General features: G+C 61.2%; 57 protein-coding genes, 1 tRNA gene and 1 pseudogene (1 of these 59 only partly in view). 36 read left to right on the forward strand and 23 right to left on the reverse strand.

The annotated features are described in order from the left end of the window. The 3 genes and pseudogenes from GR212_RS06905 to GR212_RS06915 all read left to right on the forward strand — a co-directional run. A pseudogene (locus GR212_RS06905) lies at positions 1-185 on the forward strand (HoxN/HupN/NixA family nickel/cobalt transporter); the annotation flags it as partial. Between the two features lie 86 nt (positions 186-271). Next, on the forward strand, positions 272-805 hold the full coding sequence (locus tag GR212_RS06910; RefSeq protein WP_163985750.1) for a FecR domain-containing protein: 534 nt from the start codon (positions 272-274) through the stop codon (positions 803-805). A 13-nt stretch (positions 806-818) separates the two neighbouring features. Beyond that, positions 819-2675 (forward strand): CHASE2 domain-containing protein, encoded by a 1857-nt coding sequence (locus GR212_RS06915; protein WP_163985751.1) that lies wholly within the window; start codon positions 819-821, stop codon positions 2673-2675. 30 nt (positions 2676-2705) lie between these two features. On the opposite strand, the gene GR212_RS06920 is transcribed toward GR212_RS06915, so the two are convergent. Then, entirely contained in the window at positions 2706-3305 is a 600-nt protein-coding gene (locus tag GR212_RS06920; protein WP_163985752.1) for a LysE family translocator, read from the reverse strand. Between the two features lie 100 nt (positions 3306-3405). Here GR212_RS06920 and GR212_RS06925 point away from each other — a divergent pair, with 100 nt between their 5' ends. Further along, on the forward strand, positions 3406-4281 hold the full coding sequence (locus GR212_RS06925) for a LysR family transcriptional regulator (protein WP_163986310.1): 876 nt from the start codon (positions 3406-3408) through the stop codon (positions 4279-4281). A gap of 26 nt (positions 4282-4307) precedes the next feature. On the opposite strand, the gene GR212_RS06930 is transcribed toward GR212_RS06925, so the two are convergent. Further along, the gene (locus tag GR212_RS06930; protein ID WP_163986311.1) at positions 4308-5396 is read right to left on the reverse strand and encodes a citrate synthase/methylcitrate synthase; all 1089 of its coding nucleotides are present in this window, start codon (positions 5394-5396) and stop codon (positions 4308-4310) included. Between the two features lie 84 nt (positions 5397-5480). Here GR212_RS06930 and GR212_RS06935 point away from each other — a divergent pair, with 84 nt between their 5' ends. Next, positions 5481-6614, forward strand: coding sequence for a citrate synthase (locus GR212_RS06935; RefSeq protein WP_163985753.1), 1134 nt, complete (start codon positions 5481-5483; stop codon positions 6612-6614). Between the two features lie 31 nt (positions 6615-6645). On the opposite strand, the gene GR212_RS06940 is transcribed toward GR212_RS06935, so the two are convergent. Both GR212_RS06940 and tehA read right to left on the reverse strand, forming a co-directional pair. Further along, on the reverse strand, positions 6646-7017 hold the full coding sequence (locus GR212_RS06940; protein WP_163985754.1) for a VOC family protein: 372 nt from the start codon (positions 7015-7017) through the stop codon (positions 6646-6648). 30 nt (positions 7018-7047) lie between these two features. Continuing rightward, positions 7048-8049 (reverse strand): dicarboxylate transporter/tellurite-resistance protein TehA, encoded by a 1002-nt coding sequence (gene tehA, locus GR212_RS06945; protein WP_163985755.1) that lies wholly within the window; start codon positions 8047-8049, stop codon positions 7048-7050. Between the two features lie 306 nt (positions 8050-8355). Between tehA and gnd the strand changes: the two genes are divergently transcribed. Next, positions 8356-9381, forward strand: coding sequence for a phosphogluconate dehydrogenase (NAD(+)-dependent, decarboxylating) (gene gnd, locus GR212_RS06950; RefSeq protein WP_163985756.1), 1026 nt, complete (start codon positions 8356-8358; stop codon positions 9379-9381). 176 nt (positions 9382-9557) lie between these two features. Here the strand turns inward: gnd and GR212_RS06955 are convergent, their stop codons facing one another. From GR212_RS06955 to GR212_RS06975, 5 genes are read right to left on the reverse strand one after another with little or no spacing between them, the layout of a single operon-like run. Beyond that, positions 9558-10784 (reverse strand): molybdopterin molybdotransferase MoeA, encoded by a 1227-nt coding sequence (locus GR212_RS06955; protein WP_163985757.1) that lies wholly within the window; start codon positions 10782-10784, stop codon positions 9558-9560. 3 nt (positions 10785-10787) lie between these two features. Then, on the reverse strand, positions 10788-11282 hold the full coding sequence (gene moaC, locus GR212_RS06960; RefSeq protein ID WP_163985758.1) for a cyclic pyranopterin monophosphate synthase MoaC: 495 nt from the start codon (positions 11280-11282) through the stop codon (positions 10788-10790). Between the two features lies 1 nt (position 11283). Then, positions 11284-12099: an indole-3-glycerol phosphate synthase TrpC gene (gene trpC, locus GR212_RS06965; protein WP_163985759.1), complete on the reverse strand. Its 816-nt coding sequence runs from the start codon at positions 12097-12099 to the stop codon at positions 11284-11286. A 6-nt stretch (positions 12100-12105) separates the two neighbouring features. Beyond that, entirely contained in the window at positions 12106-13128 is a 1023-nt protein-coding gene (gene trpD / locus GR212_RS06970; protein ID WP_163985760.1) for an anthranilate phosphoribosyltransferase, read from the reverse strand. Between the two features lie 25 nt (positions 13129-13153). Beyond that, entirely contained in the window at positions 13154-15046 is a 1893-nt protein-coding gene (locus GR212_RS06975) for a peptidylprolyl isomerase (protein ID WP_163985761.1), read from the reverse strand. Positions 15047-15226: 180 nt separating this feature from the next. On the opposite strand from GR212_RS06975, the gene GR212_RS06980 reads away from it, so the two are divergent. The 4 genes from GR212_RS06980 (at position 15227) to GR212_RS06995 (ending at position 19039) form a co-directional block, all read left to right on the forward strand. Beyond that, positions 15227-15511, forward strand: coding sequence for a hypothetical protein (locus tag GR212_RS06980; RefSeq protein ID WP_163985762.1), 285 nt, complete (start codon positions 15227-15229; stop codon positions 15509-15511). 307 nt (positions 15512-15818) lie between these two features. Beyond that, positions 15819-16283: a MarR family winged helix-turn-helix transcriptional regulator gene (locus GR212_RS06985; RefSeq protein ID WP_163985763.1), complete on the forward strand. Its 465-nt coding sequence runs from the start codon at positions 15819-15821 to the stop codon at positions 16281-16283. Then, entirely contained in the window at positions 16276-17502 is a 1227-nt protein-coding gene (locus GR212_RS06990) for an HlyD family secretion protein (RefSeq protein WP_163985764.1), read from the forward strand. The genes GR212_RS06985 and GR212_RS06990 overlap by 8 nt, the downstream gene beginning before the upstream one ends. Beyond that, on the forward strand, positions 17495-19039 hold the full coding sequence (locus GR212_RS06995) for a DHA2 family efflux MFS transporter permease subunit (protein ID WP_163985765.1): 1545 nt from the start codon (positions 17495-17497) through the stop codon (positions 19037-19039). Before GR212_RS06990 ends, GR212_RS06995 begins: the two co-directional genes overlap by 8 nt. Positions 19040-19184: 145 nt before the next feature. Here the strand turns inward: GR212_RS06995 and GR212_RS07000 are convergent, their stop codons facing one another. Continuing rightward, entirely contained in the window at positions 19185-19781 is a 597-nt protein-coding gene (locus GR212_RS07000; protein WP_163985766.1) for a DNA-3-methyladenine glycosylase, read from the reverse strand. 606 nt (positions 19782-20387) lie between these two features. Between GR212_RS07000 and GR212_RS07005 the strand changes: the two genes are divergently transcribed. The 7 genes from GR212_RS07005 to GR212_RS07035 all read left to right on the forward strand — a co-directional run bounded on the left by GR212_RS07005 (position 20388) and on the right by GR212_RS07035 (position 26780). Then, a tRNA-Ser gene (locus tag GR212_RS07005) sits at positions 20388-20477 on the forward strand. Between the two features lie 104 nt (positions 20478-20581). Then, a complete protein-coding gene (locus GR212_RS07010) occupies positions 20582-21205 on the forward strand; it encodes a flavodoxin family protein (protein WP_163985767.1) in 624 nt (207 codons plus the stop codon). Next, on the forward strand, positions 21198-22070 hold the full coding sequence (locus tag GR212_RS07015; RefSeq protein ID WP_163985768.1) for a sigma-70 family RNA polymerase sigma factor: 873 nt from the start codon (positions 21198-21200) through the stop codon (positions 22068-22070). Before GR212_RS07010 ends, GR212_RS07015 begins: the two co-directional genes overlap by 8 nt. Before the next feature lie 399 nt (positions 22071-22469). Further along, entirely contained in the window at positions 22470-23639 is a 1170-nt protein-coding gene (locus GR212_RS07020; RefSeq protein ID WP_163985769.1) for a septal ring lytic transglycosylase RlpA family protein, read from the forward strand. 71 nt (positions 23640-23710) lie between these two features. Next, positions 23711-24922 (forward strand): D-alanyl-D-alanine carboxypeptidase family protein, encoded by a 1212-nt coding sequence (locus GR212_RS07025; RefSeq protein WP_163985770.1) that lies wholly within the window; start codon positions 23711-23713, stop codon positions 24920-24922. A gap of 152 nt (positions 24923-25074) precedes the next feature. Further along, positions 25075-25752: a dTMP kinase gene (gene tmk / locus GR212_RS07030; RefSeq protein ID WP_163985771.1), complete on the forward strand. Its 678-nt coding sequence runs from the start codon at positions 25075-25077 to the stop codon at positions 25750-25752. Next, positions 25749-26780 carry a DNA polymerase III subunit delta' gene (locus GR212_RS07035; RefSeq protein ID WP_163985772.1) on the forward strand — a complete coding sequence of 344 codons (1032 nt, stop codon included), beginning with the start codon at positions 25749-25751 and terminating at the stop codon, positions 26778-26780. The genes tmk and GR212_RS07035 overlap by 4 nt, the downstream gene beginning before the upstream one ends. A gap of 52 nt (positions 26781-26832) precedes the next feature. On the opposite strand, the gene GR212_RS07040 is transcribed toward GR212_RS07035, so the two are convergent. Continuing rightward, positions 26833-27672 (reverse strand): sulfite exporter TauE/SafE family protein, encoded by an 840-nt coding sequence (locus GR212_RS07040; RefSeq protein WP_204326308.1) that lies wholly within the window; start codon positions 27670-27672, stop codon positions 26833-26835. A gap of 209 nt (positions 27673-27881) precedes the next feature. Between GR212_RS07040 and metG the strand changes: the two genes are divergently transcribed. The 5 genes from metG (at position 27882) to GR212_RS07065 (ending at position 32094) form a co-directional block, all read left to right on the forward strand. Beyond that, the gene (gene metG, locus GR212_RS07045) at positions 27882-29435 is read left to right on the forward strand and encodes a methionine--tRNA ligase (protein ID WP_163985774.1); all 1554 of its coding nucleotides are present in this window, start codon (positions 27882-27884) and stop codon (positions 29433-29435) included. 8 nt (positions 29436-29443) lie between these two features. Continuing rightward, positions 29444-30226: a TatD family hydrolase gene (locus GR212_RS07050; protein ID WP_163985775.1), complete on the forward strand. Its 783-nt coding sequence runs from the start codon at positions 29444-29446 to the stop codon at positions 30224-30226. 4 nt (positions 30227-30230) lie between these two features. Beyond that, positions 30231-31058, forward strand: a complete 828-nt coding sequence (locus GR212_RS07055; protein WP_163985776.1) for an MBL fold metallo-hydrolase — start codon at positions 30231-30233, stop codon at positions 31056-31058. Continuing rightward, complete coding sequence (locus tag GR212_RS07060; protein ID WP_163985777.1) at positions 31055-31546, forward strand: YbaK/EbsC family protein; 492 nt, start codon at positions 31055-31057, stop codon at positions 31544-31546. Before GR212_RS07055 ends, GR212_RS07060 begins: the two co-directional genes overlap by 4 nt. Before the next feature lie 68 nt (positions 31547-31614). Continuing rightward, a complete protein-coding gene (locus GR212_RS07065) occupies positions 31615-32094 on the forward strand; it encodes an SRPBCC family protein (protein ID WP_163985778.1) in 480 nt (159 codons plus the stop codon). Between the two features lie 235 nt (positions 32095-32329). Here the strand turns inward: GR212_RS07065 and GR212_RS07070 are convergent, their stop codons facing one another. Next, positions 32330-33184, reverse strand: coding sequence for a D-alanyl-D-alanine carboxypeptidase family protein (locus tag GR212_RS07070; protein WP_163985779.1), 855 nt, complete (start codon positions 33182-33184; stop codon positions 32330-32332). On the opposite strand from GR212_RS07070, the gene GR212_RS07075 reads away from it, so the two are divergent. Then, a complete protein-coding gene (locus GR212_RS07075) occupies positions 33183-33353 on the forward strand; it encodes a hypothetical protein (RefSeq protein WP_163985780.1) in 171 nt (56 codons plus the stop codon). The genes GR212_RS07070 and GR212_RS07075 overlap by 2 nt on opposite strands. A 117-nt stretch (positions 33354-33470) precedes the next feature. Here the strand turns inward: GR212_RS07075 and GR212_RS07080 are convergent, their stop codons facing one another. Further along, on the reverse strand, positions 33471-33698 hold the full coding sequence (locus GR212_RS07080; protein ID WP_163985781.1) for a DUF1127 domain-containing protein: 228 nt from the start codon (positions 33696-33698) through the stop codon (positions 33471-33473). A gap of 100 nt (positions 33699-33798) precedes the next feature. Here GR212_RS07080 and GR212_RS07085 point away from each other — a divergent pair, with 100 nt between their 5' ends. Next, on the forward strand, positions 33799-34689 hold the full coding sequence (locus GR212_RS07085) for a LysR family transcriptional regulator (protein WP_163985782.1): 891 nt from the start codon (positions 33799-33801) through the stop codon (positions 34687-34689). A 42-nt stretch (positions 34690-34731) separates the two neighbouring features. Here the strand turns inward: GR212_RS07085 and GR212_RS07090 are convergent, their stop codons facing one another. Continuing rightward, positions 34732-35388, reverse strand: coding sequence for a dihydrofolate reductase family protein (locus GR212_RS07090; RefSeq protein WP_163985783.1), 657 nt, complete (start codon positions 35386-35388; stop codon positions 34732-34734). A gap of 336 nt (positions 35389-35724) precedes the next feature. Between GR212_RS07090 and GR212_RS07095 the strand changes: the two genes are divergently transcribed. From GR212_RS07095 to GR212_RS07120, 6 genes are all read left to right on the forward strand, one after another. Next, on the forward strand, positions 35725-37506 hold the full coding sequence (locus GR212_RS07095; RefSeq protein ID WP_246725723.1) for an ABC transporter ATP-binding protein: 1782 nt from the start codon (positions 35725-35727) through the stop codon (positions 37504-37506). Positions 37507-37508: 2 nt separating this feature from the next. Beyond that, positions 37509-39410 carry an ABC transporter ATP-binding protein gene (locus GR212_RS07100; RefSeq protein ID WP_163985785.1) on the forward strand — a complete coding sequence of 634 codons (1902 nt, stop codon included), beginning with the start codon at positions 37509-37511 and terminating at the stop codon, positions 39408-39410. Positions 39411-39465: 55 nt separating this feature from the next. Continuing rightward, positions 39466-39882 carry an NUDIX hydrolase gene (locus GR212_RS07105; protein WP_163985786.1) on the forward strand — a complete coding sequence of 139 codons (417 nt, stop codon included), beginning with the start codon at positions 39466-39468 and terminating at the stop codon, positions 39880-39882. Positions 39883-40127: 245 nt separating this feature from the next. Further along, on the forward strand, positions 40128-40634 hold the full coding sequence (locus GR212_RS07110; protein ID WP_163986312.1) for a winged helix-turn-helix transcriptional regulator: 507 nt from the start codon (positions 40128-40130) through the stop codon (positions 40632-40634). A 17-nt stretch (positions 40635-40651) separates the two neighbouring features. Next, entirely contained in the window at positions 40652-41917 is a 1266-nt protein-coding gene (gene fabF / locus GR212_RS07115) for a beta-ketoacyl-ACP synthase II (protein WP_163985787.1), read from the forward strand. 57 nt (positions 41918-41974) lie between these two features. Continuing rightward, complete coding sequence (locus tag GR212_RS07120) at positions 41975-42397, forward strand: DUF4864 domain-containing protein (RefSeq protein WP_163985788.1); 423 nt, start codon at positions 41975-41977, stop codon at positions 42395-42397. A gap of 79 nt (positions 42398-42476) precedes the next feature. Here GR212_RS07120 and GR212_RS07125 read toward each other — a convergent pair whose 3' ends face one another. The 7 genes from GR212_RS07125 to coaD all read right to left on the reverse strand — a co-directional run bounded on the left by GR212_RS07125 (position 42477) and on the right by coaD (position 48345). Beyond that, positions 42477-43364 (reverse strand): cell wall hydrolase, encoded by an 888-nt coding sequence (locus GR212_RS07125; RefSeq protein ID WP_163986313.1) that lies wholly within the window; start codon positions 43362-43364, stop codon positions 42477-42479. 296 nt (positions 43365-43660) lie between these two features. Continuing rightward, positions 43661-44044 carry a VOC family protein gene (locus GR212_RS07130; RefSeq protein WP_163985789.1) on the reverse strand — a complete coding sequence of 128 codons (384 nt, stop codon included), beginning with the start codon at positions 44042-44044 and terminating at the stop codon, positions 43661-43663. Positions 44045-44287: 243 nt separating this feature from the next. Beyond that, positions 44288-45418, reverse strand: coding sequence for a tRNA guanosine(34) transglycosylase Tgt (gene tgt, locus GR212_RS07135; RefSeq protein ID WP_163985790.1), 1131 nt, complete (start codon positions 45416-45418; stop codon positions 44288-44290). Between the two features lie 6 nt (positions 45419-45424). Beyond that, on the reverse strand, positions 45425-46510 hold the full coding sequence (gene queA, locus GR212_RS07140; protein ID WP_163985791.1) for a tRNA preQ1(34) S-adenosylmethionine ribosyltransferase-isomerase QueA: 1086 nt from the start codon (positions 46508-46510) through the stop codon (positions 45425-45427). A 74-nt stretch (positions 46511-46584) separates the two neighbouring features. Then, positions 46585-47094, reverse strand: a complete 510-nt coding sequence (locus tag GR212_RS07145) for a peptidylprolyl isomerase (protein ID WP_163985792.1) — start codon at positions 47092-47094, stop codon at positions 46585-46587. Between the two features lie 136 nt (positions 47095-47230). Beyond that, the gene (locus tag GR212_RS07150; RefSeq protein ID WP_163985793.1) at positions 47231-47803 is read right to left on the reverse strand and encodes a peptidylprolyl isomerase; all 573 of its coding nucleotides are present in this window, start codon (positions 47801-47803) and stop codon (positions 47231-47233) included. Positions 47804-47832: 29 nt separating this feature from the next. After that, a complete protein-coding gene (gene coaD / locus GR212_RS07155; protein ID WP_163985794.1) occupies positions 47833-48345 on the reverse strand; it encodes a pantetheine-phosphate adenylyltransferase in 513 nt (170 codons plus the stop codon). Between the two features lie 202 nt (positions 48346-48547). Here coaD and GR212_RS07160 point away from each other — a divergent pair, with 202 nt between their 5' ends. The 4 genes from GR212_RS07160 (at position 48548) to GR212_RS07165 (ending at position 50303) form a co-directional block, all read left to right on the forward strand. After that, positions 48548-48772, forward strand: coding sequence for a hypothetical protein (locus tag GR212_RS07160; RefSeq protein ID WP_163985795.1), 225 nt, complete (start codon positions 48548-48550; stop codon positions 48770-48772). A 91-nt stretch (positions 48773-48863) separates the two neighbouring features. Beyond that, on the forward strand, positions 48864-49022 hold the full coding sequence (locus GR212_RS36790) for a hypothetical protein (protein WP_015339886.1): 159 nt from the start codon (positions 48864-48866) through the stop codon (positions 49020-49022). 39 nt (positions 49023-49061) lie between these two features. Next, the gene (locus GR212_RS37510; RefSeq protein ID WP_257713997.1) at positions 49062-49196 is read left to right on the forward strand and encodes a hypothetical protein; all 135 of its coding nucleotides are present in this window, start codon (positions 49062-49064) and stop codon (positions 49194-49196) included. A 216-nt stretch (positions 49197-49412) separates the two neighbouring features. Then, positions 49413-50303, forward strand: a complete 891-nt coding sequence (locus GR212_RS07165; RefSeq protein ID WP_163985796.1) for an NAD-dependent epimerase/dehydratase family protein — start codon at positions 49413-49415, stop codon at positions 50301-50303. A gap of 146 nt (positions 50304-50449) precedes the next feature. Here GR212_RS07165 and gyrA read toward each other — a convergent pair whose 3' ends face one another. Next, on the reverse strand, positions 50450-53245 hold the full coding sequence (gyrA, locus tag GR212_RS07170; RefSeq protein WP_163985797.1) for a DNA gyrase subunit A: 2796 nt from the start codon (positions 53243-53245) through the stop codon (positions 50450-50452). Positions 53246-53469: 224 nt separating this feature from the next. Here gyrA and GR212_RS07175 point away from each other — a divergent pair, with 224 nt between their 5' ends. Further along, positions 53470-54102, forward strand: coding sequence for a MarC family protein (locus tag GR212_RS07175; RefSeq protein ID WP_163985798.1), 633 nt, complete (start codon positions 53470-53472; stop codon positions 54100-54102). A gap of 281 nt (positions 54103-54383) precedes the next feature. Here the strand turns inward: GR212_RS07175 and GR212_RS07180 are convergent, their stop codons facing one another. Next, positions 54384-54959, reverse strand: coding sequence for a single-stranded DNA-binding protein (locus GR212_RS07180; RefSeq protein ID WP_163985799.1), 576 nt, complete (start codon positions 54957-54959; stop codon positions 54384-54386). Positions 54960-55230: 271 nt separating this feature from the next. Here GR212_RS07180 and uvrA point away from each other — a divergent pair, with 271 nt between their 5' ends. Continuing rightward, positions 55231-56388, forward strand: partial view of an excinuclease ABC subunit UvrA gene (gene uvrA, locus GR212_RS07185; RefSeq protein WP_163985800.1) — the 5' end (the start) only. The gene runs 1764 nt beyond the window's last position; the window shows 1158 of its 2922 coding nt (coding positions 1-1158); its start codon is at positions 55231-55233; the stop codon falls past the right edge of the window.

Genomic DNA, 56388 nt, shown 5'->3' on the forward strand with positions numbered 1-56388 from the left:
CGCTCGGACTGATCTCCGACAAGCTCGGCCTCGAGGGCGGCTTCTGGAGCTTCATCGGCGAGATGAACGACAATCTCGCCAATTTCGGCTTCGCAGTCGTCGGCATCTTCCTCATGAGCTGGCTGATTTCAACCGTGCTCTACAAGGCCAAGGGCTACGACAGCTTGCAGATCAACCGCTCATGACGCATCATCGCGGCTAAGGATCGAGAAAGCCATGACTGGAAATCGGCGTCCGCCGTTCCAGTGATGCGCGATGAGGGGCCACGATCATGATCCACACAAGCCATATTGTCGGCCTGGCGCTGGCGGCGACCATCCTGACCATCGCCGGTGCTGATGACGCATCCGCGCAAACCGCGGCGAACTGCTCTCTGCGGCCGGCTGTGAGCACAGAGCGCCAGACCCTGACTTGCGAACCGGGCCTCAGCATCACTGTCGAGCGCGGTGCGCGCTATCGGTTGGCGGACCGGAATCGTGACGGACGGGTGGATGCCATCGTGCTCGACAACAAGGCCGCTATGGTCGATATCGACAGCAGCCGTGTTCGGGGCGGGTTCGAAGTGGTGACTCCACAGGCAATCGCGGCGGTTCGCGGCACCCGATGGGCGGTCGATGTGAGGGGCGCCTGGACATCCGTGCTTGTGTTGCGCGGCCGGGTTGCGGTCAACAAGGTATCGACCGGGCAGGGAGTGACACTCGGGCAAGGGCAGGGCGTCGATGTCGACCGCAGCCGCTCCCCGCTGCATGTCAACCAGTGGAGACGCGCGCGCATAAACGCCTTGATGGCCCGTCTCGGCCAGTGAGACCTGGACAGCCATGCGCAGACCATCGCTGCAGACGCTGATTGCGCTTATCTTGACAGCCGCCTGGGGGTTAAGCCTCGGCGTTGCGCATCTGCGCGGTGATATCCCCTTCATCGACGGTGCGGAGGCGACGCTTACGAATCTGCGCAATACGCTTGGCGGCAATCGCCAACCGCCCGACCTCGTGACGATCGTCGCCATCGATGACGAGACGTCGCGTGTGGCGGGACGCTATCCCTTGCCCCGCGCCACGCTCGCCAAGATCATCGACGCGATCGGCGTGCTGGGCCCCAAGGCCGTCGCGCTCGACGTGCTTCTCATCGATCCCGGCGACGAAGCGGGCGACGCGGCACTGGAGCAATCGCTCAGGCGGACCAAGGTCGTGCTGGCCGCAGCCGGCATCTTTCCCGAAAGCCGGCAGCGTGTCGCCGACGACAGCAAGGAACCTCTCGCCCGCGTGCCAAGCGCGCTGCAGTTTCTCGAACCGCAGCCGCGGTTCGCAAACGCGGCAAGCTACGGCGTCGTCAACGTCCAGACAGACAAGACGGGAACGCCGCGTTTCGTGCCCATGTTGTTTCGCAGCGGCGAGCGGATCGCGCCGTCCTTCTCGCTGCGCGTCGTTTCCGCCGCGACCGGCGAGCAGACAACCGTCATCTCGGACCGCATCAAGATCGGCGACCATTCCGTCCTTACGGATACCGGCTATCTCATGCCGCTCTCGTTTTATGGCCCGCGCGGCACGATTCGTACCATCAGCGCCAGCGAGGCACTGAACGGGCAATTGCCGGAGACCGCGATCAGGGATCATATCGTCGTCATCGGCGCGACCGTGACCGGCGGCGGCGATGTCTTTCCGACGCCCTTCGATCCCGTTCTGCCTGGCGTCGAGGTCATATCCACCTCGATCACGCATCTGATTGCCGGAGATGGTCTCGTGCGCGACCGCAACGTTCGCTTCATCGACCTCTATTTTGCTGTCGGCTTGCCGCTGGTCGTGGTCGGCCTTCTCTCCTGGCGACGCAGCACCATTGGGCTGATAATGGTCCTCGGCGTCATCCTGATATGGCTGGCGGTCAACGTCAGCGCCTTCAAGCAGGGAATCTGGCTGAGCGCCGCCCTGCCGATTGCAGCGACGGTGCCGCCGGCGCTGCTGTTTGGCGCCGCTCAACTTTGGCTGGACCGAAGGCGCGCCACGCGCTTCGCCGAGCAGAGCGAGCTTTTGCAGCGCATTCAGGCTCCTGGTCTTGCCGAATATCTGGCCCGCGATCCCGATTTTCTCGCCGTGCCCGTGCATCAGGAGGCGGCGGCCGTTTTCATCGATATCAACGGCTTCACCGGCCTCAGCGAAGCCATCGGCCCGGCAGCCGTGCGGGAGCTGCTGAACGGCTTCTACAATCTCGTCGACGAGGAGGTCACGGCCTGCGGCGGCGCCATCACCAGTTTCATGGGCGATGGCGCGATGATCCTTTTCGGCCTGCCACAGCCGACGCCGGACGATCCGGTCCATGCGGCCCATTGCTGCGTTCGCCTGGCAGATCGGATGAGAGGCTGGCTCGCATCGCTGCCGCAGGGGGTCGCCTCGCGCATCGGCTTCAAGATCGGCGCGCATTTCGGCACCATCGTTGCCTCCAGGCTCGGCGCGGGGGACCGCCAGCAGATCACGGCCACCGGCGACACGGTCAACGTTGCCAGCCGCCTGATGGAGGTCGCCGCCGGCAATCGCGCGGATATCGCCATCAGCGACGACCTGCTGCTCGCGGCGGGCCGTGCGAGCGCGCCTTTCAAGGAAGGACGTCTTGAGGGGCCGATCGAAACGGCGGTGCGCGGTCGTACAGGCTCTTTGACCATATGGCTGTGGCGCAGCCGATGATGATGAGCAAAGCCTCCAACCGGCGAGGTTTCAATCATACCACATCGGAACGATCGAAATCACGAGGAGGCAGGCAAGGGCGACATTGACCACGCGCCATTGCCAGGCCGTTTTCAGCAAACGCCCGAGCATTTGTCCAAGCATGCACCAGACGGAGAGCGAGAACGCGGCGACAAGGCAAAAGGTCAATCCGAGCAGCATTGCGAAGCTGACGGGACCGGTCGCCAGCGCCGCGAAGGACGCCGCAGCACTGATCGTCACGGCCCAGCCCTTGGGGTTGTACCAGAGCATCCAGACGCCGGCTATGAAACCTGTGGGCTTCACCATGTCTTTCGCGCCATGCGGCGGGCCGCTTCTGCCGATCCGGACGGCAAGCCAGATCAGATAGATCGAGCCGAGAGCCTTCATGGCGATCTGCAGCGTCGGCAGGGCCATCAACACGCCACCAAGCCCAGCGGCTGCCGCGCAGGCCATGGAACCCAAACCGAAGGCAAAGCCGGCCACGAGGGGTATCGACCGACGAAAACCGAAATGCGCACCGGACGCGGTCGCAAATGTCGTCGCGCCGCCGGGCGTTATGGTCGAAACCAATACGAAGAGGATCACAGGCAGCAGGGATTGGATGGGCATTTCCGGTTTTTCTCCTTTTCGGAGAAAGGAATAATCAGCAAAGCACCATCAATAAAACGAATATTGAAGGATCATTGCATTAGCAGTTATAATGCCGATCATGAATCGAAACTTCGACATCACCCTTATCCGAACGTTCGCCGCCGTTGCCGATCAAGGCAGCATGACGGTTGCCGCCAATATGCTGCACATGACCCAGGGCGCTGTCAGCCAGCAGATCAAGCGGCTGGAAGACATGCTCGGCTGCGCCTTGTTTGAACGAGACAGACGTGGATTGCGGCTGACAGAGGCAGGCGAGCGGCTGCTCGGCAATGCCCGCCGCTTGCTGACGCTGAATGACGAGATTTGGGACGACATGACGGAAAGGACCGTTCGCGGCAGCGTTCGGCTCGGCGTTCCCTACGATCTCGTCGGCGCGACACTGGCGCCGGTGCTGAAGTCCTATGCCGAGCGCCACCCTCAGGTGGAGATTTCGCTGGCCTGCGCGTCATCGCCGGAACTGCTGGAGGAACTCGGGAAGGGAACCATCGACCTATGCGTGGTGGAAGAACCGTTCGGCGTGTCGCGGGGCGAATGCCTCGGTGTCGAGCGGCTTGTCTGGGTCGGGGCAAAGGCCGGCAATGCCCATCGCAAGGTGCCGCTGCCAATCTCGATGGTTGCCGATACATGCGCCTTCCGGACATCGGTCTTTGCGGCGCTGAGCAAGGACGGGCTCCGCTGGCGAACGGTCTTCGAGAACGGCAATATCGAGGCCACCACTGCGACGGTGCGCACGGATCTCGCCATTACCGCGTGGCTCGCCTCCACCGTTCCGGCCGATCTCGATATTCTCACCGTCGAGCACGGCCTGCCCGAACTGCCGATCTTTGCGATCAACCTGCATTTGCCCAAGGGAGGGGCAACGCCGCAGGCGCTGGAACTTGCCCGCCATATCCGCGAAGGCATGATGCGGCCGCGTCAACCCGCGGCCGCGTGAGCCTCCATCGGCTCCAACAGCGTGGCTTATGCCGCCTTCGGCAGCGGGCCGACATAGCGCGACTGCGGGCGGATCAGGCGCCCGTCCAGTGTCTGCTCGCGGGCATGGGCGATCCAGCCGATGGTGCGGCCGATCGCAAAGACGCCGGTGAAGGCGTTGCGCGGGAAGCCGAGCGCATCGAGCAGCAGCGCGGTGTAATATTCGACATTGACGTCGAGGGGACGATCCGGCTTGCGCTCCTTCAGCAGCGCCAGTGCCGCCGCCTCGATGGCTTCCGCCAGGGCGATCCGTCCGGCATCCGCCTGTCCGCTCGTAAAGATCGGCTTCAATGCCGTCTTCAGGGCATCGGCGCGGGGATCGCGGACGCGATAGATGCGATGACCGAAGCCCATCAGCCGCTCGCCATGATCGAGCGCCTGCGACAGCCAGGCGCGGGCATTTTCAGGCTTGCCGACGCCATCGAGCATATCGAGGACCGGGCCGGGGGCGCCGCCATGCAACGGCCCCTTGAGGGCGCTGATCGCAGCAAGCACGGAAGAGGTCAGGCCGGCATGGGTCGAAGCGATGACGCGCGAGGCGAATGTCGACGCATTGAGGCCATGGTCGGAAATCGTCACCAGGTAGGCATCCAGCCCTGCCGTCTGCTCCGCCGTCGGCATGCGGCCCGTGAGCATGCGCAGGATATCGGCCGATTGGGAAAGCGACGCATCCGGCTCGATCGGCGTCTCACCCTTCTGCATGCGCAGGACGGCCGGCAGGAAGACGGCAGACGCCGCCATCAGGCGGATCGCCGTGGCAAAGTCGTCGCCGTCATCGACACGGGCCAGCAGCGCCCGCATCGCATCCACCGGCGGCAGAGCGAGCAGGGCGGCATCTGCCGCCTTCACATGCGCGAAGAGGGAGACGCGGGCCGTCCCGAGCCGGGTGCGGATGGAGGCAGCATCGATATGCTCATCGAACAGGCCATCCAGCAGCAGCGCGGCGACATCCTCGAAGCGGCTGGTTGCCACCAGATCGTCCAGCGATACGCCGCGGATGATCAGACGGCCGGCAGCGCCATCGACATCGGATAGCTTGGTTTCTGCGGCAATGACATCTTCAAGACCACTTTTCATCATTGTTCTCCTTTGACTATGGGATTAGATCGGGCCTATTTTTATTGACGTCAATCTTGATGCTATTGATCAATATGAGGAACGATGAGCTGGCTGACGGCGGAGCAGGCGCTGAACCTGCTGGGAACGAAATCGCAGACGCTTTACGCCAATGTCAGTCGCGGTCGCATTCGGGCAAAGCCCGATCCCGCGGATACACGGCGCAGCCTTTATTTCACCGATGACGTCAAGCGGCTGGCCACCCGCAATGCCGGTCGGCGCAAGACGGAGGCGGTGGCGGCCGAGGCCATTCAATGGGGCGATCCCGTCCTGCCATCGGCGCTATCGACGGTTTCGAACGGCAGGCTTTTCTATCGCGGCATGGATGCGGCAACGCTGGCGGAGAGCGCAAAACTGGAGGATGTCGCGCTGCTGCTCTGGGACATGAAGCGGCCACTAAGGTTCGAGCAAAGCGAGAAGCGGCAGGAGCTTCCGTCCCTGAATGCCGCTTTCTCCGTCCTTGCCGGGCGCATAATGCACGACCTGCCGTCACTCGGGCGCTCGCTTCCGGCCTTGCAGAACGAAGCCGAAAGCGTGTTCGGCACCGTCGCCGGGGCGTTGGCCCCCGGCGCATGGGATCAATCACTGCATCAACGTCTTGCAGCAGCCTGGGGCCGTCCCGATGCGGGCGATCTGATACGCCGCAGCCTCGTATTGCTCGCCGATCACGAGCTGAATGCCTCAACTTTCACGGCGCGGATTACGGCCTCCGCCGGCGCGACTTTATCCGCCGCCACCCTGTCCGGCCTTTCCACGCTGACCGGTCCGCTGCACGGCGGCGCGTGGCAGAGCGTGCGCTCGCTGATCGCGCGGGCGGCCGTGACCGGGGTGGATGAGGCGGTCCGCAGCTATCTGGCGGAGGGGAGGCCATTGCCGGCCTTCGGCCATCAGCTTTACCCGGACGTCGATATCCGCGCCGAGGCGTTGCTGGGCTGCTTCACCCTGCCTCCGCTATTTGCCGAGGTTCGCGATGTCGGCGAGCGGCTAGTCGGCGAACGCGTCAATGTTGACTTTGCATTGACGGCGATGACGCATGCCTATCATCTTCCAGAGGATGCACCGCTGATTATCTTTGCATTGGCGCGCACGGTGGGCTGGCTTGCGCATGCCATGGAGCAGGCGACGAGCGGCAGGCTCATTCGACCGCGTGCGCGCTATGTCGGCCCGCCTGTGCAGTGATTTGATTTCATAGGGAATGCGAGGTTTCCACCTAACTCACCGATAGGTGACAGACTGCCTCAATATTGTGTCCATCGGGATCGAGAATGAAGGCGCCGTAATAGTCGGGGTGATAATGAGGGCGAAGCCCGGGAGCGCCGTTGTCGGTGCCGCCGGCGAGAATGGCGGCTCGATGGAATTCGTCGACAAATTTCCTGCTCTCGGCCGTAAAGGCGATATGCGCGCCCGTTTGCAGAACATCGCGCTGACCGATCCAGAAGAAAGCCTTCCTCCCGACGCCATAGCCCGCAAAGGTTTCGCCCTCCGCATAAAGACGAGCTATGCCAAGAGGACGCAATATCGCATCATAAAAGATCTTCGATCGTTCCAGGCTGCGAACGCCGATTGTCACATGATCGAGCACGTCGTCCTCCGAACCGTAGACTCTGCTTGGTCAACCCCGCCCGACCGCGCCGGCATCATGGTCCGCGAGGGCGACCCAGCCGATGACGAGCTTGCGATTGGCAATCAGCCAGATCGTTGCGAGAGCAACCAAACCGACGACGATATTCGCCGCGACGAAGAGGATGGGCGCGAGCTGCGTGACGGGCCCGGCATCACCGCGTTCGACCAGCCGCATGGGAGCGGTCGCCAACGCCGTTGCGCCGAAGGTAAAGGCCCAATAAGCCGGGGTGAAGCCTTCCTTTGCGATCCAGGGCAGAAGGCGAAGCATGATCAGCGCCTGCAGCAGGCCGTAGCCGATCATTGCATGGACCAACACGTCCGGAGGCCCCTGCGTTACGCTGATATAGGCAAGGGCGCCGACGGCCGGCGGAGCCAATTGAATTCCCAGCGTCGGCCTCAGCGATGGCGCCAGCGCCGGCCCCGTCAGCAGGCGGTGCAGCAATGCCGATTCGATGGCGAGCCAGGCGAAAAAGCCGGCACCGAAGAAAAGCTGAGCCCATTCGGGGAAGCCGAGAGCCGCGCCGACGATGGCCGTGACGAAGCTGCCGGCGACACTTGGCAGATACAGCACGGCGGTCGTCGCCGCGATATCGCGTTCGCCTTGCCAAAGACCTCCGGTGCGCCAGACGGAGAATGCCAGAGTATAGACGGCGCCGACCAGGAAAATGGTTTCGGCGCCGATGCGCGAATAGGGCAGGAGCCCTGCGGCAACCAGCATGGTCGCGACCCCGACCAAGCCAATGAAGCAGCATTGGACGGCGTGAGCGACTTCCTTGACGGCTTCCTCGCGCGCCACCATCCATTTCAAACCGTAGAGCACGATCAGCGCCAGCCAGACCGCTAGCGAAACGAATGTCAGCACCTCGCCGACGGCAGCCGGCAATTGCCAGATGCGCGCACCGACGCGCCAGGCGTTGGCTAGACCCGAAAGCCCCAGGACCATGCCGAAAAATGAAGCCGGAACCAGCGGCAGTTTCAGAGACGCAGCCATATGCCTCCTTTGACGCTCCAAGCGAGCACCGGCCTAAAGAGAATTGTGCAAAGAAGCCGGGATCGGCGCTAAATCTGTCAACGCAAACAGGAGCGCAAAATACAGCTTTCCTCGGAGTGGGCAAAGCGCGATCATGGCGAAAAGCGCAAGGCTTCGGCCAGCGCTATCACAGATGCGTGAGCGCGCGAATTTTTCTTCGCTGTCAGGCTCGTGCATAGCTCGCCCGTCATTTGTTCATTGGAAAATATTGCGAAATGTCTTTATGGAGTATTCAAAACGATTAAAACCGTCCTAGGAGACTGACACATGCAAATCGGAATGATTGGCCTCGGCCGTATGGGCAACAACATGGTGCAGCGCCTGATGAAGGGCGGTCACACTGCTGTTGTTTTCGATGCGCGCCCGGAAAGCATTGCGGGGCTCGAGCAGCTTGGCGCCACCGGCAGCAAGTCACTCGCAGATTTCGTCTCGAAGCTCGCGAAGCCGCGTGTCGTCTGGCTGATGCTGCCGGCCGCGATCGTCGATCAGGAACTGGCAACGATCGTTCCGCTGCTGGAAGAAGGCGACATCGTCATCGATGGCGGCAACTCGTATTATCATGACGACATTCGTCGCGCCGAAGAACTGAAGCCGAAGGGCATTCACTATGTCGACGTCGGCACCAGCGGCGGCGTTTTCGGCCTCGAGCGCGGTTATTGCCTGATGATCGGCGGCGAAAAGGAAACGGTCGAGCATCTCTCGCCTATCTTCGCAACGCTCGCTCCTGGCGTTGGTGATGTAGCTCCGTCGGCAATGCGCTCCGAAGAAGCCGCCAGGAACAGCACGGCAGAGCAGGGCTACCTGCATTGCGGTCCGTCCGGCGCCGGCCATTTCGTCAAGATGGTTCATAACGGTATCGAATACGGCCTGATGGCGGCTTATGCCGAAGGTCTGAACGTTCTGCGTCATGCCAATATCGGCAAGCAGAGCACGGAGAAGGATGCCGAAACCGCGCCGCTCTCCCACCCGCAATATTATCAGTACGATCTCGACATCGCCGAAATCAGCGAAGTCTGGCGCCGCGGCAGCGTCATCACCTCCTGGCTGCTCGACCTCACCGCCGACGCTCTGCATGGCGATGCAGCGCTTTCGCAGTATGCCGGCCGCGTTTCGGATTCCGGCGAAGGCCGCTGGACGATCTCGGCAGCCATCGATGAAGGCGTGCCGACGCCGGTGCTCAGCGCGGCGCTTTACGGCCGTTTCGCCTCGCGCGGCAACGACGATTACGCCAACAAGGTTCTCTCCGCCATGCGCGCCGGCTTCGGCGGCCATCACGAGAAGCCAGTCAAGTAATCGATCCGTCGATTGGATGAACCATGAGCCGGGTGGGTCAAACCTCCCGGCTTTTGCTTGCCCGCTAAAGTCGGGCCGACCTGATGGTGGAGTACACCCCTCCAACCCGCGATCCGTCTGTTCGCCGTCTCGCAATTCCGGACTGAAAACCGCTGCGCACTTTTGCCGGAATCACTCTAGCCGAGCAGATCAGGCCGCAGGAAAACGACCGGGCAGGGAGCTCCGGGCTCAAGCTCGGGTGCATGCGGCGGCCGCACGATGAGGCAGTCGGAGCGCGAGAAGACCTTCATCATCGAGGAATCCTGCTTGGAGAAGGGTTCGGCGAGCCAGCCGCCGTCATCGTCCTTCTTCAGCATCGCGCGCATGTAATCCTGTCGCTGGTCGTTCGCGGCAAGGGGCACGGCGGCCCGTACAACCCCTTCGCGCCTGACCGGCGGCAGGGATGCCAGCTTTCGAATCAACGGCTCGAGAAAGAGCAGGCCGCAAACGAGGCTGGAGGCGGGGTTTCCGGGAAGGCCGAGAACATGCATGTCGCCGAGACTGCCGACCATCAGCGGCTTGCCGGGACGCATGGCGATGCGCCAGAAATCCAGTTCCATTCCGGCCGCGATCATCGTCGCCTGCACCAGATCATGGTCGCCGACCGATGCGCCGCCGAGGGTGACAATGACATCGGCCTTCGCCACCTGCGCGCGACCGATGGCGGCCGTAATTTCGTCGTTGTTGTCGGGAACGATGCCGAGATCGAGGATGTGAGCTCCGGCATTGCGCGCCAATGCGCCGATGCCGAAAGTGTTCGACGCGATGATCTGCGACGGCCCCGGCTCATTTCCCGGCGACACAAGTTCGTCACCGGTCGCCAGAATAGCGACGAGCGGCCGGCGGTAGACATCCAGCGCGGGATGGTTCATGGCCGCGGCAACGGTGAGCCGCGAAAAGTCCATCACCGTGCCGGCGGGAAGCACGACTTCATCCTGCAGGAAGTCCTGGCCGCGCGGACGGATGTGCTGGCCTTTCCGCAAGGGGTAGGTCGGGCGGATGCGATCGCCTTCCAGCCGCTCCGCATCTTCCTGCAGCAGCACCGAATCGGCACCGGCCGGAACGGGCGCTCCGGTGAAGATGCGCACCGCTTCGCCCTTGCCGATGCTTCCTTCGAAGGCATGACCGGCAGCGGAGGCGCCGATGACCTGCAGTTCCGCGCCCGGCGTTGCCGCGTCTTCGAAGCGCAGCGCGTAGCCATCCATCGCCGAGGCGTCGAAGGGCGGTTGGGTCAAGCGGGCGGTCAGATCCCTGGCCAGGACGCGGCCTTCCGCCATATCGAGCGGAACGCTCTCAAAGCGATGGATAGGCGAAGCGCTGTCCAGCAGGCGTGCCTGCGCTTCGGCAACGGGCAATAGGCTCATGTATCAGGCCCCCGGATGGCGGAAATCTCCTGATTTGCCGCCAGATTTCTCCAATAGCGTAATGCCGCCGATTTCCATCATCCGGTCGGCGGCCTTGGCCATGTCGTAGATGGTCAGGCAGGCGACGGACACCGCCGTCAGCGCTTCCATCTCGACGCCGGTGCGACCGGTCAGCTTTGCCGTCGCCGTTACGCGCAGGCCGGGCAGGGCGGCATCCTCTTCGATATCGACGGCAATCTTCGTCAGCATGAGCGGATGGCAAAGCGGAATGAGATTGCTGGTCTGCTTTGCGGCCATGATGCCGGCGAGCCGCGCCGTGCCGATGACATCGCCCTTCTTGGCATTGCCCTCGCGGATGAGCGCCAATGTCTCCGGCTTCATCCTGACGTAGCCCGTAGCCGTGGCGCTGCGCGCCGTCTCGGCCTTGTCGCCGACATCGACCATATGCGCTTCGCCCGAAGCGTCGATATGTGTGAGACCGGCCTTCGGCGTGGTCATTTCACTCGGCCGCCAGGATGCCGGCTTCGCCGTTGAGCAACAGCCGCGTCGCGGTGGTCACGTCATCCTTGCGCATCAGGCTTTCGCCGACGAGGAAGGTGGAGATGCCCGCGGCTTCGAGGCGCTTGCAATCGGCATGGGTAAAGACACCGCTTTCGCCGACCAGCAGCCGGCCTTCCGGCACCATGGGCGCCAGGTTTTCGCTGACCGTGAGGCTGACCTCGAAGGTGCGCAGGTTGCGGTTGTTGATGCCGATCAGCGGCGAAGACAGTTTTAGCGCGCGCTCCATCTCCTCGGCATCGTGAACCTCGACCAGCACATCCATGCCGAGACCGAAGGCTTCGTCCTGGAGGCGCGTGGCGTCATCGTCGGAAAGCGAGGCCATGATGAGCAGGATGCAATCGGCACCCCAGGCGCGGGCTTCCTGCACCTGATACGTATCGAACATGAAATCCTTGCGCAGTGCCGGCAGCGAGCAGGCAGTGCGGGCAGCGGTCAGGAATTCCGGAGCGCCCTGGAAGCTCGGCGCGTCGGTCAGCACCGAAAGGCAAGCCGCTCCGCCGGCCTCGTAAGCCTTAGCGAGGGCAGGCGGGTCGAAATCGGGACGGATCAGGCCCTTGGACGGACTTGCCTTCTTGATCTCGGCAATCAGACCGAAGACGCCGGCATCCTTCCTGGCGAGCAACGCCTTGTGAAAACCGCGCGGTGCGGATTGCCCGGCCTGCATCGCTTTCAGATCGGCCGGGGAAACCTTGGCCTTGGCGGCGGCGATCTCCTCGCGCTTGTAGGCCTCGATCTTTCTGAGGATATCGGTCATGGCGCCCTAGTCCTGTCCTTCCTCGTTGGAAACGGCAATGAGCTTTTCCAACGCAACGGCGGTAGCGCCGCTATCGAGCGAATGTGCGGCGAGCTTCATGCCATCATGGAGCGTTTCGGCCTTGCCGGCAATGACCAGAGAGGCGGCCGCATTGGCGAGAGCGATGTCGCGATAGGCATTTTTCGCGCCGCCAAGCACGCCGCGGAGTGCGGCGGCATTGGCAACGCCGTCGCCGCCCTTGAGGTCGGCAAGGTCGGCATGCTTCAAGCCGAAATCGGCAGGCGTCAGTTCGAAGGTGCGGATCTTGCCGTTTTCCAGCGCCGCGACGGAGGTCGTGCCGGTGGTGGTGATCTCGTCCAGACCGTCGCCGTGGACGACCCAGACGCTCTCAGCATTCAGATCCTTCAGCACTTCGGCCAGAGGCAACACCCATTGCGGCGCGAAGACGCCCAGCAACTGACGGCGCGCGCCTGCGGGGTTCGAAAGCGGGCCGAGGAGATTGAAGATCGTCCGCGTGCCCAGCTCGACGCGCGAGGGGCCGACATGACGCATGGAGGAATGATGCAGCTGCGCGAACATGAAGCCGATGCCGGCCTCGCGAATGCAGCGGGCGATCGTCTCCGGCCCGATGTCGAGCTTGATGCCCAGTACGGATTGCGTGTCGGCGGTGCCGGCCTTGGAGCTCTGGGCACGGTTGCCGTGCTTGGCGACCGGTACGCCAGCGCCGGCAACGATGAACGCCGCCAGCGTCGAAATGTTGTAGGTGCCGACACCGTCGCCGCCTGTGCCGACGATATCGATGGCATCGGCCGGGGCCTTAACCGGCAGCATCTTGGCGCGCATCGTGGTCACGGCGCCGACGATTTCGTCGACCGTTTCGCCGCGCACGCGCAAAGCCATCAGGAACGCGCCGATCTGCGACGGCGTCGCTTCGCCAGACATCAGGATTTCGAAGGCCTGTCGGGCTTCGTCCCTCGTCAGGGCCTCACGATTGGCGACCTTGGCGAGGAAAGGCTTCAAATCTGCCATTGATTATCCATCCTCCCGAGCGGGCCTAGCGAGACATCGCCTGTTCGGCGAGGCTCTGATTGACCGTGACGGTGTATTTGGACTGCAGCTGGCCGACCATCTGGTCGAGGATGTCGTCGCCGGCGGCATTGGCGATCTGTGCGACCTGCTGATCGTCGTTGTTCAGGGCATCGGTGGTCGGGTTGTCGTTGACATCGGTGACCTTGAGCAGAATCTGCGTCGTATCATCCGCGCCGACGGCATTGGCGACGGCATCGACCGGGCCGGAGAAGGTGGCGGCAATGCCGCCACGACCCAGAACCGGATCGTCGGTCGAGCGCATGATGCCGGTCTTGCTTTCGACGGCGATACCGAGCGGTGCGGCGATATCGGCAAGCGACTTGCCCTTCTGCGCATCCTGCTTCAGCTCTGCCGCCTTGGCGGCAAGCGCGATCTTCTGCTGTTCGGCGGTCCAGTCGGCGACGGCCTTTTCGCGCACTTCGGAGAGCGGGCGGTCATGATCGGGGGTGACGTTCGTGATATCGAACCAGACGTAGCCGTCATTGCCGACCGTCAGAGGAGCGGGATTGCCGCCCTGATCTGCCTTGAAGACCTCCGGAAGCAACTGCTGGCGGGCGGGCAGATCCTTGATCTCATTGCCGTTCTGGTCGAGGCCGTTCGCATCGACCGCATCGACGGTGACGAGCTTCAGCTTGAGCTGTGCCGCGGCGTCCTGCAGCGAGACGCCCGAGCCGCGCAGATCCTCGAACTTGTCGTGGACGCTGGTGATTTCGTTGGCGGCGTTGCTGAGGGCAACCTGCTTGCGGATGTCTTCCTTGACCTCGTCGAAGTTCTTTGCCGTTTCAGCCTTCACGTTGGTCACGCGCAGGATGACCGGCCCGAACGAGCCATCGACGACCGGGCTCGTGCCACCTTCCTTGGTAACGGCGAAGGCGGCGTCGGCAACGGTCTTGTCCGGAACCTGATCCTTGGCGAACGTGCCGAGCAGCACGTCGGACGGCTTCTTGCCCTGGTCGGAAACGAGCTGGTCGAAAGTCGTGCCGGTCTTCAGCGCATCGGCGGCGGCGTTTGCGAGATCCTTGTTCGCAAAGGTCAGCTGCTCGATGGTGCGCGTTGCCGGCGTCGTGAAGCTGTCCTTGCGTTTGTCGAACTGGGCGCGCACTTCGTCGTCGGACACGCTCGCGGGATCGGCGAGATCCTCGGCCTGCAGTTTGACATAGGCGAACTTGCGATATTCCGGAGCGCGATATTTCGACTTCACGCCATCGAACCACTTCTGCAGGACATCGTCGGCCGGGGCCTTGACGGGATCGATGTTGGCATTGGTGAGCAGCAGATAGTCGATGCTGCGGGTCTCGTCGTGATATTGCTTGACGGCATCGACCAGAACCTGCGGGGCGGCAAAGCCGTTGGAGACCGCTTCGACGATCTGGCCGCGGATCGCGACCTTGCTGCGCTCCTTGATGTAGTCGTCGGGCAATATGTTGCTGTTGCGCAGCAGCAGATCGAATTTCTGCCGGTCGAAAGAGCCGTTCGCTGCCTTGAAGGCCGGATCGTCACCGATCAGCTTGGCAAGGCGATCCTGGGAAAGGCCGAGATTCATGTCGGCGGCAAGCTGATCGAGCGAGGCGCCCGCGACCAGCTGCGCCACCGTCTGCTGGCCGATGCCGAAGGCACGCGCCTGCTCCGGGGTGATCTGCATGCGCAGTTGCTGGCTGATCGCCTGAATCTGACGGCGATAGGCCAGACGGAATTCGTTGGTATCGATGTGCTGATCGCCAACCGTCACGACGGTATTGCTGCTGCCGCCGGTGATGAGGGACCGCTCTACGCCCCATACGCCAAAGGCTGCAGCAAGAAGAAGCAACAAACCCTTGGCAACCCAGGTCTGGGCGATTTTTCTCAGCACGTCGAACATCGGAAAGCAAACCTCGTCATCAACACGTCTCCGCCCGCAGGCGAAACAATCGGAGTTCCTTAGAACAATCCGAACCGGAATTGAAGAGCCAGTCGGGAAATCACCGGAGGGCAAACGAGCGCTTCGGAACCTTTGACCGACGCGGGCGTTCTGACGTATAGAAAACAAAAGGAGCACACGATGGCAGAGACGACGAAATCAGCTTCCGCCCAATCTTCTTCTGCGCGAGCACAGACCGAAACGGCAATGGAGGACCTGGCCGCACAGGTGGCCGCGTTGCGCGAAGATCTTTCCAGGCTGTCGCAGAGCATGGCCGCCTTGGGGCAGGGAGCTAAATCCGTCGTCGCCGAGGAAGCCCAGGAGATCACCGAGCAGTTGCGCGAGAGAGTTCGCGAGGAGCCGATCTTCATGGTCGCGGCCGCAGCCGGCATCGGCTATCTTATCGGCCTTCTGAGTCGGCGCTAGCTTCACCGCGAACTCCCAAAGGGCGAGCGAGCCCTACCTATCTATCCATCTTGCAAGACTACCGAAAAGGCGCGGACGATTCGTTCGCGCCTTTTTCGATTGGCGGACGCGAGGAAAACGCCGGCTTGCGTTCTTTCCCGTGCGCCGCACGCCGCATCCCCAGGCCACTGCGACATCTTTGCGACACCGCCTGCGACATCTTCGACTATCGCTATTTGTTGATCGTCTCCCCTCTTGTATCACATGGGCGCTTACTATATGTAACAACAATTATAAGGTTGCTTATGAATAGCAGGCTTCTCATACAATGAGTTCGACACCCACCCTTGGTTTTCTCCTCCATGACGTTGCTCGGCTGCTTCGAAAGCGGTTCGAGCAGCGTGCGAAAGATTTGGGCCTGACGCGCTCGCAGTGGCAAACGCTCGCCTATCTCGCAAACAACGAAGGCATCCATCAGGCCGGCTTGGCGGAAATTCTGGAAATCGAGCCGATCACCCTGGTTCGCATCCTCGACAAGCTGAGCGACCGCGGCCTGGTGGAGCGCCGGCAGCATCCGAGCGATCGGCGAAGCTGGCTTCTCTACATGCGTGAAGAAGCCCGGCCTCTGATGGATACGATGCGCAACATCGGCGACCAGACACGCAAGGAAGCGCTCGAAGGAACCTCCCAGGAGGACAACGAGCACCTCTACGCATTGCTTACCCTTATGAAATCAAACCTGCTTAGCGCCTGCCGTTCGAAGGCAGTCGATAAAGAGATACAACATGGCTGACGCTTCCTCTCCGCTTCGCGTACCTGCGAACGCAAACTCTTCCGAACAAGATCAAGTAACTGTCGCCGAGGCCCCATCCTCCACCCCGGCGCCACAATCTTCGGCGGCCGCCGCAGCAACGCCGGTCGCGCCTCCCGAGACGCCGCGCAAGCGCCGCAATCTGACCCGACCGGTCCTTTTTGCGCTGCTTCCGGTCGCCCTCGTCATCGGCGGCTACTACTACGTCACCGGCGGGCAGATCATGTCGACGGACAACGCCTATATCCAGGCCGACATGGTCGGCGTCTCGACGGATGTTTCCGGCACGGTGATCTCGGTCGACGTGCATGAAAACGAAGTCGTGAAGAAAGGGCAGGCGCTCTTTCGGCTGAAGCCCGATTCGTTCCAGATCGCACTCGACGGCGCGAAGGCGCAGCTCGGCAACGCGAGGAACCAGATCCTGAACCTGCAGGCGAGCTATAAGCAAGCGCTGGCCGAAATCGCCCAGGCGCAGGCCGATATTCCCTATTACCAGACGGAACTCGAACGCCAGCAGAACCTGATCAACAGTTCCGTCGCTTCCAAGGCGGCGTACGACGAAGCCAAGCACAATCTCGAAGCCGCACAGCAGAAGGTTTCCGTCGCGCAGGCACAGGCCGCCGCCACGCTCGCTCAGTTGGGTGGGGACGGCACTGCCGATCTGCCGCCCGAACAGAACCCGCTCTACTTGCAAGCCAAGGCTGCGGTCGACAATGCCCAGCGCGAGCTTGACGACACGGTCGTCAAGGCACCCTTCGACGGCATTACCGCCAATGTTCCCTCGCTGCAGGTCGGCGCTTATCTGACGGCTTCGCAGCCGGGCTTTTCGCTGGTTTCCACCACTCATATGTGGATCAACGCAAGCCCGAAGGAAACCGAGCTTACCTATGTGCGGCCCGGCCAGAAGGTCGATATCTCGGTCGACGCCTATCCGAACATGACCTGGAAGGGCACGGTCGCAAGCATCTCGCCCGCATCCGGCTCCAGCTTCTCGCTCCTGCCGGCACAGAATACCACCGGCAACTGGGTCAAGGTCGTCCAGCGCATACCGATGATCATCAACATCGACGACATGGAGGGCAAGCCTCCCTTGCGCATGGGGATGAGCGTCGTCGCTGGTGTCGACACTGGCCACGCCCGCGGCCTGCCGGACTTCATTACAAATCTGCTGGGCCATTCCCGCGGTCAGGACCATGAGTAACGCTACCTCCGCTTCGCCGTCGGCGCCTATCGCCAATCGTGGTGCGATCACCGCCTGCGTCATCCTGTCCGTGATCATGCAGGCGTTGGACACCACCATCGCCAACGTCGCGCTGCCGCACATCCAGGGCGACGTTTCCGCCAGCGCCGACCAGATCAACTGGGTTCTGACGTCCTATATCGTCGCGGCGGCGATCATGACGCCGCCCTCCGGCTTCCTGTCGGCGAAATTCGGCCGCAAGCGCGTGCTGCTGGTCGCGATCGCCGGATTCGTCGTCGCGTCCGTTCTGTGCGGGCTGTCGGAATCGCTCGTGCAGATCGTCGGCTTCCGCCTGCTGCAGGGCCTGTTCGGCGCCTCGCTCGTCCCGCTGTCGCAGGGCATTCTGCTCGATATCTACAATGTCGAGGAGCGCGGCCGCGCGATGGCGCTGTTCGGCGTCTCGGTCATGGTCGGTCCGGTGCTGGGGCCAGTGATCGGTGGCTGGCTCACCGACAATATCAGTTGGCGCTGGGTGTTCTACATCAACGTGCCGATCGGTGCGCTCGCCTTCTTCGGCATCGTCGTCTACGTGACGGAAACGAAGCTCGATGCGCTCGCCAAGCTCGACTGGTTCGGCTTCGGCATGCTCTCGATCGCCATTGCGGCGCTGCAGCTCTTCCTTGATCGCGGCGAACAGCTGGACTGGTTCTATTCGAGCGAAATCATCGTCGAGGCGCTCGTCTGCGTCTGCGCCTTCTATCTCTTCATCGTGCATATGTTCACGGCCGAGCGAAGTTTCGTCAATCCAAGGCTCTTCCTCGACCAGAACTTTGCCGTGAGCATATTGTTCATCTTCATCGTCGGCGTGACCTATCTGGCGTCGCTGGCGCTCATGACGCCCTACCTGCAGACGCTGATGGGCTATCCGGTCGTGACCGCAGGCATCGTCATGGGGCCGCGCGGCCTCGGCACCATGTTCTGCATGTTCCTTGTGGGACGCCTGATCGGCAAGGTGGACACGCGCTGGCTGCTGTTCATCGGCCTCGCGCTGACGGCATGGGCGATGTACGACATGACCGGCTGGACGCCCGACGTCTCGCAATGGACGCTGATCTCCGTCGGCTTCGTCCAGGGTGCTGGCCTTGGCTTCCTCTTCGTGCCGCTGACGACGATCGCCTTTGCGACGCTGCCGGCACAGATGCGCGGCGAGGGGACGGGCCTCTACAACCTCTCGCGCAATATCGGCTCCAGCGTCGGCATCTCGGTCGTTTCGATGCTGATCACGGAGAATACGCAGGTCAACCACGCCAACATCGCCGCCTATGTGACGCCGTTCAACCGTTATTTCGACATGACGGCCGCACAGGGCGTCAGTCCGATGACGGCGGTCGGCCGGGCCACGCTCGACGGCATGATTACCACGCAGGCGACCATCATCGCCTATATGGACGACTTCAAGCTGCTGATGCTGATGTCGATCTTCGCCATGCCGCTGCTGATGCTCCTGCGCAAGCCGAAGGCTCCGCCGGCGGTCGACCACAGCGTTGCCATGGAATAGCCGCGCAGCCTTTCCAGTTTCACTGCGTGGCTCAATGGCCGCCGGGCGCCACCCCGGCGGTCTCTTTGTTTGTTCGACGGACGCGCATCGCGATCTTTCCCATTTGCGTTCTGCGCTTCACCGCCCTCATTTCGCGCGACATTTTCTAAGGAAAGCGACGGCTGACGAAACGCGAGCCGGCAGCCCCGAATCGCCAGAGCGGATCGATATTCTTCGTGATGCCGATGCGCTTGCCTGCCACGATTGCGACCGGTTCGGCCCGGGAAATGGCAAACGGCGCGGCGTCCAGGGCACGGCCATTGAGGCTTATGTCGATAGACAGCGCCTGCGAAAGCTTGCCCGGCCCGTTGCAGAGCGAGACGATATCGGCAAGGCCCCGCCGCCGGATCATTTCCTCGATGCCATGTTCCGGCTCCAGCGCCCGGATAAGCACGGCGCTTGCATTCGCGCAGACGAAATTCAGGCACCAGTGAATGCCGTAGGACCGATAGATGTAGACATGCCCGGCCGGTCCGAACATGGCGGCGTTGCGCGGCGTCGGCCCGCGATAGGCGTGGGACGCCGCGTCGTCCGGCCGATAGGCCTCCGTCTCGACGATGCGGCCGCCGGCGCCTGCGACCATCAAACGCGCGCCGATCAGATCGGAAGCGACGGTCACGGCATCGCGATCGAAGAAGGCTGCAAGGGCAGGGCCGGCCATGGGTGAGGCGCCGAGAGACAGGGAAGGGTCGTCAGATGTCATGGGCGAACGCGATATCCGGGAGGGTTCACGCCGAACCTTCACACAAAGGCCCGACACTTAGGAAAGTCCTTCATATAGATCACAGCCGCCGCGAATTCACATCACGTCAACAGCCTGGGCCTATTGATTTCACAGATCGAGCTTCGGTATCCGAAGAATAGCGCCCTCCGCCTTGTCGGAAGATCGATGGTGGGTAGTGCCGCAATAAATCGGGGCCTTGCTACCACCCACTTTGACCTTCGGAAAAGACTTCGAGCGCGTCACAGGTTCATAATTGACAAAAACTAAGCTTATCTTATTACTAGGGTGCTTCAGTCAGATTTGACCCCTGACCTGGCGAAGGTGATCCGGCCGCTTCCAATCTGCCGGGTCACCTTATTTCCATCGGTTTGACCGTGCCGCACCGCGCGGATTGCCGCCATCCCTCGATGCCCCCAATCTCCATGTCCATCGGATGCCAGGAATGCGAGGGAACGCCGCAGAACGAGTTGACGCGGCGACCAAAGCTGCTAAAAAGCCAGCCGTCGAGTGATTGGGTAAAATCGGTGGCCACAACCGGTCCCGAAAAATCAACGAATGTAGATTTTTCAGCCTTTTCAGTTACTTGGAAGAGTGTCCGAGTGGTTTAAGGAACCGGTCTTGAAAACCGGCGTGCGGGAAACCGTACCGTGGGTTCGAATCCCACCTCTTCCGCCAGTAGCCTTTCTCAACCTTTTGCCCTCCCATAAGTCCCGGCATGTCACAATCGGCATCCGCACCTTGTCATGTCCTTCGCAACGCCATTTTCGAAGGAGATGACAATGATCCGGCAGAGCATCGCAATCGTCTATCATAGCGGCTATGGGCACACGGGCCGTCAGGCGGAAGCCGTCAAGGCGGGGGTCGAGCAGGTCGACGGCGTGGAAGCCCTGTTGTTGACCGTGGACAAGGTGGATCGCCACTGGGATGATCTCAATTCGGCGCAGGCGATCATCTTCGGGTCGCCGACCTACATGGGGGCGGTCTCGGCGCCCTTCAAAGCGTTCCAGGAGGCAACATCGAATGCCGTGCTCGCCAAGGGCTATTTGTGGAAAGACAAGATCGCGGCCGGCTTCACGACCTCAGGGTCACGTTCCGGTGACAAGCTTTCGACGCTGATGCAGATGGTCGTCTTTGCCGCACAACACGGAATGCATTGGGTCGGCCTCGATCTGCCGCCGGCCAATTGCTCCTCGACCGGTTCCGAGGAAGACATGAACCGTCTCGGCTTCTGGCTGGGCGCCGGCGCTCAGGCCAACACCGACGAAGGCCCGGAAACCGCGCCGCCAGCCTCCGACCTCGCCACGGCCCGCTATCTCGGGCGGCGTGTGGCGTTGACGACGCTGCAGTTCGTTCGCGGACGGCGGGCCATTCCTTTCGAACATGCCATTGCAGCCTATGACTGAGATCTTGTCCGATCCGATCTTCTCCGAACTGCGCCCACGCCTCGTCCGGCTCGCCTACAGGATGCTGGGGTCGGTGGCGGATGCGGAGGATATCGTGCAGGACGCCTGGCTGCGCTGGCTGGCGGCCGACCACACCTCCGTTCGCGAGCCGGCGGCGTTCCTGCGGACCATCGTGACGAGACTTTGCCTGAACGAGCTGAAATCGGCCCGTCGTCGCCGGGAGGCCTATGTGGGGTCCTGGCTACCCGAACCGATCTTCGATCCGGAGGACGCCGACGCGGCTGACGACATAACCTTGCCGTTGATGATGGCGCTGGAGCGCCTTTCACCTTTGGAGCGCGCCGCCTTTCTCCTGCATGACGTGTTCGGCATGGATTTCGACGATGTCTCCTCGGCGATCGGTCGCGAGGCGGCCGCTTGCCGCAAGCTTGCAAGCCGGGCGAGGGCGCATCTCGTCAAAGCCCGTCCGCGCTTTGCCATCGGAAGGGAGCAGGGGCTCAAGCTTGCCACCGCCTTCTTTACCGCTTCGAGAACGGGAGACATGGCCGCTCTTCGCGCTCTGCTTTCCGAAGACGTGGTTGTCTATGCCGATGGCGGCGGCAAGGTGCCGACGTCGCTGCGGCCGCATGTGGGGCTTGCCGCCGCCATGCTGCTTCACGAGCAATTGGCCCGCGTTTTCCGCGCGCAGCCATCGAGGCTGATCCATTTTGCCGTCATCGATGGCTTGCCGGGCTTTGTGACGATAGAAGGCGGCAACGTCGCACAGACGACCGCGCTGCATATCGAGCAGGAAAAGGTCGTTGCCATCTACTGCACGCGCAACCCGGACAAGCTGCGGCACGTTATCGGCACCATCCCTCACTGAAGGTTCACGACGCGAATAGCGAGAGGCGCAACCGAAATACTGATGCATATCGAGACGAACGGCGGAATGAGCTGCCTCAAAACGACCCGTAGCAATGCAAATGCAATGGTACTTCGATCGTGTCTGTCACGATCCGGAACGGCTGACGCCGCTCAAGAGACGAACCGTACTCGAGCGGGCGCAAAGCCACCGCGAAGACTTCAGGTCTGTAGCGCTTTACCATGCATTAACCATGATCTTCAGAATTTCTTCGGTGCGTTCAATTTGCATCGCAAAATCGACAAACTGTAATCATGATTAAAGCACCATTAGGTGATTGGAGCGTAGCAGGATACCGGAACAAAAGGGATGTACCGGTAGCAGACTTCCGCCAGAGTAATGAGTAGCGGCTTGGGACAGATGAAAATCGAAAATCGTGCGATGACATACGCAACGGGTATGCGTTGGTTTGCTCTCTCACTGATGTGCGCAACCATCACTGCCTGCGGGACGTCTCAGAAGGTTGCTTCGACGCGCCAGCACGGCAAGGAATACTTCTCCGAGAAGGAATACGGCGTCAAGGCGAGCCCACGCGTCGTCAACAACGGCCCCGTGCCGAAGGGCGGCGGCCGCTTCATGGTCGGCAACCCCTACCAGGTAAAAGGCAAGTGGTACTATCCCAAGGAAGATTATTCCTACAACAAGGTCGGCATCGCTTCCTGGTACGGCTCGGCATTCCACGGCCGCCTGACAGCCAACGGCGAAGTCTACGACCAGCAGGCCTTGACCGCCGCCCATCCGACCTTTCCGCTGCCGAGCTATGCGCGCGTCACCAATGTCGAGACCGGCTCCTCCATCATCGTTCGCGTCAACGATCGCGGCCCCTATCACCCCGGCCGCATCATCGACCTTTCCAACAAGACGGCGCAGATGCTCGATCTCCAGCACAGCGGCACCGGCGATGTGCGCGTGCAGTATGTCGGCCGCGCCCGTATGGACGGTCATGACGACCCATATCTGATGGCATCCTACATTCCGAAGGGTTCGCGTCTGCCCAGTATCAATCCGGGCGGCCAGATCGCTACCGGCGTCATGGTTGCTTCGGCAGGCCGGATGACCGCGGATCAATTGCCCGACTCCGACAATACGCTCCGCGTGAACCGCCAGCAGCGCAGCTACGATGCCATGCCTGCGATCGCCCCCATTCCGCGGCAGTCGCCTTACTCCGCCACGGCTTTCGCCGGATCGACGCCGGATGCCGGCTTCAACGGCGGCAAGCGCAACAACCCGCCTCCCATGGAGTGGAACGGCGGCGCCATGCCGGCCGCCCAGTCCGGGGACCCGACCATGGTCGTGCTCCCGCGGATCGGCCCGATCCCCTACGAACGGCCGGACGTCTCGCGACGCCTGGCGAGCCTGAAGGACCAATCCCTGGGCTCGACCGTTGCCGCCTACCAGGACGCGCCCGCCAAGACCGTCTATGTCGATCTCGCTTTCGATGCCGTCATGGTGCGCAACGACGGGCTCACGCAGGAATCGATTCTTTCGTCCTATCGCCGCCAGCATCAAGGCGCGACGCAGACGGATTGATCATCCGTCATTGCCTGAATCTTAACCCGTCACTAAAATAATCGTGCCGGTGATCGGATGAAGGGGACGACATGCCAAAGCGCTTGATTCTTTTGTTCCTTTTTCTCCTCGGGGTAGGGAATGCAACGGCCTTTGCGCAGCCTGCCACGCCAGGCGCTTTCGATACGAAAGCTGCGCAGGCCTTCATGATCGAGGCTTCGACCGGCACCATTCTGCTTGCCAAGAACGAAGATCAGCAGTTTTCGCCGGCGTCGCTCGCGAAGCTGATGACGCTCGATGTCGTCTTCGACGCGATCGGGCGGGGGGAGATCAACCTCGATACCGAATATCCCGTCTCGGAAAACGCCTGGCGGACCGGCGGCGCACCCTCGCGCTCGTCGACGATGTTCGCCGCGTTGAAATCGCGCATACGCGTCGGCGACCTGATCCAGGGTGTCGCCATACAGCAGGCGAATGATGGCTGCATCGTTCTGGCGGAAGGCATTTCCGTCAACGAAGGAGAGTTCGCGCGGCGCATGACGGCGCGTGCACGAGAGATCGGCATGTCGCATGCGACCTTCACCAATTCCACGGGCCTGCCCGACGCCAACGACCCTGTCAGCGGTGGCAAGGTTTCAGCGCGGGAAATGGTCATGCTTGCGCAGGACCTGCAGGAGAAGCACCCAGATCTCTACAAGTATTTCGGGCAGGCCGATTTTACCTGGAACAAGATCTATCAGCGTAACAAGAACCCGATGCTTTTGCTCAATATCGGCGTGGACGGCCTGGGGCTCGGCTTTGCCGAAGGCGAGGGCTTTTCGATCGTCGCCTCCATCCAGCGTGACGGCCGCCGGCTGTTCCTGGCGCTCGGCGGCCTGAAAAGCGATAAGGATCGCATAGAAGAGACCCGGCGCGTGCTCGAATGGGGCCTCAGCAACTTCAAGAGCCAGCGCATTTTCGCCGATAGCGAGGTCATCGGCGATGCCAGCGTCTATGGCGGCGCCGCCTCCACGGTCGGTCTGCAGGCGAAGATACCGGTCGACGTCTACGTTCCGGTCGAGACGCCGGATCGGCTATCGGCACGCATCGTTTATCGCTGGCCCCTGACCGCACCCGTGGCGGCAGGTTACGAAGCCGGAACTCTCCGCGTATTCCTGGGTGCCCGGCTGGTTCGAGAGCTGCCGCTCTACACGAAGGAATCGGTCGCGCAAGGCACGCTCGGCCGTCGCGCTTTCGACGCCTTCATGGAACTGACCGAGTCCCTGCTGTTCTCCTGGCTATGGGACAAGCCTTTGCCGACCTGATCGCGTTGCCGCCTCGCGAAATCATTGTTCCCACCCCATATTGAATAGCGGACACCGAGACATCTACGGTTCCACCTGGACATGTCTTGGGTTAAACAAGATGCGTATCGCGTACCAACCGGATGGCACGCGAAAAGTGCAGGACATGATCATTGGCTGATGCAAACGGATTATTCGTAAGCTTCGAAGGCGGCGAAGGGGCGGGCAAATCCACCCAGATCCGCCGGTTGGCTGAAAGGTTGCGCGAGCGTGGCCATGAGGTTCTGGTGACGCGCGAACCCGGCGGTTCGCCGGGTGCCGAGGCGGTGCGGCACGTCCTGCTTTCCGGCGCGGCAGAAGTGTTCGGCACGCGCATGGAGGCCATTCTCTTCGCAGCCGCCCGCAACGATCACGTCGAGGAAGTCATTCGCCCGGCGCTGGCGCGCGGCATAGTCGTGCTGTGCGACCGCTTCATGGATTCCTCGCGCGTCTATCAGGGCGTCACTGGCAACCTCGAGTCTGATTATATCGAGGCCTTGCAAAGGGTTGCCGTCAACGGCGTCGTGCCGGACTGCACGCTGATCCTCGACATTCCGGCCGAAGTGGGCCTGGAACGTGCTCGCAAACGCGCTTCCGCCGCAGCCGCGCCCGATCGCTTCGAGAAGGAAGAAATGCAGACCCACGAGAAGCGCCGCGAGGCCTTCCTCGATATCGCCGCTCGCGAGCCGGCTCGCTGCCACATCATCGACGCGCAACAGTCCGAAGACGATATCGCGACTGAGATAGCCGGGATCGTCGACAAGCGGCTGGGCGCCGCCGAGACAGCCGCAAGATCGGAAGCGGCGCAATGAGCGACGAACGGCCGGGCGTTCTCGACGGCGCAATTCCCCCGCAGGACAATACGAAGCTCTTCGGCCACGAAGAGGCGGAAGCCTTCCTCGCGCAGTCCTATCGCTCCGGCAAGGGGCATCATGCCATGCTCATCGAGGGGCCTGAGGGCATCGGCAAGGCGACACTTGCCTTTCGTTTCGCCAATCATGTCCTGTCCCATCCCGATCCGGCATCGGCGCCGGAGACGATCGGCGATCCGGATCCGGCATCCGTCGTCAGCCGGCAGATTTCCGGCGGGGCATCCCACAATCTTCTGCACCTGAGCCGCCCCGTCGATGACAAGACGGGCAAGGTGAAATCTGCGATCACCGTGGACGAGGTGCGCCGCGCCGGGAAATTCTTTTCGCAGACGTCGGGCACGGGCAATTGGCGGATCGTCATCATCGATCCCGCCGACGATCTCAACCGCAGCGCGGCCAACGCCATCCTGAAAATACTCGAGGAACCGCCAAAACGCGCTCTGTTCCTGGTTCTGTCGCATGCGCCGGGCCGGCTTCTGCCGACGATCCGCTCGCGCTGCCTGCCGTTGAGGCTCGCGCCGCTCGGAGACGATGCCCTGCGCATGGCGCTCGAAAATCTGGGCGTACCGGCCGGGCAGGGGAGCGAATTGCTCTCCGCAGCCAAGGGCAGCGTCAGCGAGGCGCTGAAGCTTTTGAATTACGGCGGCGGCGAAATCATCGAGGCCTATCGGCAGGTGCTTTCGGCCGATGGGCCCGCTGCGCGCAAGGCGATGCACCGGCTCGCCGACGCGCTGTCCGCCAAGGACAGCGAAACGATCTTCGGCTTCTTCCTTTCGCATATCGGCGACGACATCATCGAGCGCGCCCGCGCTGCGGCACTTGGCGGCTCCATCGCCACGGCAGAGAGGCTGGCCCGTCTGCACTCCGAGACCACGGAACGGCTGAACGTGTCCCAAGCCTACAATCTCGATCGCAAGCAGACGCTGATCACCATCCTGGGCGAACTCAAACAGCAGATTTCGGCATAGGTCGATGATACAATTTCCCGGGAAAGCGTTAGGCGCGTTCCCGGGATTGCGCTCAGGGAAAGATCAGCTTCCAGGCGACAATGGCCAGCGTGACAGCCAGAATGATGCGAACGGACCGCTCATGCAGACGCGGCGCCAGCAGGCTGCCCGCAACAATGCCGGGGATAGAGCCCACCAGCAGGGCGAACAGCATCGTCCAGTTGATTTCGCCGATGAACCAATAGCCCATGCCGCCGATCAGGGTCAGCGGCACGGCATGGACGATGTCGGAGCCGACGATTTCGCGGACGTCCGTCTGCGGATAGAGCACCAGCAGCACGGTCACGCCGAGCGCGCCGGCGCCCACGGATGTCATCGTGACGAGAATGCCGAGCACGAGGCCGAGAACGACAGTGAAGAGCGCGATGCTGCGCGCCGATAGCGTTCCGCGCTCACCGCGCCATTTGCGGATAGCTTCCAGGATCTGGCCACGGAATATCAGCATGAGCGCCGTGAGAAGCAGAAGACAGCCCAGAGACAGGGTAATGGCATGGGCAACGGCGGGGCTCTCGCGATTGACGCCAGCCATGATCCAGAGCATCGCGAGCGCCGCGGGAACACTGCCGGAGGCCAGAAGACTGACGACCTTCCAGTTGACGCGCCCATGGATGCCGTGAACAGCCGTGCCGGCCGTCTTGGTAATCGCTGCATAGAGCAGGTCTGTGCCAACCGCCGTCGCCGGGTGCACGCCGAAAAGAAGCACGAGCAGGGGCGTCATCAGGGAGCCGCCGCCGACACCCGTTATGCCGACCAACATGCCGACGAAAAAGCCGGAAAAGGAATAAAGCGGCTGGAAGGAATCGACCAAACTCAAATTCACGGCCCCTTGAAGCCGTTGGCCGAACCAATACATAAATCAATGAAATTCACGGCCATGCATGTCCTGCGTTCCACTCTCTTGAAGGGGTAAAGGCGAGGCGGGACCGAGTCAAGCAAAGCACCCTGCCGAAGTTCCGATTGCTGCGGGCGCGAAACTTGGTGTTTCGCTCCCGGCAAACATGCGCTAAAGCGAGCGGTGCAAGAAAAACAGAGACGCAACAGTAAAAGCGGACACTGCCCGACATGACCGAAAAAACCCCGTTCTACATCACCACCGCGATCGCCTATCCCAATGGCAAGCCGCATATCGGGCATGCCTATGAGCTGATCGCCACCGACGCGCTGGCGCGCTTCCAGCGCCTCGACGGCCGGGACGTCTTCTTCCTGACGGGTACGGACGAGCACGGGCAGAAGATGCAGCAGACGGCGCGGGCCGAAGGCATAGAACCGCAACTGCTTGCCAACCGCAATTCCGATGAATTCCAGGCGATGGGCAAGCTGCTGAACGCGTCGAACGACGACTTCATCCGCACGACGCAGCGGCGCCATCACGAGACCTCGCAGAACATCTGGAACCTGATGGCCGACGCCGGCGACATCTACAAGGATTCCTATGCAGGCTGGTATTCGGTGCGCGACGAAGCCTACTACCAGGAAAACGAGACCGAGCTGCGCGCCGATGGCGTGCGCTACGGACCGCAAGGCACGCCGGTCGAGTGGGTGCAGGAGGAAAGCTATTTCTTCAAGCTCTCCGAATATCAGGACCGGCTGCTGAAGCACTATGAGGAAAATCCGGATTTCATCGGTCCGGCCGAGCGCCGCAACGAAGTCATTTCCTTCGTCAAATCGGGCCTCAAGGATCTGTCGATCTCACGCACGACTTTCGACTGGGGCATCAAGGTGCCGAACGATCCTGCGCACGTCATGTATGTCTGGGTCGACGCGCTGACGAACTACATCACGGCGACCGGCTACATCGAGGACCGCAACAATCCGCGGGCTAAATATTGGCCGGCCGACCTGCACGTGATCGGCAAGGATATCATCCGCTTCCACGCGGTTTATTGGCCCGCCTTCCTGATGTCGGCGAAGCTGCCGCTGCCGAAGCGCGTCTATGCTCACGGCTTCCTGCTCAACAAGGGCGAGAAGATGTCGAAGTCGCTCGGCAACGTCGTCGATCCGGTCAACCTCGTGAACCATTTCGGCCTCGACCAGGTGCGCTATTTCTTCCTGCGCGAAGTCTCCTTCGGCCAGGATGGCAGCTACAGCGAAGAGGCGATCGGCACGCGCATCAACTCCGATCTCGCCAACGGCATCGGCAATCTCGCCAGCCGCTCGCTGTCGATGATCGTCAAGAACTGCGACGGCAAGATCCCGGAATGCGGCCCGCTGACGGATGACGACAAGGCGCTGCTCGCGCAGGCCGACGCCTTGCTGGCCTCGACCCGCGACGACATGAACAAACAGCTGATCCATCGCGCGCTGGCCTCCATCATCGCCGTGGTCTCCGAGACGGACCGCTATTTCGCGAGCCAGGAGCCCTGGGCGCTGAAGAAGACCGATCCGGCCCGTATGGCGACCGTGCTTTACGTCACGGCCGACGTCGTGCGCCAGATCAGCATTCTGCTGCAGCCCTTCATGCCGGAATCCTCGGGCAAACTGCTGGATCTCATTGCCATTCCCGCCGACAAGCGCGATTTCGCGGCGCTGGGCGAGGCAGGTCGCCTCGTAGCCGGAACGCCATTGGAAGCACCGAAGCCGGTCTTCCCGCGCTATGTTGCGCCGACTGTCGAATAAGGTTTTCCATGCTGATCGATACGCATTGCCACCTGGATTTTGCCGACTTCGAGGAAGAGCGCGACGCGATCGTCGCCCGCGCCCACGAGATGGGCGTCAAGCAGATGGTCACCATCTCGACCAAGGTCAGGAAGCTCGATGGATTGCTCGCGCTTACCGAGCGCTATCCATCGGTTTTCTGTTCGGTCGGCACGCATCCGAACAGCGCCGACCAGGAGCTGGATATCCAGACGGAAGATCTGGTGCGGCTGGCAAACCAGCATGAGAAGATCGTGGCGATCGGCGAGGCGGGTCTCGACTACTTCTACGATACCGTCAAGCCGGAAGACCAGAAGACCGGCTTCCTGCGCCATATCGCTGCCGCGCGCGAAACAAAGCTGCCGCTCGTCATTCACAGCCGCAGCGCCGATGAGGACATGGCGGCGATCCTGACGGAAGAAACGGGGAAGGGGGCATTCCCCTTTATTCTCCACTGCTTCTCCGCCGGCCCTGCCCTTGCCCGCACCGGCGTCGACCTCGGCGGCTATATTTCCTTTTCCGGCATCCTGACCTTCCCGAAGTCGGAGGAGCTGCGCGAGATCGCCAAGACGATCCCGCACGACCGGCTGCTGGTCGAGACCGACGCGCCATATCTTGCGCCGAAGCGCTGGCGCGGCAAGCGCAACGAACCGTCCTACGTCGTCAACACCGCCGAGGTGCTGGCCGATACGATCGGCGTCAGCATGGCGGAAATTGCCGAAATCACCACGGCGAACGCTTTCCGCTGCTTTTCCAAGATGACGAGGGTCTGACGTCGTGACATACCGGCGACGTTTCACCATCTTGGGCTGTTCATCGTCGCCGGGCGTTCCCCGCATCACCGGCGACTGGGGCGATTGCGATCCCAAGAACCCGAAGAACCGGCGCACGCGTGCGGCGTTTCTCATCGAACAGATCGCGCCGGACGGCGGCATCACCACCGTCGTCATCGATACAGGGCCGGATTTCCGCGAGCAGATGATCCGCGCCGGCGTCAGCGCCATCGACGCGGTGCTCTACACCCACGCCCATGCCGACCATATTCACGGCATCGACGATCTGCGCGGTTACTTCCATGTCTCGCATGAGCTCATTCCGATCTACGCCGATCGGCCGACGATGGACCGTATTCGCGAAGGCTTTCGTTACTGTCTGGAAACGCCGCCGGGCAGCAGCTATCCACCGATCGTCCGGCCGGTGCTGATCGAAAATCTCGAAAAAAGCTTCACGATCGACGGGGCAGGCGGCCCGATCCGTTTCTGGCCTCACAAGCAGCTGCACGGCGATATCCATTCCCTCGGCTTTCGCATCGGCAAACTCGCTTACTGTAGCGATATCAGCGACTTCCCGCCTGAATCGGTGGAAAAAGTTCAAGACCTTGACACCTTGATTATCGACGCCCTGCAGTATCGCCCGCATCCAAGCCATCTGTCGCTGGAGCAATCGCTTGGCTGGATCGAGCGCTTGCGTCCGAAACATGCCATCTTGACCCACATGCATACGCCGCTCGATTATGAGACCGTGCTGGCTGAAACGCCCGATCATGTCGAGCCGGCCTACGATCAGATGCAGATCGAACTCGACGTGGAGGATGACGATCTATGAGCGAAGATATCAGGAAGCTGTCCAGCCTGGAGCGCGTCGAGCTTGCGGCCCGCACGCTGGGGCTCGACATCTCGATCAAGCGTATGGAGCAATCGACGCGGACGGCGGAGGAAGCGGCCAAGGCGGCAGGCTGCGCTGTCGGTCAGATCGTCAAATCTCTGGTCTTCGTCGATGCCGGAACACACGCGCTGACACTGCTGCTCGTTTCCGGCGCCCACAACGCCGATACGGCTTATATCGCAGCGACTTACGGGATTCGCCTGAAGCGGGCCGATATCGATCGCGTCCGCGACGAAACCGGCTTTGCCATCGGTGGCGTCGCACCGATCGGCCATCTCGTGGATCTTCCTGTTTTCATGGATGAGAGCCTTTTGACCTACGATCAGGTCTGGTGCGCAGCCGGGCGTCCGGACAGCATTTTTTCCTGCAATCCGACGCTGCTGGCGGAAAAGATCGCGGCGAAGGTAATCCGCATCAAGGCAAGCTGAAGGAAGCAACCTAGAAATACGGCCAGCGATAAAGGCCGGGCTGCTGCGTCCTTCGGATCGTCATGCCGATGCAAGAGCCTTCAGGCAAGAAGCGAACCGATACCGCTTCCAGGGTAATCAGAGCAACGCCGCAAGCAGTCTTTGAGGCATTCGTCGATCCGGAGACATTGATCTCCTGGCTTCCGCCAAAAGGCATGACGGGACGCATCCTTGCTTTCGAGCCGCATCAGGGCGGCGACTATCGACTGGCGCTGACCTATGATGTCCCGGATCATTCGACCCCGGGAAAATCCTCAGCGCATACCGATATCGTTTCCGGCCGGTTCCTCGAGATCATTCCCGACGAACGTATCGTTCAGGCGGTGGATTTCGAATCCGAAGACGCGGCATTCGCCGGGACGATGGTCATGACATGGTCTTTGGCTGAAGTGCCGTTGGGCACGAATGTGACGATAGTCTGCAAGAATGTACCGTCTGGCATCCGCAAGGAAGACCATGACGAGGGGTTGAGATCGACACTCGACAATCTCGCCAACTATCTGGAATAAAAGATAAAATTGCCGTTCTTTGCCCTAGGCTGCAATGCGCTTTAGTTCCATAATCTATCTTATCTGATTTTTCTTGTGTAGGGGGGTACATTCTATTTCCAAGTGCGACATGCAAATGATACCAATGGGTTGTCACTCGCAAGGAAGACGCAATGGAACGTACCTACTCCCAGATTGGATTGGACGAACGCCGTAGGCTTTCTTTGCTGGAGAATGGCATGGGCGCCGGTAAAAATCAGTTCGCAGAACTCTGCTTGGCTGCGTCTGTCGATACCGTGGCTGTCGTTGCTGCCTGCGCCAGATAGGTATCCAGGAGGCTTGCCATCTTGTCGTCGCGAATTTCGGCGGTCTTTTCGCCCATGACCACGCCGACGACGCGGCGGCCGCCTCTGGTTGCTGACGTCACGAGATTATAGCCGGAGGCATCGGTATAGCCGGTCTTGATGCCGTCGGCGCCGGCATAGCGATACATCAGGTTGTTATGGCCGCGCAGCTTCATGCCGCGGAACTTGATGCCGCGCATCGAAAACAGCTTGAACTCCTCCGGGAAGTCGCGCATCAGCGCGACGCCGAGAGTAGCCATGTCACGGGCCGTCGTGACCTGCTCCGGATCCGGCAGGCCGGAAGCATTCTTGAAAACGGTATTGCTCATGCCGAGCTTGTGAGCCTTATCGGTCATCATCTTGCCGAAGGCGTCCTCGGTGCCGCCCAGTTGTTCGCCGATCGCTACGGCCGCATCATTGGCCGACAGGACGACGATGCCCTCGACGGCCTCGCGCACGGTGACCTTGCGGCCGACGCCGACGGCCAGCTTGAACGGCTCCTTGCCCTCGGCATTCGCCGACATGGTCAACTTCTGATCCCATTTGAGCTTGCCGCCATGCAGCGCTTCGAAAGCGAGATAGAGCGTCATCATCTTGGTCAGCGACGCCGGATAGTTCAGCTCGTCCTGGTTCGATGCCTCCAGCGCCTGGCCGCTATGCACGTCCACGACATAACTTGCCTGACCGGCCTGCGCTATCGAAAGACTGCCCAAAAGAGAGGCGGCCGAGAGTGCCGCGGTGAGGAGCAAGGAAGTTGTCTTGAGCATGGAACTCTATCTGGTCACTCTGGATCGACGATCCGGATGGAAGGCGGGCAAGCGGCCGGAGACGCCGCTGGATTTGGAAGGCGATGGATCAGACAAATCTATGGCGGAAAGAAGAACGATGCCACAAAAAGGACTATGGGAAGCCAGCCAGTTTTGTCCAGTGACATAAATGCCGCGTACCGGCGGAAGCCGGCTGTCAGTTCAGTATTCCAGTCCCTGCCCGGTTGCGATCGTCATGCCAACGGTAGGCAGCGCTCTGGACATATCGCGGGAGCGTCTGCGTTCTCTAGTCCCAGAACCACGACTTGCTGACTTCAGCGCGCGCCTCGCCGCGCGTCATGCCGATATCGCGAAGCTGATCGTCGGTCAGATCACGCAGATCCCATCGTGTTTCACGCTTCTGGAGATAGGCCAGGCATCTCGCCAGCGCTCTCCGCAGAAATCCTAGTTCTCGACGGCCCCTGCCCGCAGTCGCCGCCGCCGCCAGCACCGGCCGGTCGATATCGGTTGTCATGTTCGTACTCCTGGCTCGCATCAACACGGCCCCAGGATGCACTGGCGTTAGCAACGAATGAAGCTTATGATCTTTATACAATCCATAAGGAATCCTTCTATTGTTCAATCTGGATCAGCTTGCCGCATTCCTCAGCGTGGTCGATCTCGGCAGCTTCACGGCCGCTGCCGACAAGGCCGGGCTGACGCAACCGGCAGTCAGCCTTCAGGTGAAACTTCTCGAACAACGCCTCGGCGTGAAATTGATCGAGCGCGTGGGGCGGCGAGCGCAGGCTTCGCCGGCCGGACTTGAGCTGATTGCCCACGCCCGCCGTATCGTCGAAGCTTGCTCCGTGGCGGAGGAGGCCATGACACCCTATCGCGAGGGATCAGTCGGCCGCGTGCGGATCGGCAGCGGCGGCACGGCATCGATCCATCTGCTGCCCCGCGCCATCGCGATCGCAAAAAAGCGGATGCCTGATCTCGAGATCATCGTCCGTATCGGCAATATTGACGAGATTCTGCGCGATCTCGAAGCCAATGCGCTGGATCTGGCGGTGGTGGCCCTGCCCGCCGCCGGCCGCTCCCTCGAGGTCGAACCATTCCACGACGACGAGCTTCTGGCCGTGGCGCCGAAGGGAAGCGTGATGCCGGATGGCGGGCCGGATGCGGAATTCATGAAAGGCAAGACGCTGTTGCTATACGAAGGCGGCAACACGCGTCGCGCCACCAACGAATGGTTCGAGGAAGCTGGGATTCGTCCCGAGCCAGCCATGGAGTTCGGAAGCGTCGAAGCGATCAAGGAGCTGGTGGCGGCCGGCCTCGGATGGTCCGTCCTCCCGGAGATGGCGCTGAGGCGCGACACGTCGGACCTGCTGGTCACATCGCCGCTCCGGCCGAAACTCGTTCGACAACTCGGCATGGTATTGCGCCGCGACAAGCATCTCACGAAAGGCCTTCGCGAAATCATGAAATCGCTTCGCGAATTTCAGACGACCGGACATGCGATGTGACCTCGGCGGGACGCTTGCCGAACAACCCCTCGGTCAGTTCTACTATTTGAGCCGCTTGCGGCGCTCGATCTCCTCTTGAGACGGATCCGGGCCAACGAAAGAGCCTGTCCTCACCGGCCCATCGGGCTGATAGGTCGCAAAGATGACGCCGGTCGGAGACGACCAGGTGTGCAGTAGTTTCATCGCCGCCGGAACCGCTCCGCCGGCGAACAGCTTCTTGCCGCCACCCAGGACGAGCGGAAAGATCATCAGTTTGAATTCGTCGATCAGTCGGTGGCGCAACAGGGTCTGGATGAGATCGCCGCTGCCCTGGATGAGGAGATCCGGCCCCTCGCCTGCCTTCAGCTCATTGATCGCCGCGACGACATCCTTGCCGAGAGACTGACTCCTGTTCCATTTCAGCGTGGCATCGCCGTGTGTCGCAACATATTTGGTGGTGTTGTTAAAGCTACTGGCAATCGGATCGTCGCCCTCGACATAGGGCCAAAAGGCGGCGAAAATTTCATAGGTCTTGCGCCCCAGCAGTAGATCGAATGGCTTTTCGAACACTTCGAAGAGCGTCTTGCCGGTTTCCTCATCGGAATAAGGGAATACCCAGCCGCCGTGCCCGAACCCGCCGGTCGGATCCTCATCCGGACCGCCTGGTGCCTGCATGACGCCGTCGAGGCTGATGAATGTGGCTGCGATCACCTTGCGCATGATATCCTCCGTGCTCTGGCCTGGTGCCCGAAGGACGTCTCGCCGGCTGCGATCCCGACATGTCATCGATTATTTTTTGAACACGCAATCTAACGTTCTCGTTGGACTTGTGACCAATTGACCCTTGAACCTCGCCACGGAATCGGCAAAATTCATCCTATCAATACTTTCCCTGAGATACGAACCCGTCTGCGGGCCCGCCTCATTTAAACATGCCTGGATAAAAGCGTGAGCAGCGATTCTTCAAGAAGCGCCGCGAAGTCGTTGACTTCGCGCGCACATGTCAATGCGGTCGGCTGGGGGCAAGGCCTGTCCACGATCGTTCGAATCACCCATATGACGCTGCGCCACCCTTGGCAGACAAGCTTCGCCATAGGGGCAACCTTTGTAGCTGCAACGTTGCAGTTGACGATCCCGCGACTGTTGGGACGTGCCGTCGATCAAACGCAGACGGCGGTTGCCGGCGGTGCGGCCGGGCATGTCGCCGAAAATGCGCTGATGACGACCGCCCTGCTTCTGCTGGTGGTCAGCATCCTGCGCGGCTTGTTCACGATGGTCCAGAACTACTACAGCGAGTCCGTCGGCCACCACATGGGCTATGAGCTGAGGCTCGCCTGCTACGAAAAGATCCAGCAGCTCTCCTTCAGCTTCCACGACAAGGTCCATTCCGGCGATCTCATCACGGTCGGCCTGCTCGATCTTGAAGGCGTGCGCATGTATTTCTCCACGGCGCTGGTGCGCATGTTGCTGCTGAGCATGCTGATCGGCGTCGGCGCCTACATGCTGCTCTCGACCGATGTCGCGCTCGGCCTGCTGGCCTTGAGCTTCGTTCCCTTCGTCGCATGGCGCTCTTCCGTCACGCAGCTGCGGTTGCGCTCGACATGGCTCGATCTGCAGGAACGCCTTTCGGTCCTGACGCGCGTGATGGAGGAAAATCTCGGCGGCATCCGCGTCGTGCGCGCCTTCGCCGCACAGGCGCACGAAATCCTGAAGTTCGACCGCGCCTCGCACAACGCGCTTGAACTCGCCCACAAGCGAGTGGGCATCCGCGTCGTCAATACCAGCGCCATGAACCTCTCCTTCTTCGCGTCGATGGGGCTTGTGCTCTGGCTCGGCGGCCTCAAGGTCATCGGCGGCGAAATCAGCGTCGGCACCCTCGCCTCGTTCCTGACCTTCATGACCATTCTGCAGATGCCGGTGCGGCAGCTCGGCCTGATGGTGAACGCCTTCGCGCGCGCATCGACCTGCGGTTCGCGCCTGTTTGCGCTGCTGGACCTGGATATCCCCATCAAGGACGCTCCGGATGCCAAACCGCTTGTCGTGACGGATGGTACGCTGCGTTTCGAGAATGTCGGCTTCAGCTATCCGGGTTCGGAAAAGCGGCCGGTGCTAACGAACATCTGTTTCGAGGCAAGGCGTGGCGAGACGATAGGGATCGTCGGGCCGCCGGGCAGCGGCAAATCCACTATCGCGCATCTCATTCCGCGCTTCTACGACGTCACGGCCGGGCAGATCACCATAGACGGCCAGGATATCCGCAAGGCAACGCTGCAATCGCTGCGGCAGAACGTTGCCGTGGTGCAGCAGGATTCCTTCCTGTTCACGACGAGCATCGAGAACAATATCGCCTACGGCGACCCCTGGGCGAAAGAAACCCGCATCGAACGGGCGGCGGAATCGGCGCAGTTGCACAACTACATCCTCGGCCTGCCGGCCGGCTATACCACAGTCGTCGGCGAGCGCGGCGTGTCGCTTTCCGGCGGCCAGCGACAGCGCCTGACGATCGCCCGCACATTGATGCTGAAGCCGGCCGTGATGGTATTCGACGATTCGACGGCGGCGATCGACGCCGCGACGGAGCAGCGCATCCGCAGCGCCATGAAGCGCTTTGCGCGAGATCGGGTGACGTTGATCGTCGCCCACCGGCTGAGTTCGCTGATGCATGCCGACCAGATCCTGTTCATCGAGGATGGCGAGATCGTCGAGCGCGGCACCCACGAACAGCTCCTGGCCGCTGGGGGGCGGTACAAGGCGCTTTATGATCTGCAGGTTCGCCCGGAGGACGATGTCGTCAAGACATCCGGCGACAGGCTCGAAAGGGCCAAGAGGGAGGTTTGACAATGTCGGAAATCACCGAAACCGAGCGCAACGATGTGCGCGAGGACGGTCGTCGCCCTCCCCGCGCGGTGGTCGGTTCGCATCGCGTCGAAGAGGAAATCTTCGGCAAGGTCTTTGACACCAAGATCATTCGCCGCATCTGGGCCTTCGTCAGCCCCTATCGCCGGCAGATCTATATTTCGGTCGTGGCCGTGCTGCTGTTCACGGCGTCACAGATCGTCATCCCGCTGGTCATCCGTCATGCGATCGACAATGCCATGGCCCCGGGCGCGATAGACTATTCGGCGCTCTGGATGTCGCTGGGGATCTTCGGAGCGGCGATCCTCGTCAACTACGGCGCGAGCTACGTGCAGGAGACCTATGTCGGCGAGGTCGCCGAAGAAGTGCTGTTCGATATACGCCGGGCGATGTTCGCCCATCTGCAGCGCGTTTCACTGTCCTTCATGGACAAGACGGAGGTCGGACGGTTGATGTCGCGCTTGCAGGGCGACGTTAACTCCATGCAGGAATTCCTTGAAACGTCTGTGCTTTCGGTCGGCGATATCGCCCTGCTTTTCGGCATCGTCATCGTCATGTTGTCGCTCGATTTCCGGCTCGGGCTGCTGACGCTGTCCGTCATGCCGATCCTGTTCATCGTCCGGCTGTTCTGGCTGCCGAAGGCGCGCGTCGCCTTCATGAACGCGCATGAAACGAACTCCGTCACCAACGGCGCGCTGGCGGAAGCGATCCATGGCGTGCGCGCCGTACAGGGCATGCATCGGCAAGGGGTCAACTTCTCGCTCTTCGACGACAAGGCGCACGCCAATCTCGAAGCGCATCTGACCGCGGCGCGCTATGCCCAGATCATGGTGCCGATCGTCGACACGCTGACCGGCATGGCCATGGCGATCGTCATCATCGTCGGCGGCTCGATGGTTCTGAACCATAAGCTTGATGTCGGCATCATGGTCGCCTTCCTGTTCTACATTCAGCGTTTCTTCGACCCGATCCGCTCGCTGACGATGCAGTATTCGGTCATGCAGCGCGCCATGGCCTCCGGCCAGCGCTTGACCGAAGTGCTGGATGTTCCGATCGACATCAAGGATGCTCCCGATGCCAGGGAGCTTTCGCCCGATATGGACGGCTCGGTCGAGTTCCGCGATGTCGTCTTCGGCTACAATCCCAAGCATCCCGTGCTCAAGAATGTCAGCTTCAAGGTCAATCCCGGGGAAACCGTGGCGCTGATCGGCCCGACCGGTTCGGGCAAATCCAGTTCCATGGCTCTCATCCATCGTTTCTACGACGTGCAGGAAGGCCAGGTGCTGGTCGGCGGTCACGACGTTCGGTCCCTCACCCAGGATTCGCTCGGCCGGCAGGTTGCCATGGTGCTGCAGGAGCCGTTCCTCTTCACCGGCACCGTGCTGGAGAACATTCGCTACAACAAGGCAGAGGCGACGCGCGAGGAAAGCGTCGAAGCCGCCAAGGCGGTCGGCGCACATGAGTTCATCATGCGCCTGCCCGATGGCTACGACACCGTTCTCGGCGAGCGCGGCGGTGGCCTTTCGCTGGGCCAACGTCAGCTCGTCAGCTTTGCGCGCGCCCTTGTCGCGGACGCGAAGATCCTCGTGCTCGACGAAGCAACCGCAAATATCGACAGCTACACGGAGATGCTGATCCAGAAGGCGTTGGTCAAGCTGCTCGAAGGCCGCACCGGCCTTGTCATTGCCCACCGCCTTGCCACCATCCGCGAGGCCGACCGCATCATCGTGCTGCAAAACGGCCAGCTTCTCGAAAGCGGCAACCACAATCAGCTCATGGCCAACGGCAAGCTCTATTCGAAGCTCTACAATCTCAACTATGCTTCCTTCGACGATATTCCGGAGGAGGAAGTGTCGGCTTCGGTGCCGGCGGAATCGCAGACTTGAGCTGATTGGAAAGCACCCGTTCAAAACAGAATAGCGACAAGCCGGGGAAGCATGGATGCCGGACATTGCGATGGGCGCCCTTACTCTGAACGGAACCGTTCTGCTTGCGAGGCGAGGCCCCAGGCGCAAAGTGCACCCGGATCGCTGGAGTCTTCCAGGCGGGCACGTCGAGCATGGCGAAGACGCCGAGACAGCGATGCGGCGAGAACTGACGGAAGAGATAGGCGTTACGCCGGAGCACTGGCGGTTTGTCGGGAAATTCGTCTCGGAAGGCCAGACCGAGGCATCCGCTGCGTTCCATGTCTACCACATCGATCAATGGCGCGGCTGTCCGCGCCTTATCGACCACGAACATACCGAGCTGAGATGGTTTACCGCCGCCGCGATAGAGTGCGAGGACGAGTTGTCGCCGCCTCAGCTTCGTGAGCTGCTCGGGAATTTAGTCACGCGCGGGGGAGCAGGGCCCGCTTAAGCCTCATGGTGACTATGGCGTCACACCGGAATATGTGCCCCCGAGCGCGGTTGGCGGAATAGGTTTCCGCCAACCGTAGATTCTTGCGAGCAATTCGAGAATGCGTCCTGCGGCCTCGATCCTGCCGTTACCCATCTGGCCGAAATCGCAAACCAATCGCGAAATATCCAAACGAGAACAACCGCGTTGCGGCCCCTCAATAGTAACTTGCATCATGATAGTTACTCGTGCTACTTGCCCTCTCCATGCAAAGAACCAGCTTCAGCACCTTCAAATGTCCAGCCGCCCGAGCGCTTGAAAGCGTTGGCGACTGGTGGAGCATCCTGATCCTGCGGGATGCCCTTCAGGGATTGAGCCGGTTCGATGAGTTCCAGAGGAATCTCGGCGTCGCGCCGAATATCCTGACACGCCGTCTCAAGCATCTGACCGATGAAGGTCTGTTCGAACGGCGCCTCTATCATGAACGGCCGCCGCGCTACGAATATGTGCTGACCGACAAGGGCCGGGATTTCTTCCCCGTGCTGATGGCGCTCTTCACCTGGGGCAACCGGCATTTGCCACCGGAACAGGTCGCCATGCGGCTTGCAGACGCCAATACCGGCGAAGATCGCGACCCGCTTCTCATCGACCGTGTCACCGGCCGCACCTTTCAGCCCGAAGACACGATCCTCGTGCCGGGGCCGGCGGCCGACGATACCGTTCATGAACGGATCGCCGAAATGAAGGCATGGTTTCTGGGCTTCGACGCCTGACCGAATAGGAGCAAGATATGGATCGTATCGTCGTCACCGGCATGGGACTGGTTTCTCCCCTGGGCGTCGGTGTGAATGCAAGCTGGAGACGGCTGATCGAGGGACGCTCGGGCCTCAGGCTGTTGCCTGAGGAAACGACCGGCGATCTCGCCGCCAAGGTTGGCGGTGTTGTTCCCGATATTTCAGAGGATGCGGAAGCCGGCTTCGAGGTCGACCGCTACGTGCCGGTCAAGGATCAGAAGAAGATGGATCGCTTCATCCTCTTGGCCATGGCAGCTGCCGAGGAAGCGATCCTTCAGGCGGGCTGGCAGCCGACGGAGGTCAACGATCTGGAGCGTACGGCCACGATCATTGCATCGGGTGTCGGTGGCTTTCCTGCCATCGCCGATGCGGTGCGTACGGCCGAAACGCGCGGTGTCAGACGACTGTCGCCTTTCACCATCCCGTCCTTCCTCGTCAATCTCGCGGCCGGCCAGGTCAGTATCCGCTACGGCTACAAGGGGCCGCTCGGGGCGCCGGTGACGGCTTGCGCCGCCAGCGTCCAGGCAATCGGCGACGCCGCGCGATTGATCCGTGCCGGTGAGGCTGATGTCACCATCTGCGGCGGTGCGGAAGCCTGCATCGACAAGGTGAGCCTCGGCGGCTTCGCCGCGGCGCGCGCACTCTCGACGGGCTTCAGCAATCGACCGGAGGAGGCCTCCCGTCCCTTCGACAATGCCCGCGACGGCTTCGTCATGGGCGAAGGCGCCGGCATGCTCGTTATCGAGACCCTGGAGCACGCGCTCGCCCGCGGCGCAACGCCGCTTGCGGAGCTCGTCGGCTACGGCACCGCCGCCGATGCCTATCACATGACCGCCGGACCGGAAGATGGCGACGGCGCGCGTCGGGCCATGCTTGCGGCCCTTTCCCAAGCCCGGATCTCACCGGCCGATGTCAAGCATCTGAACGCCCATGCCACATCGACGCCGGTCGGCGACCGTGGCGAGATGGAAGCCATCAAGACCGTCTTTGGCCGCGACGGCGCCATTGCGGTCAGCGGCACGAAGGCGGCCACTGGCCATCTTCTGGGTGCGGCCGGCGGCATGGAAGCGATCTTCACCATCATGGCGCTGCGGGACCAGATCGCCCCGCCGACGCGCAATCTGCAGGATCCGGATCCCGCAGCCGCAGGGATCGATATCGTCGGTGCGAGCGCGCGGCCGATGGCCATGGACTATGCGATTACCAACGGTTTCGGTTTTGGCGGCGTCAATGCCAGCGCCCTCTTCCGGCGCTGGCAGTAATCGCTTCTACCGAAGCGCAAAGCGCGCTATTCTGCCGTCATATGGCTGGGGTTGGACATGCGCGCTTTTTTGATAGCCGCTTTTCTCTGTTGCATCGCCTTCGCACCGGCCGCTCGAGCGGAAGATCCGGTGCAGACGGCGCAGAGCCTCATTGAGCAGCAGATTGAAGCGTTTCTGCACAATGACGCTGCGACGGCTTATTCCTTCGCCGCCCCCGGCATCAAGGCGCTTTTCCCGGACAAGGACAGCTTTTTCTCCATGGTGAAGAAGAGCTACCAGCCGGTCTATCACCCCGGAAACTATGCCTTCGGCAAGAGCCGCGCGATCGACAATGGCGCCGTCGTCTATCAGGAGGTGCTGATAACGGGGACCGACGACAAGGACTGGACGGCGATCTATCAGATCATCCGGCAGCCGGACGGCAGCTACAAGATCAACGGCGTGCAGATTCTCCCCAAAGCGGCGAGCGAAGGTATCTGAGCGGGTAGCCACACATCGATACGAAAACAGCGCGCCTCTCGGGGAGAAACGCGCCGTTCAAAGGGCTTGGCCGGGTCTTTTAGCCGCGAATCCTGAGGGAGTTTCCTGCAGGGCTGTTGCCGTCGAATTCGGGACGCGGCTGCGGGATCGCTATAACCGACGGCGGCACCAACGGATTGGCAAACGTGTTTTCATCCGAGATCGGCCCCGAAATCGCCATGGAGGTCGGCGCCGGCGTCGGGATGGGAACAGCAGCCGGTATGACAACGGTGGTTGCCGGCATCATCACCGTCGGGTTCGAGACGGGCGTAAAAGCGGCAACGGAAGATGCCGGTTGCTCCGGCTGCGTTTCCGGCAAGACGAACGGAGATTGCGACGCGCCTTGCGTCGACACATAGTTCATCGCAACCTCGTAAGCCGGAAGCGGCGCAGGCGTCTGCAGCTCACCATCCCGGCCACGCTTCTCGTAGAATGCGTTCCCGCCAGCATAAGCGACATAGTGCATATTATCGTACGGGAATCTCAGCCCCTCGGTATGAAAGAACATTGCGTCCTTCACCTGGGGATGCCGCTCGCCACGCAGGAGGGCCGAAGCCGCTACCTCAAGATCCGGCTTTGCCTGATCCTTAACTTCCCTTGTCATCACGCCCGGAGCGAACTGCTTTTCCTGGGAGACAACGCCGCAGATGGTGGGCGGATAGGCACCGGAGGTCAGCCGGTTCATGACGACCGTTCCGACGGCCATGTAACCGCCGGAATCAGAGCGTTCCGACTCGAAATACATCGCGCGCTCGAGACAGTCCTTGTCCTTCGTGGTGTAATTATAAGTCACCTTCGCACCACGAATAGGCTTCGTGGTATTGCGGGGGGCGGGTACTGTCTTCTGCGTCGTCGTGCAGCCCGTGGCTGCCAGGCCAACAATCAATAGCCCCGAAAGACATGTCCCGAATTTGCGTTGCGCCCTCAACGGCAAGTGCCTCCTATTTTCGGTAGTACAGCCCTTATCGATAAAGAAAATGCGTTTTAACCGGATTTTTTTGAAATTCCAAGCGTCACGCAATCAAATCAGCCAATGAGGTTCATCAAAGGCGGATGGACCGTTTATTCCGATTCGCTATTTTTCCCAATGCTTTATTGTTACGAAGCTCATTTCGAGACACGACCGAAGACAGAGATTGCCTGAGGCAAGCCTGTTTCAGCCGGCTCGAAACGATGTCCGTCAAAGGTAGCAATCAATCGATAATAAAAGATTTACCACGCGGCTTAACCGCTTGGACGCCATCCCACTTCGATGAGGATTCGCCCCGGCGCGAAGCAATAAAACAGCCATCCGCCACGCATGGCAGCCGGTGGATGCGCGATCTCGCAGCCCGCCGCCCTAACCCGCTCGTACTGTGCGTCGACTGCCTCGCGGGAGGGCAATATGAAGCCGATGTGATAGGTATTGCGGCCGACAGCGACGGTGTCGGCTCCGCCGAATTTCTCGATGGCATGGCTGACGACCAGTTCAAGCCCGGCATCGTCACGCAATATCGCAAGGCCATTTGTACCCCGCGTCTCGACCTCGCTCAAGCCGAACGCGGAAACGAAGAAATCCCGCGTCGCCGCGACATCGGGCACATGCAGATCCAGGTGGTTCAATCTCATGACAGCTCCAGAGGCTTTCCCGCGGAGACATGTCGGTCAAACACCCACGTCAACGCGGGACACTCGGCCACTATGGCCAAGTTCCGCGTCGTGGGTTCTCACGCCAATGGCGTGGAGCAGAGCTTCCGAATGGAAGAGGTCGGGCTTACCGAAACCGACCCTGCCTTTTTCGACGATTTGCGATACCGCGAAATCGCCTCGCAGACAAGCAAACGCAGGCTCGGCGCTCGCTTATGTTGGCTATCAAACCGGCTCGAGGTCGCCCCTCGCCCAGTTTTCCTGCGTTTCGGCCATGAAATCGGCGAAACGACCCTCGGCGATCGCCTGGCGGATGCCCTGCATCAGTTCCTGGTAGTAGGCGAGATTGTGCCAGGAAAGCAGCATGCCGCCGAGCGCTTCGTTGGCGCGGACGAGATGATGCAAGTAGGCGCGCGAGTAGTCCCGCGAGGCCGGGCAATTGGATTGCTCGTCCAGCGGGCGCATATCCTCGGCATGGCGGGCGTTGCGGATATTGACCTTGCCGCGACGCGTGAAGGCCAGTCCGTGGCGGCCTGAACGGGTCGGCATAACGCAATCGAACATGTCGATGCCACGGGCGACGGACTTCAGGATGTCGTCCGGGGTGCCAACGCCCATCAGATAGCGCGGCTTCTCTCTCGGCAGTTCGGGCAGCGTGATCTCCAGCATACGCAGCATGACTTCCTGCGGCTCGCCGACAGCAAGACCGCCGACCGCATAGCCCTTCAGGTCCATGCCGCTCAGCGCCTGTGCGGAACGCACACGCAGCTCCGGAACATCCCCGCCCTGGACGATGCCGAACATTGCCTTGCCCGGCTGATTGCCGAAGGCCACCTTGCAGCGCTCAGCCCAACGCAACGACATTTCCATGGCGCGCTCGATGTCCTTCGGCGTCGCCGGCAGGGCAACGCACTCATCGAGCTGCATCTGGATGTCGGAACCGAGCAGCCCTTGAATCTCGATCGATCGCTCCGGCGACATGTGATGCAGGCTGCCGTCGACATGCGACTTGAAGGTGACGCCCTGCTCGTCCAGCTTTCGCAGGCCGGAGAGAGACATCACCTGGAAGCCGCCGGAATCGGTCAGGATCGGATACGGCCAGCGGATCAGCTCATGCAGGCCGCCGAGACGGGCGACACGCTCGGCGGTCGGGCGCAACATCAGATGGTAGGTATTGCCGAGAATGATATCGGCGCCGGTTTCGCGTACCTGGTCGAGATACATGGCCTTGACGGTGCCGACGGTGCCAACGGGCATGAAGGCCGGCGTGCGGATCGTGCCGCGCGGCATGGAGACTTCGCCGAGGCGGGCGCCACCATCGGTCTTCTTCAATTGAAACTGAAAGCTCTCGCTCATGTCGTTCTAGTCTTTCCGGTGGAGCAGGCTGCCGTCGCCATAGGAATAGAAGCGATAGCCCGTCTCGATAGCATGGGTATAGGCCGCGCGCATCGTATCGAGGCCGGCGAAGGCCGATACGAGCATGAACAGTGTCGAGCGCGGCAGGTGGAAATTGGTCATCAGCATATCAACGGCCTTGAAGCGGTAGCCGGGCGTGATGAAGATGCCCGTGGCGCCCTGCCAAGGCTGGATAGTGCCATCATCGGCGGCGGCACTTTCGATCAAACGCAGCGACGTCGTTCCAACGCAGACGATGCGCCCGCCCCTTGCCTTGACGGCATTGAGCTTGTCTGCCGTCACCGTATCGACATGGCCGATCTCGAAATGCATCTTGTGGTCGTCCGTGTCGTCGGCCTTGACCGGCAGGAACGTACCGGCGCCGACATGCAGCGTCACGAAATGCCGCTCGACGCCCATGGCATCGAGTGCCGCAAACAGCGACGGCGTGAAATGCAGCCCGGCGGTCGGTGCTGCAACGGCACCCTCTTCGCGGGCATAGATCGTCTGGTAGTCGGCGCGATCGCGATCATCTTCGGGACGCTTGGCCGCAATATAGGGCGGCAGAGGGATATGCCCCACAGCGGCGATCGCCTCATCCAGAGCAGGACCGGACAGATCGAACCGGAGAGTGATCTCTCCGCCCTCGCCCTTTTCCTCGACCGTGGCATCGAGCGAACCGAGCGCGCAGACATTTTCGCCGTGGCCGAACTGGATGCGGTCGCCGATCTTGATGCGCTTGCCCGGCCTGGCAAACGCCTTCCAGCGATCGGGTGCGGCGCGCATGTGCAGGGTCGCGGAGACCTGTTGACCGGGCGCGCCCTCGCGATGGCGGATGCCTTCAAGTTGCGCCGGTATCACCTTGGTATCGTTGAAAACCATGGCATCGCCGGGGCGCAGGAAGGACGGCAGGTCCCGCACCTGATGGTCGCTCAGCGTGCTTGTGCCGTTGTTCGGATCGACGACGAGCAGGCGCGCGCTGTCGCGCGGTTCTGCGGGCCTGAGCGCGATACGCTCCTCCGGCAAATCGAAATCGAAAAGGTCAACACGCATTCAATTCATCCAGGCAAAGCGAAACCCGCCCCCACGCCAAAAGCGCAAGAGGCGGGTTTCAGGAATAATCACGATCAGACGTCGGCGGCAACCCGAGCGGATACGATCGAGTCCGGATCCTTCACCGGCTCGCCGCGCTTGATCTGGTCGACGAAATCCATGCCGGAGATGACCTGACCCCAGACGGAATACTGCTTGTTCAGCCAGGGAGCATCGGCAAAGCAGATGAAGAACTGCGAGTTGGCCGAGTTCGGGTTCTGCGAACGCGCCATCGAGCAGGTGCCGCGAATATGCGAGGTCGCGGAGAATTCGGCCTTCAGGTCCGGCTTGGACGAGCCGCCCATGCCGGCACGGCCTGGATTGAAGGTTTCGCTGCCCTGCTTGCCGAACTGAACATCGCCGGTCTGGGCCATGAAGCCGTCGATGACGCGATGGAAGACGACGCCGTCATAGGCCTTCTCGCGTGCGAGTTCCTTGATGCGGGCGACATGCTCCGGGGCGACCTGCGGCAGAAGCTGAATGACAACCTGGCCCTTGGTGGTTTCCAGGATGAGGGTGTTTTCCGGGTCCTTGATCTCAGCCATGTTCGTTTCCTTGTTCTCTCTGTTTGGTTGCGCATGTTTCCCCGAACGGCTTTGCACCTTGCGGGATCATGCAACTTGCCTCGGCATGATCCTATCCAAAAACCGCGTCGCGTTCCTTGGGATCATACCTGTGAAATCACTTCTTGGTGACGGTGACCTTGATCATCCGGTCCGGCTTACTCACTTCGCCGTTCTGGCCTTCGCCGCGCTTGATCTTGTCGACGAATTCCATGCCGGAGATGACCTTGCCGACGACCGTGTACTGGCCGTTCAGGAAATCGCCGTCAGCAAACATGATGAAGAACTGCGAGTTGGCCGAGTTCGGATCCTGGGCGCGCGCCATGCCGACGGTGCCGCGCTGGAACGGGACCTTGGAGAATTCGGCCGGAAGGTTGGGCAAATCGGAACCGCCGGTGCCGGCCTTGTTCGGATCGAAGCCCTTCGTCGCATTCCCGTACTGGACGTCGCCGGTCTGGGCCATGAAGCCGTCGATGACGCGATGGAAGACGACGTTGTCGTAAGCGCCCTTCTTCGCCAGCGCCTCGATCTGCGCGACGTGCTTCGGAGCGACTTCGGGCATGAGCTGAATGACGACCGGACCGTCCTTGAGCTGGATGGTCAGCAGGTCTTCGGCCGATGCCGACAATGCGCTGCCCGCGAAGGCGGCAAGGCTCAGGAATCCAGCCAATGCAATATGAAAGAGTTTCATGGGTGCTCCGTTCGGAAATGGATTTCAGCTCAGCCCTTGGGGCCGGCCACATCTTTGAGTTTGCCAGTCAGGGCGTCCAGAACCGCTGACGGCACGAAGGCGCTCACATTGCCGCCCATCGATGCGATCTGCCGCACCAATGTGGCGGTTATGGGCCGCGAGGCTGTACCGGCGGGCAGAAACAGCGTCTGTATATCCGGCGCCATCTGCCTGTTCATGCCGGCCATCTGCATTTCATAATCGAGATCCGTACCGTCCCGCAGGCCGCGCACCAGCAAGGTCGCGCCATGGGCACGGGCGGCATCCACCACGAGATTGTCGAAGGCGACGACGGATATATCGCCCGCCTTCTGCGGCAGAGCCTCGGCGAGCGACTTCTTGATCAGCTCGGCACGCTCCTCGAAAGAGAAAAGCGGCTTCTTGCCAGGGTGAATGCCAATCGCCACGATCACCTTGGAGGCGACGTTCAACGCCTGAACGAGGACATCCAAGTGTCCGTTTGTCATCGGGTCGAAAGATCCGGGATAAAAGGCTGTCGTCATACCAGGCCGGCTCGTTGTTTCGACGCCTTTTGTCATGGATGAGGCCGCATCGCAAGTCATTTGCAACCCGGAGACCGCCTCTGAACGCCGGATGAACGCGACGTTCAAGCCTGTTTCAGCTCGGCAGTGCTTTAACTGGCCTCAACATCGAAACGGGCCCGGTTCAGCGGCTCGCGGGTCTCGGCTCCAAGGAAATCATGCCATGCTCGTCTTCATCATCGCAGGCGCCATCATCGGTTCATTTTTCATTGAATATCTCGTTCATCTTTTTGCCGACAACTATGAGATCGAATGGGATTCTGCCGAAAAAATCAGCAAAGACATCGATTTTGCCCAAGAAATCGCCACCGCCATGCGCAGGACGCATCGCGAATCTGAACGCCAGATGAACAAGGCATTCAAGGTCGCTTCAGGCGGCCATTGCTAGATAGCTCTCAATATCGGCGGAACCATTTATGAACCGCTGCGTTTACAGTCCGAACTCAGATTTGCACATTGCGGCAAGAAGGAAGAAGAGTATGCCCGACAAGATCACCCTCATTAACGTTGTTTGGATGGCCATGATTTCGGGAATGCTTGCAGCAACCGTTGCGCTTTACGATCAGAAACCCGACCAGTCGAAGATCTACGGTCCCTTTGCTTCGGCTCGTCCCTTCGTTGCCTCGAGCCAGTATTAAGGGATCTGAACGCTAGTCCCACCAAAGGAGGGAGCGATCATGTTCACAATTTTGACGCTGCTTACGCTTTTCATCAGCATCATGTTTGTCGTGTCAGTCGCATCCACCATTTCGGCGCTCCATCGCGAAAGCGAAGAGAGCAAGAGACTGCATAAGCGTCACAAGACGCTCTGATCTCCGCGTACCGGGCATCCTCTCCCCGCCAGATGCTCGGATGGACCCTTGAACCGGACGCTCTCCCCGCCAGCGTCCGGTTTTTTATTGTCATTACAATGTAGGTCTTCCTCCTCCATGCCCTGCCACCGCTACGCAAGAGCCTGATTTTGCGAGAGGAAGGACGGCAATTGCTTCAATCGTGCTATGGTGGTCCGAGTTTACCGAGGGATCGACATGCGCATTGTTCTGACCGGCAGTTCCGGACGGCTTGGCCGGGCGGTCTTTAACGCATTGGCGTCAAATCATACGGTCGTGGGGATCGATCGCTCGCCATTTTCATCGACGCATATCGTTGGAGATTTTACCGATACAGCGCTGCTGCGCAGAGCGTTAGCCGGAGCGGACGCAATCGTCCATTGCGCGGCGCTGCATGCGCCCCATGTGGGAACAGTCTCCGATGACGAGTTTCGCCGCATCAATGTGGATGGGACGTTGCTATTGGCTGAGGCCGCCCTGACCGCTGGCGTGAAGCGACTGGTGTTTACCAGCACGACGGCGCTTTATGGTCGCGCAGTGGCTCCCGGCCGTTGCACATGGATCGATGAAGACACCGCGCCGCAACCGAAAAGCATCTATCACCGCACGAAACTGGAAGCCGAGCAGATTCTGAAAGGCATGGCCAGTCGGGATTTTCAGGTGCGCGTCCTGCGCATGTCTCGAAGCTTTCCGGAGTCCGCCGAAATCATGGCCGTCTATCGATTGCATCGCGGCATCGACATACGCGACGTCGCCGACGCCCACGCCACAGCATTGACCAATGGAGGCGATCCCTTCCAACGGCATATCATCTCTGCGGGAACGCTCTTCAAACCGGAGGATTGCGAAGCCCTGGCGGTCGATGCAGCCTCCGTCATCCGATTGCGCGCGCCCGGTTTGGCCGCGAAATTTGCGCAGAGAAACTGGCCTCTGCCGCAAAGCATCGATCGCGTCTATACGTCGAAATCGGCAGGCGCTGTCCTCGGATGGCACTTCCGCTTCGGCTATGACGAGCTATTTGCACAATTGGATCGGGAAAGCCTGGAGGTTCTGCCGCCCTTCTCTCGAAGCAATAAGCAGCCCGAATAGAACCTGTCGCGATTATCCCTCGCGCCGACACATGCCATAAAAAACAATCGCATGAGCCTGTTGCCAAGCTCATGCGATTGAAAAGATTGCACTTCCAGGCGTGCTGGCCGGCCAGCCGCAGCTTCGCCGGCCGAGTGCGGCGAAGCCTATTCCTCGCTGCCGCCCTCGGCATCGCCGGCTTCCCCGACAACAGCATCAGCATCATCCTCACCCGACGCGGCATCATCCTCGTCGTTTTCCGGCTCGCTGATGCGCTCGACGGACACGACCTTCTCATCCTTGGCGGTGGAGAAGATGGTGACGCCCTTGGTGGCGCGGCTCGCGAGACGGATGCCGCCGACGGGAACGCGGATCAACTGGCCGCCATCCGAGACGAGCATGATCTGATCGCCATCCTCGACCGGGAAAGCGGCGACGAGTTCGCCGATCTCGCCCGTCTTCGAGGTGTCGGTGGCGCGGATGCCCTTGCCGCCGCGGCCGGAGATGCGGAAGTCGTAGGAAGACGAACGCTTGCCAAAGCCCTTTTCCGACACCGTCAGAACGAATTGCTCGAGCGCCTTCAGTTCTTCGTACCGCTCGTCGCTCAGCTGTCCCTCTTCGGTGACCTCCTCGCCGACCAGCGCGATCTCCTCGTCCTCGCCCGTCGCAAAACGACGCTCGTTGACGGAGCGCTTGAGGTAGGCAGCGCGTTCCCAGGGTTCCGCGTCCACATGCCGGACGATCGTCATGGAAATGATACGGTCGCCGGATGCGAGGCTGATGCCGCGAACGCCGATCGAGTTACGGCCGGCAAAGACGCGCACGTCCGAAACCGAGAAGCGGATACACTGGCCGAGCGCCGTCGTCATCAGCACGTCGTCATGTTCCGTACAGGTCTCGACGGAGAGGATTTCATCACCCTCTTCCTCGAGCTTCATGGCGATCTTGCCGTTGCGGTTCACCTGCACGAAATCCGACAGCTTGTTGCGGCGCACGGTTCCGCGCGTCGTCGTGAACATCACGTCGAGATTATCCCAGCTATCCTCGTCCTCGGGCAGCGGCATGATCGTGGTGATGCGTTCGCCGGGTTCCAGCGGCAGCATGTTGATCAGCGCCTTGCCGCGCGACGTGGGCGTGCCGATGGGCAGGCGCCAGACCTTTTCCTTATAGACGATACCGCGCGACGAAAAGAACAGAACCGGCGTGTGCGTATTGAGAACAAATAGCCGGGTAACGAAATCCTCGTCACGGGTCGTCATGCCGGAGCGGCCCTTGCCGCCACGGCGCTGCGCGCGATAGGTCGTCAACGGCACACGCTTGATGTAGCCGAGATGGGAAACGGTTACGACCATGTCCTCGCGGGCGATCAGATCTTCATCGTCCATCTCGAGGCCGCCATCGACGATCTCGCTGCGACGCGGCGTCCCGAACTCTTCGCGAACCGCAGAAAGCTCATCTTTTACAATGGTTTGAATGCGGGCGCGCGACGAGAGAATATCAAGATAATCCTTGATCTCGGCGCCGATCTGATTGAGTTCCTCATCGATCTCATCACGGCCGAGAGCAGTCAGACGTGCGAGGCGAAGTTCGAGGATCGCGCGGGCCTGCTCTTCCGAGAGGTTGTAGGTGCCGTCCTCGTTGATGCGGTGACGCGGGTCATCGATTAGCCGGATAAGCGATTCAACGTCGGCGGCGTTCCAGCGGCGAGTCATCAGCTCTTCGCGGGCCGTCTGCGGATCCGGCGCCTGGCGAATGACGCGGATGACTTCGTCGATATTGGCGACAGCAATCGCCAGGCCGACCAAGACGTGGGCGCGATCGCGCGCCTTGCGCAGCAGATACTTCGTGCGGCGGCTGATGACTTCCTCGCGGAATGCCACGAACGCGCGCAGCATATCCATCAGGTTCATCTGCTCGGGCTTTCCGCCGTTCAGCGCCACCATGTTGCAGCCGAAGGAGGTCTGCAGCGGCGTATAGCGATAAAGCTGATTGAGAATGACATCGGCATTGGCATCGCGCTTCAATTCGACGACCACGCGATAGCCCTGGCGGTCGGATTCGTCGCGCAGGTCGGAGATGCCCTCGATGCGCTTCTCGCGCACCAGCTCGGCCATCTTCTCGATCATCGAGGCCTTGTTCACCTGGAAGGGAATCTCGGTGATGATGATCTGCTCGCGGTCGCCGCGCATCGGCTCGATGGTTGCGACGCCGCGCATGATAACCGAACCGCGCCCCGTCTCGTAGGCGGAGCGGATGCCGGCGCGGCCAAGGATCTTCGCACCGGTCGGAAAATCCGGGCCGGGGATGATCTGCATCATCTCGGGCAGCTCGATCGCCGGATTGTCGATGAGGGCAATACAGCCGTCGATCACTTCCGAAAGATTGTGCGGTGGAATGTTCGTCGCCATGCCGACGGCGATACCGCCGGAGCCGTTGACGAGCAGGTTCGGGAAGCGCGCCGGCAGAACCTTCGGCTCTTCCGTGGTTGCGTCGTAGTTTTCCTGGAAATCGACCGTTTCCTTGTCGATGTCCTCGAGCAGCTCGTGGGCAACCTTCGTCAGGCGCGATTCCGTGTAACGCATCGCCGCCGGCGGATCGCCGTCGATCGAGCCGAAATTGCCCTGTCCGTCGATGAGCGGCACGCGCATCGACCAGTTCTGCGCCATGCGGACCAAGGCGTCATAGATCGAAGCGTCGCCGTGCGGGTGGTAGCTACCCATGACGTCGGCGACGGGACGGGCCGACTTCACATACTTGCGGTTCCAGTGATAGCCGCTCTGATGGGCCGCATAGAGGATGCGCCGATGAACTGGCTTGAGACCATCGCGAACGTCGGGAAGCGCGCGGCTGACGATCACGCTCATGGCGTAATCGAGATACGACCGCTGCATTTCCTCCATGATGGAAATCGGCTCGATGCCTGGCGGGAGCTTCCCGCCGCCGGGTGGTGTTTGCTCAGTCAAAACAGATCACGATCTCTTTTAGAATCACTGCGAAATTTATAGCCGAAAGGCCCGGCGAGCGCCAATTTGGGCCGGTGTTTTTGAACAGGCTTTTGCCCTTTAAGCCGCAAAATCGCACATTTCCGTGGCGTAACCCGCCAATAGCAGCGCATGGGCCTTTGCGAAAGCTCGTTCCTCGCATAACAATGGCCGATAACAACGACAGAACAAGCACCGGGGACTATATGGCGAGCTCAGACACGCTGATCAATGCCTTCACCACACTGCTTGTCACTGTCGATGCACCCGGGCTCGCGCCGCTTTTTATCGGCCTCACGGCGGGCATGAATCGCTCCGAGCGCAAGCAGGTGGCGCTGCGCGGCTCGCTGATCGCCTTCTTCATCCTGGCTGCCTTCGCCTTGTTCGGAGCGAGCGTGCTCGGCATCCTCGGCATCTCCATCGGCGCCTTCCGCATCGCCGGCGGCCTGCTGCTTTTCTGGATCGCCTTCGAGATGGTGTTCGAGCGGCGGCAGGACCGGAAAGAGAAAACGACGGAAGTCGCGATCACCCAGGACCATATCCGCAACATCGCGGTCTTTCCGCTCGCCCTGCCCCTGATCGCCGGCCCCGGCGCGATCTCCGCCACGATCCTTTTGGCGGGATCGCTGCAGACAACGCTCGACCGAGCGCAACTGATCGGCGTCATCGCCGCCAATCTCTGCCTTGTCTTTGCCGCGCTCGCCATTTCCGACCGTCTCGACCGTATGCTTGGTGCCACCGGCCGCGCCATCCTGACCCGATTGCTCGGTGTCATCCTGGCCGCACTTGCCGCGCAATTCGTCGTGGACGGTGCAAGGTCGGCATTGGCCCTTTCGTGAAAGGCTCCATCGTCAGGTCGTTCTTCAAAAAATAAGGGTATGCCTTTCTGAAGACAGCCTTGTTCACCTGTCTGAGTGACGAGATCTCGAGGACAGATATTCTCACCGAGAAAAATGCCGTTCCAACCATAGAGGCCCAAGGCCATTCTGAAAGAGCTCAAAGGCTCCGCGAGCGATAAAACAACTAACGATCAAGCCATCTGGGCGGCATCGCTGAATCGAAACATACGAAAAAGCCCGCCGTAGGGCGGGCTTTTCAACAATCGGCTTCTGCGCCGGTCTCAGAACGGGATGTCGTCGTCCAGATCGCGCGAGAAATTGCTGCCGCCACCGCTGGACGCGCCGCCGCGGCTGGCGCCCGCACCGCGACCGGAGGATTGCGAAGGCGGCTGGCCATAGTCATCGCCACCGTAATCGCCGCCACCGCCGCCGTAGCCGCCACCAAAGTCACCGCCGCCGCGACCACCACGGCTGCCGCCGCCCTCGATGGAGCCGCCGCCTTCGCCACGGCCATCGAGCATCGTCAGGGTGGAATTGAAGCCCTGCAGCACGATTTCGGTCGAATAGCGATCCTGGCCGTTCTGATCCTGCCATTTGCGGGTTTGCAGCGCGCCTTCGATGTAGACCTTGGCGCCCTTCTTCAAATACTGCTCGGCGACCTTGCACAGGCCCTCATTGAAGATGACGACACGGTGCCATTCGGTCTTTTCCTTGCGCTCGCCGGAATTGCGGTCGCGCCAGGTTTCCGACGTCGCGATGTTGAGGTTGGCAATCGGGCGACCGTCCTGCGTGCGCCGGATTTCCGGGTCCGCCCCGAGATTTCCAACCAGAATTACCTTATTCACACTACCGGCCATGATACCACCCTACTTGCCGCCCATCGACGGCCCTTAAATTCCATCGGCACACCTTAGACCATTGCCGCCATCAGGTGTTGTTTCAGCACCGTCCAAGGCTTCTTCATCCACAAAGAAATATCCACAGGACATTTTGTTCTTTATTTGTTCTAATTTGTCCTTATGATGATGTCAACAGAATCGAAAACCTGATCCCGCCCGTCATTTCAGCCTCGACACGCGGGCCGGCATCACTAAATAAAGGCAGACTCCAAGGGACCTGCACAAGACGATGAGCGAACTGAAGACTATTTCCATACGTGGTGCGCGCGAGCACAATCTCAAGGGCATCGACCTCGACCTGCCGCGCAACAAGCTGATCGTCATGACCGGCCTTTCCGGCTCCGGCAAGTCGTCGCTGGCCTTCGACACCATCTATGCCGAGGGGCAGCGCCGCTATGTCGAAAGCCTTTCGGCCTATGCGCGCCAGTTCCTCGAGATGATGCAGAAGCCGGATGTCGATCAGATCGACGGCCTCTCGCCCGCTATCTCGATCGAGCAGAAGACCACCTCGCGCAATCCGCGCTCGACAGTCGGCACGGTCACCGAAATCTACGACTACATGCGCCTGCTGTTTGCCCGCGTCGGCGTTCCCTATTCGCCGGTCACGGGCCTGCCGATCGAGAGCCAGACGGTCAGCCAGATGGTGGACCGCGTTCTCGCCTACGAGGAAGGCACCAGGCTCTATATTCTGGCGCCGCTCGTGCGCGGGCGTAAGGGCGAATACAAGAAGGAACTGGCGGAGCTCATGAAAAAGGGCTTCCAGCGCGTCAAGGTCGACGGGCAGTTCTACGAAATCGCCGACGTTCCGGCGCTCGACAAGAAATACAAGCACGATATCGACGTGGTGGTCGATCGTATCGTGGTCAGGCCGGACATGGCCGCGCGCCTGGCCGACAGCTTCGAGACTTCGTTGCGTCTGGCGGACGGTCTTGCCGTTGCCGAATTCGCCGACAAGCCGCTGCCGCCGGAGGAAACCGCTGCCGGCGGCTCGGCCAACAAGTCGCTGAACGAGACGCACGAGCGCGTGCTGTTCTCGGAGAAATTCGCGTGCCCGGTTTCCGGCTTCACCATACCGGAAATCGAGCCGCGCCTGTTCTCGTTCAACAATCCCTTCGGCGCCTGCCCTTCCTGCGACGGTCTCGGCTCGCAGCAGAAGATCGACCCGGATCTGATCGTGCCGGAGCCGGAACGCACGCTGCGCGATGGCGCAATCGCCCCCTGGGCCAAATCGAGCTCGCCTTATTACAATCAGACGCTGGAAGCGCTCGGCAAGCATTACGGCTTCAAGCTCGGCAACCGCTGGAACGAGCTGTCCGACAAGGCCAAGGACGTCATCCTCAACGGCACGGAAGACAAGATCGAATTCCACTATGCCGACGGCGCGCGC

It is taken from the genome of Martinezella lusitana (genome assembly GCF_010668395.1).
Lineage (GTDB): Bacteria > Pseudomonadota > Alphaproteobacteria > Rhizobiales > Rhizobiaceae > Rhizobium > Rhizobium lusitanum_A.

What these genes read in the sequence shown, in the direction of transcription:
- GR212_RS06910 (WP_163985750.1), top strand. Translation starts at nt 272, where the DNA reads ATGATCCACACAAGCCATATTGTCGGCCTGGCGCTGGCGGCGACCATC.
- GR212_RS06915 (WP_163985751.1), top strand. Translation starts at nt 819, where the DNA reads ATGCGCAGACCATCGCTGCAGACGCTGATTGCGCTTATCTTGACAGCC.
- GR212_RS06920 (WP_163985752.1), bottom strand. Translation starts at nt 3,305, where the DNA reads ATGCCCATCCAATCCCTGCTGCCTGTGATCCTCTTCGTATTGGTTTCG.
- GR212_RS06925 (WP_163986310.1), top strand. Translation starts at nt 3,406, where the DNA reads ATGAATCGAAACTTCGACATCACCCTTATCCGAACGTTCGCCGCCGTT.
- GR212_RS06930 (WP_163986311.1), bottom strand. Translation starts at nt 5,396, where the DNA reads ATGAAAAGTGGTCTTGAAGATGTCATTGCCGCAGAAACCAAGCTATCC.
- GR212_RS06935 (WP_163985753.1), top strand. Translation starts at nt 5,481, where the DNA reads ATGAGCTGGCTGACGGCGGAGCAGGCGCTGAACCTGCTGGGAACGAAA.
- tehA (WP_163985755.1), bottom strand. Translation starts at nt 8,049, where the DNA reads ATGGCTGCGTCTCTGAAACTGCCGCTGGTTCCGGCTTCATTTTTCGGC.
- gnd (WP_163985756.1), top strand. Translation starts at nt 8,356, where the DNA reads ATGCAAATCGGAATGATTGGCCTCGGCCGTATGGGCAACAACATGGTG.
- GR212_RS06955 (WP_163985757.1), bottom strand. Translation starts at nt 10,784, where the DNA reads ATGAGCCTATTGCCCGTTGCCGAAGCGCAGGCACGCCTGCTGGACAGC.
- moaC (WP_163985758.1), bottom strand. Translation starts at nt 11,282, where the DNA reads ATGACCACGCCGAAGGCCGGTCTCACACATATCGACGCTTCGGGCGAA.
- trpC (WP_163985759.1), bottom strand. Translation starts at nt 12,099, where the DNA reads ATGACCGATATCCTCAGAAAGATCGAGGCCTACAAGCGCGAGGAGATC.
- trpD (WP_163985760.1), bottom strand. Translation starts at nt 13,128, where the DNA reads ATGGCAGATTTGAAGCCTTTCCTCGCCAAGGTCGCCAATCGTGAGGCC.
- GR212_RS06975 (WP_163985761.1), bottom strand. Translation starts at nt 15,046, where the DNA reads ATGTTCGACGTGCTGAGAAAAATCGCCCAGACCTGGGTTGCCAAGGGT.
- GR212_RS06980 (WP_163985762.1), top strand. Translation starts at nt 15,227, where the DNA reads ATGGCAGAGACGACGAAATCAGCTTCCGCCCAATCTTCTTCTGCGCGA.
- GR212_RS06985 (WP_163985763.1), top strand. Translation starts at nt 15,819, where the DNA reads ATGAGTTCGACACCCACCCTTGGTTTTCTCCTCCATGACGTTGCTCGG.
- GR212_RS06990 (WP_163985764.1), top strand. Translation starts at nt 16,276, where the DNA reads ATGGCTGACGCTTCCTCTCCGCTTCGCGTACCTGCGAACGCAAACTCT.
- GR212_RS06995 (WP_163985765.1), top strand. Translation starts at nt 17,495, where the DNA reads ATGAGTAACGCTACCTCCGCTTCGCCGTCGGCGCCTATCGCCAATCGT.
- GR212_RS07000 (WP_163985766.1), bottom strand. Translation starts at nt 19,781, where the DNA reads ATGACATCTGACGACCCTTCCCTGTCTCTCGGCGCCTCACCCATGGCC.
- GR212_RS07010 (WP_163985767.1), top strand. Translation starts at nt 20,582, where the DNA reads ATGATCCGGCAGAGCATCGCAATCGTCTATCATAGCGGCTATGGGCAC.
- GR212_RS07015 (WP_163985768.1), top strand. Translation starts at nt 21,198, where the DNA reads ATGACTGAGATCTTGTCCGATCCGATCTTCTCCGAACTGCGCCCACGC.
- GR212_RS07020 (WP_163985769.1), top strand. Translation starts at nt 22,470, where the DNA reads ATGAAAATCGAAAATCGTGCGATGACATACGCAACGGGTATGCGTTGG.
- GR212_RS07025 (WP_163985770.1), top strand. Translation starts at nt 23,711, where the DNA reads ATGCCAAAGCGCTTGATTCTTTTGTTCCTTTTTCTCCTCGGGGTAGGG.
- GR212_RS07035 (WP_163985772.1), top strand. Translation starts at nt 25,749, where the DNA reads ATGAGCGACGAACGGCCGGGCGTTCTCGACGGCGCAATTCCCCCGCAG.
- GR212_RS07040 (WP_204326308.1), bottom strand. Translation starts at nt 27,672, where the DNA reads ATGTATTGGTTCGGCCAACGGCTTCAAGGGGCCGTGAATTTGAGTTTG.
- metG (WP_163985774.1), top strand. Translation starts at nt 27,882, where the DNA reads ATGACCGAAAAAACCCCGTTCTACATCACCACCGCGATCGCCTATCCC.
- GR212_RS07050 (WP_163985775.1), top strand. Translation starts at nt 29,444, where the DNA reads ATGCTGATCGATACGCATTGCCACCTGGATTTTGCCGACTTCGAGGAA.
- GR212_RS07060 (WP_163985777.1), top strand. Translation starts at nt 31,055, where the DNA reads ATGAGCGAAGATATCAGGAAGCTGTCCAGCCTGGAGCGCGTCGAGCTT.
- GR212_RS07065 (WP_163985778.1), top strand. Translation starts at nt 31,615, where the DNA reads ATGCAAGAGCCTTCAGGCAAGAAGCGAACCGATACCGCTTCCAGGGTA.
- GR212_RS07075 (WP_163985780.1), top strand. Translation starts at nt 33,183, where the DNA reads ATGGAACTCTATCTGGTCACTCTGGATCGACGATCCGGATGGAAGGCG.
- GR212_RS07070 (WP_163985779.1), bottom strand. Translation starts at nt 33,184, where the DNA reads ATGCTCAAGACAACTTCCTTGCTCCTCACCGCGGCACTCTCGGCCGCC.
- GR212_RS07080 (WP_163985781.1), bottom strand. Translation starts at nt 33,698, where the DNA reads ATGACAACCGATATCGACCGGCCGGTGCTGGCGGCGGCGGCGACTGCG.
- GR212_RS07090 (WP_163985783.1), bottom strand. Translation starts at nt 35,388, where the DNA reads ATGCGCAAGGTGATCGCAGCCACATTCATCAGCCTCGACGGCGTCATG.
- GR212_RS07095 (WP_246725723.1), top strand. Translation starts at nt 35,725, where the DNA reads ATGACGCTGCGCCACCCTTGGCAGACAAGCTTCGCCATAGGGGCAACC.
- GR212_RS07100 (WP_163985785.1), top strand. Translation starts at nt 37,509, where the DNA reads ATGTCGGAAATCACCGAAACCGAGCGCAACGATGTGCGCGAGGACGGT.
- GR212_RS07105 (WP_163985786.1), top strand. Translation starts at nt 39,466, where the DNA reads ATGCCGGACATTGCGATGGGCGCCCTTACTCTGAACGGAACCGTTCTG.
- GR212_RS07110 (WP_163986312.1), top strand. Translation starts at nt 40,128, where the DNA reads ATGCAAAGAACCAGCTTCAGCACCTTCAAATGTCCAGCCGCCCGAGCG.
- fabF (WP_163985787.1), top strand. Translation starts at nt 40,652, where the DNA reads ATGGATCGTATCGTCGTCACCGGCATGGGACTGGTTTCTCCCCTGGGC.
- GR212_RS07120 (WP_163985788.1), top strand. Translation starts at nt 41,975, where the DNA reads ATGCGCGCTTTTTTGATAGCCGCTTTTCTCTGTTGCATCGCCTTCGCA.
- GR212_RS07130 (WP_163985789.1), bottom strand. Translation starts at nt 44,044, where the DNA reads ATGAGATTGAACCACCTGGATCTGCATGTGCCCGATGTCGCGGCGACG.
- tgt (WP_163985790.1), bottom strand. Translation starts at nt 45,418, where the DNA reads ATGAGCGAGAGCTTTCAGTTTCAATTGAAGAAGACCGATGGTGGCGCC.
- queA (WP_163985791.1), bottom strand. Translation starts at nt 46,510, where the DNA reads ATGCGTGTTGACCTTTTCGATTTCGATTTGCCGGAGGAGCGTATCGCG.
- GR212_RS07145 (WP_163985792.1), bottom strand. Translation starts at nt 47,094, where the DNA reads ATGGCTGAGATCAAGGACCCGGAAAACACCCTCATCCTGGAAACCACC.
- GR212_RS07150 (WP_163985793.1), bottom strand. Translation starts at nt 47,803, where the DNA reads ATGAAACTCTTTCATATTGCATTGGCTGGATTCCTGAGCCTTGCCGCC.
- coaD (WP_163985794.1), bottom strand. Translation starts at nt 48,345, where the DNA reads ATGACGACAGCCTTTTATCCCGGATCTTTCGACCCGATGACAAACGGA.
- GR212_RS07160 (WP_163985795.1), top strand. Translation starts at nt 48,548, where the DNA reads ATGCTCGTCTTCATCATCGCAGGCGCCATCATCGGTTCATTTTTCATT.
- GR212_RS36790 (WP_015339886.1), top strand. Translation starts at nt 48,864, where the DNA reads ATGCCCGACAAGATCACCCTCATTAACGTTGTTTGGATGGCCATGATT.
- GR212_RS37510 (WP_257713997.1), top strand. Translation starts at nt 49,062, where the DNA reads ATGTTCACAATTTTGACGCTGCTTACGCTTTTCATCAGCATCATGTTT.
- GR212_RS07165 (WP_163985796.1), top strand. Translation starts at nt 49,413, where the DNA reads ATGCGCATTGTTCTGACCGGCAGTTCCGGACGGCTTGGCCGGGCGGTC.
- GR212_RS07175 (WP_163985798.1), top strand. Translation starts at nt 53,470, where the DNA reads ATGGCGAGCTCAGACACGCTGATCAATGCCTTCACCACACTGCTTGTC.
- GR212_RS07180 (WP_163985799.1), bottom strand. Translation starts at nt 54,959, where the DNA reads ATGGCCGGTAGTGTGAATAAGGTAATTCTGGTTGGAAATCTCGGGGCG.